At 63.6% G+C, this 55799-nt stretch carries 55 protein-coding genes (2 of these 55 cut by a window edge); 19 read left to right on the plus strand and 36 right to left on the minus strand.

Annotated features, from left to right (window positions below; all coding sequences use genetic code 11):
* The 3 genes from dnaA to mutM form a co-directional block, all read right to left on the minus strand.
* On the minus strand, positions 1–738 hold the 5' portion of the coding sequence (gene dnaA / locus ABDZ98_RS03230; protein ID WP_343805798.1) for a chromosomal replication initiator protein DnaA. 657 nt of this gene lie to the left of the window's left edge; the window shows 738 of its 1395 coding nt (coding positions 1–738); the start codon lies at positions 736–738; the stop codon falls past the left edge of the window.
* Positions 739–1232: 494 nt separating this feature from the next.
* The gene (gene rpsT, locus ABDZ98_RS03235) at positions 1233–1493 is read right to left on the minus strand and encodes a 30S ribosomal protein S20 (protein ID WP_160591922.1); all 261 of its coding nucleotides are present in this window, start codon (positions 1491–1493) and stop codon (positions 1233–1235) included.
* A gap of 126 nt (positions 1494–1619) precedes the next feature.
* Positions 1620–2435 (minus strand): bifunctional DNA-formamidopyrimidine glycosylase/DNA-(apurinic or apyrimidinic site) lyase, encoded by an 816-nt coding sequence (gene mutM, locus ABDZ98_RS03240; protein ID WP_160591924.1) that lies wholly within the window; start codon positions 2433–2435, stop codon positions 1620–1622.
* A 78-nt stretch (positions 2436–2513) separates the two neighbouring features.
* Between mutM and ABDZ98_RS03245 the strand changes: the two genes are divergently transcribed.
* From ABDZ98_RS03245 to dut, 6 genes are all read left to right on the plus strand, one after another.
* The gene (locus tag ABDZ98_RS03245; protein ID WP_160591926.1) at positions 2514–3245 is read left to right on the plus strand and encodes a class I SAM-dependent methyltransferase; all 732 of its coding nucleotides are present in this window, start codon (positions 2514–2516) and stop codon (positions 3243–3245) included.
* Positions 3246–3250: 5 nt separating this feature from the next.
* A complete protein-coding gene (gene ubiB / locus ABDZ98_RS03250; protein WP_160591928.1) occupies positions 3251–4807 on the plus strand; it encodes a 2-polyprenylphenol 6-hydroxylase in 1557 nt (518 codons plus the stop codon).
* Between the two features lie 20 nt (positions 4808–4827).
* Positions 4828–5952 carry a hypothetical protein gene (locus ABDZ98_RS03255; protein WP_237437512.1) on the plus strand — a complete coding sequence of 375 codons (1125 nt, stop codon included), beginning with the start codon at positions 4828–4830 and terminating at the stop codon, positions 5950–5952.
* Between the two features lie 31 nt (positions 5953–5983).
* Complete coding sequence (locus ABDZ98_RS03260) at positions 5984–7102, plus strand: hypothetical protein (protein ID WP_343805683.1); 1119 nt, start codon at positions 5984–5986, stop codon at positions 7100–7102.
* A gap of 93 nt (positions 7103–7195) precedes the next feature.
* Complete coding sequence (locus tag ABDZ98_RS03265) at positions 7196–8881, plus strand: bifunctional phosphopantothenoylcysteine decarboxylase/phosphopantothenate synthase (RefSeq protein WP_160591934.1); 1686 nt, start codon at positions 7196–7198, stop codon at positions 8879–8881.
* Positions 8874–9332: a dUTP diphosphatase gene (gene dut / locus ABDZ98_RS03270; protein ID WP_160591936.1), complete on the plus strand. Its 459-nt coding sequence runs from the start codon at positions 8874–8876 to the stop codon at positions 9330–9332. The genes ABDZ98_RS03265 and dut overlap by 8 nt, the downstream gene beginning before the upstream one ends.
* A 7-nt stretch (positions 9333–9339) precedes the next feature.
* Here dut and ABDZ98_RS03275 read toward each other — a convergent pair whose 3' ends face one another.
* The 5 genes from ABDZ98_RS03275 to secB all read right to left on the minus strand — a co-directional run bounded on the left by ABDZ98_RS03275 (position 9340) and on the right by secB (position 14564).
* Complete coding sequence (locus tag ABDZ98_RS03275) at positions 9340–10299, minus strand: alpha/beta hydrolase (RefSeq protein WP_160591938.1); 960 nt, start codon at positions 10297–10299, stop codon at positions 9340–9342.
* A gap of 158 nt (positions 10300–10457) precedes the next feature.
* Complete coding sequence (locus ABDZ98_RS03280) at positions 10458–11171, minus strand: DUF4136 domain-containing protein (RefSeq protein WP_160591940.1); 714 nt, start codon at positions 11169–11171, stop codon at positions 10458–10460.
* Between the two features lie 164 nt (positions 11172–11335).
* Complete coding sequence (gene trpS, locus ABDZ98_RS03285; RefSeq protein ID WP_160591942.1) at positions 11336–12379, minus strand: tryptophan--tRNA ligase; 1044 nt, start codon at positions 12377–12379, stop codon at positions 11336–11338.
* Between the two features lie 13 nt (positions 12380–12392).
* Positions 12393–13997: a murein biosynthesis integral membrane protein MurJ gene (murJ, locus tag ABDZ98_RS03290; RefSeq protein WP_160591944.1), complete on the minus strand. Its 1605-nt coding sequence runs from the start codon at positions 13995–13997 to the stop codon at positions 12393–12395.
* 27 nt (positions 13998–14024) lie between these two features.
* Positions 14025–14564 carry a protein-export chaperone SecB gene (secB, locus tag ABDZ98_RS03295; protein ID WP_160591946.1) on the minus strand — a complete coding sequence of 180 codons (540 nt, stop codon included), beginning with the start codon at positions 14562–14564 and terminating at the stop codon, positions 14025–14027.
* Between the two features lie 304 nt (positions 14565–14868).
* Between secB and ABDZ98_RS03300 the strand changes: the two genes are divergently transcribed.
* The 3 genes from ABDZ98_RS03300 to ABDZ98_RS03310 all read left to right on the plus strand — a co-directional run bounded on the left by ABDZ98_RS03300 (position 14869) and on the right by ABDZ98_RS03310 (position 17326).
* Positions 14869–15522, plus strand: a complete 654-nt coding sequence (locus ABDZ98_RS03300; RefSeq protein WP_160591948.1) for a Tim44/TimA family putative adaptor protein — start codon at positions 14869–14871, stop codon at positions 15520–15522.
* A gap of 65 nt (positions 15523–15587) precedes the next feature.
* A complete protein-coding gene (gene mltA / locus ABDZ98_RS03305) occupies positions 15588–16745 on the plus strand; it encodes a murein transglycosylase A (RefSeq protein WP_237437513.1) in 1158 nt (385 codons plus the stop codon).
* Entirely contained in the window at positions 16742–17326 is a 585-nt protein-coding gene (locus tag ABDZ98_RS03310; RefSeq protein WP_160591952.1) for a Smr/MutS family protein, read from the plus strand. Before mltA ends, ABDZ98_RS03310 begins: the two co-directional genes overlap by 4 nt.
* 213 nt (positions 17327–17539) lie before the next feature.
* Here ABDZ98_RS03310 and ABDZ98_RS03315 read toward each other — a convergent pair whose 3' ends face one another.
* The 8 genes from ABDZ98_RS03315 to aroC form a co-directional block, all read right to left on the minus strand.
* Positions 17540–19192 (minus strand): S41 family peptidase, encoded by a 1653-nt coding sequence (locus ABDZ98_RS03315; RefSeq protein WP_160591954.1) that lies wholly within the window; start codon positions 19190–19192, stop codon positions 17540–17542.
* A gap of 27 nt (positions 19193–19219) precedes the next feature.
* Positions 19220–19735: a hypothetical protein gene (locus ABDZ98_RS03320; protein WP_160591956.1), complete on the minus strand. Its 516-nt coding sequence runs from the start codon at positions 19733–19735 to the stop codon at positions 19220–19222.
* 145 nt (positions 19736–19880) lie between these two features.
* Positions 19881–20444 (minus strand): hypothetical protein, encoded by a 564-nt coding sequence (locus ABDZ98_RS03325; RefSeq protein ID WP_160591958.1) that lies wholly within the window; start codon positions 20442–20444, stop codon positions 19881–19883.
* Between the two features lie 77 nt (positions 20445–20521).
* Positions 20522–20824: a PadR family transcriptional regulator gene (locus ABDZ98_RS03330; RefSeq protein WP_237437514.1), complete on the minus strand. Its 303-nt coding sequence runs from the start codon at positions 20822–20824 to the stop codon at positions 20522–20524.
* A gap of 270 nt (positions 20825–21094) precedes the next feature.
* Positions 21095–23290: a catalase/peroxidase HPI gene (katG, locus tag ABDZ98_RS03335; protein WP_160591960.1), complete on the minus strand. Its 2196-nt coding sequence runs from the start codon at positions 23288–23290 to the stop codon at positions 21095–21097.
* Between the two features lie 215 nt (positions 23291–23505).
* Positions 23506–25095 (minus strand): alkyl hydroperoxide reductase subunit F, encoded by a 1590-nt coding sequence (ahpF, locus tag ABDZ98_RS03340; protein ID WP_160591962.1) that lies wholly within the window; start codon positions 25093–25095, stop codon positions 23506–23508.
* Between the two features lie 130 nt (positions 25096–25225).
* A complete protein-coding gene (gene ahpC / locus ABDZ98_RS03345) occupies positions 25226–25792 on the minus strand; it encodes an alkyl hydroperoxide reductase subunit C (protein ID WP_160591964.1) in 567 nt (188 codons plus the stop codon).
* 209 nt (positions 25793–26001) lie between these two features.
* Positions 26002–27090, minus strand: coding sequence for a chorismate synthase (aroC, locus tag ABDZ98_RS03350; RefSeq protein WP_160591966.1), 1089 nt, complete (start codon positions 27088–27090; stop codon positions 26002–26004).
* A gap of 92 nt (positions 27091–27182) precedes the next feature.
* Between aroC and ruvA the strand changes: the two genes are divergently transcribed.
* Positions 27183–27785: a Holliday junction branch migration protein RuvA gene (gene ruvA, locus ABDZ98_RS03355; RefSeq protein WP_160591968.1), complete on the plus strand. Its 603-nt coding sequence runs from the start codon at positions 27183–27185 to the stop codon at positions 27783–27785.
* A gap of 35 nt (positions 27786–27820) precedes the next feature.
* Here ruvA and ABDZ98_RS03360 read toward each other — a convergent pair whose 3' ends face one another.
* Complete coding sequence (locus tag ABDZ98_RS03360) at positions 27821–28156, minus strand: GIY-YIG nuclease family protein (RefSeq protein WP_160591970.1); 336 nt, start codon at positions 28154–28156, stop codon at positions 27821–27823.
* An 89-nt stretch (positions 28157–28245) separates the two neighbouring features.
* Between ABDZ98_RS03360 and ABDZ98_RS03365 the strand changes: the two genes are divergently transcribed.
* Together ABDZ98_RS03365 and ruvB are read left to right on the plus strand one after the other, a co-directional pair.
* On the plus strand, positions 28246–28797 hold the full coding sequence (locus tag ABDZ98_RS03365; protein ID WP_160591972.1) for a DsrE family protein: 552 nt from the start codon (positions 28246–28248) through the stop codon (positions 28795–28797).
* Complete coding sequence (ruvB, locus tag ABDZ98_RS03370) at positions 28797–29837, plus strand: Holliday junction branch migration DNA helicase RuvB (RefSeq protein WP_160591974.1); 1041 nt, start codon at positions 28797–28799, stop codon at positions 29835–29837. The genes ABDZ98_RS03365 and ruvB overlap by 1 nt, the downstream gene beginning before the upstream one ends.
* Before the next feature lie 529 nt (positions 29838–30366).
* Here ruvB and ABDZ98_RS03375 read toward each other — a convergent pair.
* Positions 30367–30921, minus strand: coding sequence for a hypothetical protein (locus tag ABDZ98_RS03375; protein WP_343805712.1), 555 nt, complete (start codon positions 30919–30921; stop codon positions 30367–30369).
* Positions 30922–30988: 67 nt separating this feature from the next.
* Here ABDZ98_RS03375 and ABDZ98_RS03380 point away from each other — a divergent pair, with 67 nt between their 5' ends.
* Positions 30989–31096 carry a PEP-CTERM sorting domain-containing protein gene (locus ABDZ98_RS03380; protein ID WP_337190199.1) on the plus strand — a complete coding sequence of 36 codons (108 nt, stop codon included), beginning with the start codon at positions 30989–30991 and terminating at the stop codon, positions 31094–31096.
* Between the two features lie 190 nt (positions 31097–31286).
* On the opposite strand, the gene acnA is transcribed toward ABDZ98_RS03380, so the two are convergent.
* On the minus strand, positions 31287–33959 hold the full coding sequence (gene acnA, locus ABDZ98_RS03385; protein ID WP_160591978.1) for an aconitate hydratase AcnA: 2673 nt from the start codon (positions 33957–33959) through the stop codon (positions 31287–31289).
* 203 nt (positions 33960–34162) lie between these two features.
* Here acnA and ABDZ98_RS03390 point away from each other — a divergent pair, with 203 nt between their 5' ends.
* A complete protein-coding gene (locus ABDZ98_RS03390) occupies positions 34163–34378 on the plus strand; it encodes a hypothetical protein (protein WP_160591980.1) in 216 nt (71 codons plus the stop codon).
* A 26-nt stretch (positions 34379–34404) separates the two neighbouring features.
* Here the strand turns inward: ABDZ98_RS03390 and ABDZ98_RS03395 are convergent, their stop codons facing one another.
* The gene (locus ABDZ98_RS03395) at positions 34405–35310 is read right to left on the minus strand and encodes a DMT family transporter (RefSeq protein ID WP_160591982.1); all 906 of its coding nucleotides are present in this window, start codon (positions 35308–35310) and stop codon (positions 34405–34407) included.
* 109 nt (positions 35311–35419) lie between these two features.
* On the opposite strand from ABDZ98_RS03395, the gene ABDZ98_RS03400 reads away from it, so the two are divergent.
* A complete protein-coding gene (locus ABDZ98_RS03400) occupies positions 35420–36733 on the plus strand; it encodes a L,D-transpeptidase family protein (RefSeq protein ID WP_160591984.1) in 1314 nt (437 codons plus the stop codon).
* Between the two features lie 28 nt (positions 36734–36761).
* Here ABDZ98_RS03400 and ABDZ98_RS03405 read toward each other — a convergent pair whose 3' ends face one another.
* From ABDZ98_RS03405 to ispG, 6 genes are read right to left on the minus strand one after another with little or no spacing between them, the layout of a single operon-like run.
* A complete protein-coding gene (locus tag ABDZ98_RS03405) occupies positions 36762–37526 on the minus strand; it encodes a murein L,D-transpeptidase catalytic domain-containing protein (protein ID WP_160591986.1) in 765 nt (254 codons plus the stop codon).
* Between the two features lie 40 nt (positions 37527–37566).
* Positions 37567–38496 (minus strand): hypothetical protein, encoded by a 930-nt coding sequence (locus ABDZ98_RS03410; RefSeq protein ID WP_160591988.1) that lies wholly within the window; start codon positions 38494–38496, stop codon positions 37567–37569.
* Between the two features lie 24 nt (positions 38497–38520).
* A complete protein-coding gene (locus ABDZ98_RS03415) occupies positions 38521–39072 on the minus strand; it encodes a retropepsin-like aspartic protease family protein (RefSeq protein ID WP_160591990.1) in 552 nt (183 codons plus the stop codon).
* Between the two features lie 28 nt (positions 39073–39100).
* Positions 39101–39646 (minus strand): thioredoxin family protein, encoded by a 546-nt coding sequence (locus ABDZ98_RS03420; protein WP_160591992.1) that lies wholly within the window; start codon positions 39644–39646, stop codon positions 39101–39103.
* A 1-nt stretch (position 39647) separates the two neighbouring features.
* Positions 39648–39947, minus strand: a complete 300-nt coding sequence (locus ABDZ98_RS03425; RefSeq protein ID WP_237437517.1) for a hypothetical protein — start codon at positions 39945–39947, stop codon at positions 39648–39650.
* A gap of 7 nt (positions 39948–39954) precedes the next feature.
* Positions 39955–41103 (minus strand): flavodoxin-dependent (E)-4-hydroxy-3-methylbut-2-enyl-diphosphate synthase, encoded by a 1149-nt coding sequence (ispG, locus tag ABDZ98_RS03430; RefSeq protein ID WP_160592079.1) that lies wholly within the window; start codon positions 41101–41103, stop codon positions 39955–39957.
* Between the two features lie 58 nt (positions 41104–41161).
* Here ispG and ABDZ98_RS03435 point away from each other — a divergent pair, with 58 nt between their 5' ends.
* Together ABDZ98_RS03435 and ABDZ98_RS03440 are read left to right on the plus strand one after the other, a co-directional pair.
* A complete protein-coding gene (locus tag ABDZ98_RS03435; protein ID WP_237437518.1) occupies positions 41162–42187 on the plus strand; it encodes a zinc transporter ZntB in 1026 nt (341 codons plus the stop codon).
* A gap of 16 nt (positions 42188–42203) precedes the next feature.
* Positions 42204–43976 carry a cation:proton antiporter domain-containing protein gene (locus ABDZ98_RS03440; RefSeq protein WP_160591996.1) on the plus strand — a complete coding sequence of 591 codons (1773 nt, stop codon included), beginning with the start codon at positions 42204–42206 and terminating at the stop codon, positions 43974–43976.
* Positions 43977–43999: 23 nt separating this feature from the next.
* On the opposite strand, the gene ABDZ98_RS03445 is transcribed toward ABDZ98_RS03440, so the two are convergent.
* The 8 genes from ABDZ98_RS03445 to ABDZ98_RS03480 form a co-directional block, all read right to left on the minus strand.
* Entirely contained in the window at positions 44000–45343 is a 1344-nt protein-coding gene (locus ABDZ98_RS03445) for a sensor domain-containing phosphodiesterase (protein ID WP_160591998.1), read from the minus strand.
* A 94-nt stretch (positions 45344–45437) separates the two neighbouring features.
* Positions 45438–45956, minus strand: a complete 519-nt coding sequence (locus ABDZ98_RS03450; RefSeq protein ID WP_160592001.1) for a GNAT family N-acetyltransferase — start codon at positions 45954–45956, stop codon at positions 45438–45440.
* Positions 45957–46037: 81 nt separating this feature from the next.
* The gene (locus ABDZ98_RS03455) at positions 46038–46937 is read right to left on the minus strand and encodes an RDD family protein (protein WP_160592003.1); all 900 of its coding nucleotides are present in this window, start codon (positions 46935–46937) and stop codon (positions 46038–46040) included.
* Entirely contained in the window at positions 46934–48013 is a 1080-nt protein-coding gene (locus ABDZ98_RS03460) for a stage II sporulation protein M (RefSeq protein WP_160592005.1), read from the minus strand. Before ABDZ98_RS03460 ends, ABDZ98_RS03455 begins: the two co-directional genes overlap by 4 nt.
* Positions 48013–49347 (minus strand): DUF58 domain-containing protein, encoded by a 1335-nt coding sequence (locus ABDZ98_RS03465; RefSeq protein WP_337190200.1) that lies wholly within the window; start codon positions 49345–49347, stop codon positions 48013–48015. Before ABDZ98_RS03465 ends, ABDZ98_RS03460 begins: the two co-directional genes overlap by 1 nt.
* 12 nt (positions 49348–49359) lie before the next feature.
* Positions 49360–50316 (minus strand): AAA family ATPase, encoded by a 957-nt coding sequence (locus tag ABDZ98_RS03470; protein WP_160592083.1) that lies wholly within the window; start codon positions 50314–50316, stop codon positions 49360–49362.
* A 22-nt stretch (positions 50317–50338) separates the two neighbouring features.
* Complete coding sequence (locus tag ABDZ98_RS03475; protein ID WP_160592007.1) at positions 50339–51640, minus strand: DUF4350 domain-containing protein; 1302 nt, start codon at positions 51638–51640, stop codon at positions 50339–50341.
* Positions 51637–52302 carry a hypothetical protein gene (locus ABDZ98_RS03480; RefSeq protein ID WP_343805730.1) on the minus strand — a complete coding sequence of 222 codons (666 nt, stop codon included), beginning with the start codon at positions 52300–52302 and terminating at the stop codon, positions 51637–51639. The genes ABDZ98_RS03475 and ABDZ98_RS03480 overlap by 4 nt, the downstream gene beginning before the upstream one ends.
* A gap of 125 nt (positions 52303–52427) precedes the next feature.
* On the opposite strand from ABDZ98_RS03480, the gene ABDZ98_RS03485 reads away from it, so the two are divergent.
* Complete coding sequence (locus tag ABDZ98_RS03485; RefSeq protein WP_160592009.1) at positions 52428–54014, plus strand: tryptophan halogenase family protein; 1587 nt, start codon at positions 52428–52430, stop codon at positions 54012–54014.
* 27 nt (positions 54015–54041) lie between these two features.
* On the opposite strand, the gene ABDZ98_RS03490 is transcribed toward ABDZ98_RS03485, so the two are convergent.
* The gene (locus tag ABDZ98_RS03490; RefSeq protein ID WP_160592011.1) at positions 54042–54935 is read right to left on the minus strand and encodes a prephenate dehydratase; all 894 of its coding nucleotides are present in this window, start codon (positions 54933–54935) and stop codon (positions 54042–54044) included.
* A gap of 118 nt (positions 54936–55053) precedes the next feature.
* Here ABDZ98_RS03490 and ABDZ98_RS03495 point away from each other — a divergent pair, with 118 nt between their 5' ends.
* On the plus strand, positions 55054–55698 hold the full coding sequence (locus ABDZ98_RS03495) for a c-type cytochrome (protein ID WP_160592013.1): 645 nt from the start codon (positions 55054–55056) through the stop codon (positions 55696–55698).
* A gap of 61 nt (positions 55699–55759) precedes the next feature.
* Here ABDZ98_RS03495 and ABDZ98_RS03500 read toward each other — a convergent pair whose 3' ends face one another.
* Positions 55760–55799, minus strand: the end of a protein-coding gene (locus ABDZ98_RS03500; protein ID WP_160592015.1) for an RlmE family RNA methyltransferase. Its footprint extends 641 nt past the window's final position; 40 of the gene's 681 nt are visible here — the last part of the coding sequence; the start codon falls outside the window, past its right edge; it ends in the stop codon at positions 55760–55762.

The raw sequence follows: 55799 nt of genomic DNA on the forward strand, positions 1-55799 counted from the left end.
CTGCGCGGAAGCCTTGCCGATGATGAACTGTATATCGTCCACCAGCAGCAGGTCGAAACCGCGCAGCCGGGCCTTGAACTCGATCATCTCGTTCGACTTCAGCGCCTGCACGAATTCGACCATGAAGCGCTCTGCGCTGCAATAGAAGATCCGCGCCCGCGGGTGCGCCTGCATATAGGAATGGCCGATGGCGTGCATCAGGTGCGTCTTGCCCTGGCCGGTGGCGGCCTTGAGGTAGAGCGGGCTGAACTGCGGCTTCTCGGTCTTGGCCATGCGCTCCGCCGCATTCTTGGCGAGCACGTTGGTGGAACCGGTGACGAAGGCGGCAAAGGTCAGCGACGGATCGAGGCCGACGCTGGAGGTGAAGCCATCATCGCCGATCGATTCCATCGCCAGCGTGGCATCATTGGCAGCACGGTGGCCAAAGCCATCATCGCCGCGCAGGTCCAGATCAGCCAGCTTGCGGCGACCGGGATGGACCTTGATGGCAACGTGGCGCACTTCGCTGCGGGCAATCTTCCACGCCAGCGAAAGCCGGTCATGGAATCGGTCCAGCACCCAGTTTGCGGAAAAATCGGTGGGCAGGAACAGTTCCAGCGTGCCGGTTTCCTTGTTGAAACTGCCAAGCTGGATCGGACGAATCCACTGCGTGAAAAGCTGGTTGCCCAGGTCCTTGCGCAGACCCTGGCTGATGTCAGCCCAGTCCGCGGCGAGATCCAGTGCTTCGCGCTCTTCCATCTTGTCCTCAACTTCATCGCGCTTGCCCGGAACATCACGTCCGGCATGCGGTCCAACTCGAATCATTATCCGCTCTTCCCTATCCGAAGGCCTGCCCAGCTGCTTCCCCCACGAACCAGGATCGGAGACACAACTTCCCCGGTCCGGGAATCCGCATAAACGGACCACCGGAGCTCCAATGCTGGCTCGGCTATAAAAAATCGGGACGCATCGGTCCCAACCGGATTTCAGTTATGAAGACTGCTGCGCGATGGGCAAGAGGCGCACTGTCAAAAAAATTTAATTTATGCGGTTGACTCGGCTCTGACCCGCAGAGAACCATTCAACGCATTGTTTTCGCACGATAGATTTGTGACAGTCTCGCGAATCGCGGGTTTCCCTGCACTTGTTGCGTTGCAAAGGTCGCGCATGCTGCAGATGCGAAAAGGGCCGGTGGAAAAACCACCAGCCCCGTTCCAATTTCGTTCCTGCAATTCGCCGTCAGGCGAAGCGAATCAGATCGCTGCGACTCGCTTGGTCAGGCGACTCAGCTTGCGCGATGCGGTGTTCTTGTGGAGCACGCCGCGAGCAACACCGCGCGCCAGTTCAGGCTGGGCATGCTTGAGAGCGATTTCGGCAGCCTGCTTGTCGCCTTCGGTGCAGGCGGTTTCCACCTTCTTCACGAAGGAGCGGATGCGGCTCATGCGGGCACCGTTGATTTCGGCGCGCTTGTCATTGCGACGGATGCGCTTCTTGGCTTGCAGCGTATTGGCCATGTTCGTCCTTGTCTCGGGCCGCAGCAGCGACCGGATTATTCTTAAATGTTAAAACTGCTGGAACGGCGGAAAGCCGCCGGAAAGCGCGCGCATTAGCCGCGCCCCTGCGAATCGTCAAGTAATCGCTTACGACTGGCATTCCGGGCAGAACCAGGTGCTGCGCCCTCCTTGCACGATCCGGCGGATGATTCCACCCTCGCAGCGCATGCAGGACTGATTCTCCCGCCCATAGACGCTGAAGCGCGTGGCGAAGTAGCCCAGCTGCCCGTCGGGCCGGGCATAATCGCGCAAGGTGGAGCCGCCATCGGCAATCGAGCGGGTCAGCACATCGCGAATGGCGACCACCAGCCGCTCCAGCGCGGGAAGGTAGATTCGCCCGCCTGCCTTGCGCGGATCGATCCCGGCCATGAACAGCGCCTCGCACACATATATATTGCCAAGGCCCGCCACCACTTTCTGATCGAGCAGCAGCAGCTTGATCGCCTGCTTGCGGCCCTTGATGGCGGATCGCAGGTGCTGCGCCGTCAGGTCGGCGCCCAGTGGCTCGGGCCCCATGGAGGCAAAGGCCGGCCACCTGTCCAGCTGCGGCGTCTGCACCAGATCGACAAATCCGAACCGGCGCGGATCGCACAGGGCAAAGCTGTGGCCTGCGGTCTCGATCACCATATGGTCATGCTTGTCGGGGGTTTCAGGATCGATCCGCCAGCGCCCGCTCATGCCCAGGTGGAAGATCAGCGTGCTGTCACGGTCCGTATGGATCAGCCCGTATTTGGCGCGCCGACCCAGCGAAGAGACGCGCGCCCCGGTCAGCGATTGCACCAGACCTTGCGGAAAGGGGAAGCGCATGTCCGGACGGTTCAGGGCCACGCGCGTGATCCGTTCCCCATCAAGGAAGCGCGCCAGCCCGCGCACGGTTGTTTCGACTTCAGGCAGTTCTGGCATGGCCCCAGCCTTTATCACCCTTTGATTGCGCGGCAATTCCCCTTAAGGCGCCACACGCAATGAAAGAGTTTGGTGCCCATGAGTGAAGAAGTCTCCTTCGGCTATGAGAATGTCGATCCGGTAGAGAAGACCCGGCGCGTGGGCGCGGTGTTTTCCAATGTCGCGGCCAAATATGACATCATGAACGATGCCATGTCCGGCGGCATGCACCGTTTGTGGAAGGACCGCTTCGTCAGCCGCGTCAAGCCGCAGCCGGGCGAGGCGATTCTGGATATGGCCGGCGGCACTGGCGACATCGCCTTTCGCATGGCTGACCGGGGCGCCGAAGTGGTGGTGGCCGATATCAATCAGGACATGCTGGATGTGGGCGTGGAACGCGCCATGCAGCGCGGGATCGATGGCCTCGTCTGGTCATGCCAGAACGCCGAGCAGCTGACCTATATCGACAAGCAGTTCGATGCCTACACAATCGCCTTCGGTATTCGCAACGTGACCCATATCGACCGCGCGCTGGCCGAAGCATATCGCGTGCTGAAATATGGCGGGCGCTTCTACTGCCTGGAATTCTCCACCATGACCTGGCCAGGCATGAAAGAGGCGTATGATTTCTATTCGCACAGACTGGTGCCGCAGATCGGCAAGATCGTGGCGGGTGACGAGGAAAGCTATCGCTATCTGATCGAATCGATCCGCCGCTTCCCGCCAATGCCCGAGTTCGAACGGATGATCCGCGATGCAGGCTTCGTGAGAACCAGAGTGGAGCCGATCATGGGCGGGCTGGTGGCGATCCATTCGGGGTGGAAAGCGTAAGCCGCGTGACCAGACCTTCAACGCATATCTGGCGGCTGCTGAAATGGGGCCGCACACTGGCAAGGCATGGCGCGCTGCGCGGGATCGAGGCTGATCCCAACACGCCGCCGCAGGTCCGCCGACTGGTGCGCATTGCCCGCTTCGGCACGCGCCAGCCGCGGGTTCCCGATTATGCCGCGGCCTTCCAGGCCATCGGTCCCGCCGCGATCAAGCTGGGCCAGACGCTGGCCACCCGGCCCGATCTGGTTGGTGAGGATGCCGCGCGCAATCTGCTCAGCCTTCAGGATTCACTCCCTCCCGTTCCCTATGCCGCCATCGAAAAGCAGATTGAATCGAGCTTCGAAGCGCCGGTGTCCTCGCTGTTCTCCTCCATTGATCCAGATCCGGTGGGCGCGGCCTCGATCGCGCAGGTGCACAAGGCGGTGACGAAAGAAGGCCGCACCGTGGCCATCAAGGTGCTGCGCCCCGGCATTCGCGAGCGTTTTGAGCGCGATATCGCCACCTATGAATGGGCTGCTGCCCATCTGGAGGCGCTGGGCGGAGAGGCCACGCGCCTGCGTCCGCGGCTGACCATTGCCAACTTCAAGCGTTGGACCAATCGCGAGCTGGACCTGCGGCGCGAGGCCGCATCGGCATCCGAGCTGGACGATGCCATGCGCGGTATCCCCGATTATCGCACTCCCGCTATCGACTGGGACCGTACCAATGGCCGCGTGCTGACGATCGAATGGATCGACGGGGTCAAGATCAGCAATGTCGATGAATTGCGCGCTGCCGGTCATGACCTGCCCGATATCGCGCGGCGGCTGGTGCTGGCCTTCCTGACGCAGGCGATCAGCGCCGGATTCTTCCACGCAGACATGCACCAGGGCAATCTGTTCGTGCGCGCGGACGGGGCCATCGTGGCCATCGATTTTGGGATCATGGGCCGGATCGACCGGCGCGCCCGGCAATGGCTGGCGGAGATTCTGTACGGCCTGACCACCGGCAATTACAAACGCGTGGCAGAGATCCATTTCGAGGCGCAATATGTGCCCAGCTATCACTCTGTCGATGAGTTCGCGACCGCCCTGCGCGCCGTGGGCGAACCGATGCGCGGCAAGCCGGTGAGCGAGCTTTCCGTGGGCCAGATGCTGGACGGCTTGTTCGCCATCACCCGCGATTTCGACATGCAGACCCAGCCGCACCTGCTGCTGCTGCAAAAGACCATGGTGATGGTGGAGGGGATCGCCACCCAGCTCGATCCGCAGATCAACATGTGGGACGTTTCCGGCCCGTTCGTGAAGAACTGGATCCGCGATGAGCTGGGGCCGGAGGCCGCGCTGGCAGACCGGATCAGGCAGGACGGCGAAACCCTGCTGCGCATCCCCGCGCTGATACGGCGGCTGGAGGAGCAATATCCGCCCAAGGGCGGCGCACCCGAACCGCCGCCTCTGCCCGATATCGAACTGGTGTGGGAACGCCGGGCCAGCGCCAGCCGCGTCTGGCCGGGTTACCTGCTGGCCGCTGCCGTGGGCGGCGCGCTGGTCTGGGCGGGGAGCATGGCAGGATGGCTGGGCTAGGCAGGCAGCGTGGCAGGAGAGTGGGGCTAGGCGGAAGGGCGCTGGCCTGGGACCGCTTTGCCCATTGGGCGCCGGGCGCGGCCATGCTGGTGCTGATCGGTTTTGCCCTGCTGCTGGTTGTGGCGGCACTGACCGACAGGTCTGATGCGGGCAGCGAGACAGCGCCTGTATCATCTGCCCCGGTCTCAACGTCACAGACCGTTTCGACCGCGCCAGCCGCCTCCACCACGCAGGGCGACAACGATCTGCAACTCTATCACCGGATTGCCGAGCGCGTTGCCGCGGGTGAGAATTACTACCAGGTGGCGGTTGAGGAACAGCGCGCGCGCGATTTTCCCGTGCGGCCCGGCTTTACCGTGCGCCTGCCCACGCTGGCCTTCATCACCGCTTTGGTCGGCACCGGTGGGCTGATCGTGCTGGCGGTGCTGCTGGGCATTCTGACGCTGGTGGTCTGGTGGCGGCGGCTGGGCGATGAACCGGGCGGAGAGGAGCATCGCACGATATCGCTGCTGCTGCTGGTGATCGGCACAGGTGTCGGCTTCAAGGCGCAATATCTGGTGCTGCACGAGGTGTGGGCGGGCGTTCTGCTGGCGCTGTCCTTTGGCCTTTACCGGCGCAGGCACTGGCACTGGGCATGGCTTGCCGCTGCCCTGGCGCTGGCGATCCGCGAACATGCGCTGCCTTTCGTACTGCTTATGGGCGCGCTGGCCGGCTGGCGGCGTGACTGGCGGGAGGCCGCCGCATGGGGCGGACTGGTGCTTCTGTTCCTGATCGGCCATGGCGTGCATCTGGCGCAGGTGAACCCGCTGATTTCCGATTCCGATCCTGCATCTCCTGCATGGCTGGTGTTTCGCGGGCTGGGTGGCTGGACGTCCAGCATCATCCTGTCGAGCCCGCTCTACCTGCTGCCCGGTGTGATTGCCGCGCCGCTGGCGCTTCTGCCGCTGCTGGGCTGGGCCGGGTGGAAAAGCGACATGGGGCTGTTCGGCCTGCTGCTGTTTACCGGCTATGGCCTGCTGTTCATGATCGCTGGGCGTGACAACAACTTCTACTGGGCGCTGATGGTCACCCCGGCGTGGTTTGTTGGCCTTTCCTTCCTGCCGCGCAGCGTCACATCGCTGTGGAATTCGGCGCGGGGCAATTGAGCCGCAGCGCGGGGTGGGGCACACGATGATGATGACGACGATCTGGCGCGATCCTGTTGGCTGGTGGTGTTCGCTGGGGCGGCCGCTGCAACATCTATCCCCCAGAGCTGCAATGGGCGTGTTGCTGGCGCTGGTGCTGGCGCTGGGCTGGGCAAGCTGGGCAACGGGCGATCTGGGACGCGCCGATGATGCCCGCATTGCCGCCAAGACCGGTGAGCGCATTGGCGATCTGGAGCTCTATGCGCGCATTCATGAGCGGTTTCATGATGGTGAGAACTACTATGCCGCCGCGATGGCGGAACAGCGCGAGCACAATTATCCCACCAGGCCGTTCGTCACCGTGCGCCTGCCCACGCTGGCGTGGATCGATGGCCAGCTGAATGCCAAGAGCTGGCGGGTGATCGCCACCGTCCTGCTGATAGGCATGGTGCTGATCTGGCTGTCCGCATTCACCCCGCTTGCAACCATGGCGGAACGGGCGGGCGCGGTGGTGGTGCTGTTCCTCAGCGGAGCAGGGGCCTATGACGCGCGCGCCATGGTGTTCCACGAACTTGTGGCCGGGCTGCTGCTGACGCTGTCACTGGGGCTGTACCGCCCGCAGCGCTGGTGGCCCAGCCTGATCCTGGCGGCGTTGGCGCTGGCCGTGCGCGAACTGGCGTTGCCGTTCGTCATGCTGTGGGGCGCATTCACGCTGTGGCAAAGGAAGTGGGCGGAGGCGCTGGCCATTGCCGGTGTGATCCTCGCCTTTGTCATCGCCCTGTTTTTCCACGCGCAGGGCGTTGCCGCCCACGCCATGCCCGGCGATCTGGCGTCGCCCGGCTGGGCTGCGTTCAATGGGCCGCAAATGGGCCTGCTGGCCATGGCCAAGCTCACGCCCTTGCTGTTCCTGCCGGTTCCGCTGGCGGCGCCGATCGCGCTGATTGCGCTGCTGGGCTGGATAGCGCTGGGCGGCAGGCTGGGGCTGTTTGCCTCGCTGTGGTTCATCGGTTTTGGCATTGCCCTGTCACTGTTCGCGCGGACCAACAATTTCTACTGGGTGCTGCTGCTGCTGCCCGCCTATGCGGCGGGGCTGGCATTCGTGCCGCGCGCATTGGTGGAGCTGGTGCAGCGTGCAACAGGCGCGCGTGCAACAGGGAAGCAAACAAGCTAATCTTAACCATCGTGCGGCAAAGCTGGTCTTGGCAGGATACCAAAGCTAGGCTTGCTGCCGAAACAGAACCACCGGGAGGACCGGGAAGAATTCATGGCTAACCCACGGGTGCTCTTGGTCGTGGGCGGAGGAATTGCCGCCTACAAATCGTGCGAACTGGTGCGTCTCATCCGCAAGGGTGGGGCCGATGTCACCTGCGTGCTGACCAATGGCGGCTCGCAATTCGTCACGCCGATGAGCCTCGCCGCCCTGTCCGGCAACCAGGTCCACACCTCGCTGTGGGACCTGAAGAATGAGGCTGAGATCGGCCATATCCAGCTCAGCCGGGAGGCCGACCTGGTGGTGGTGTGCCCGGCCACGGCGGACCTGATGGCCAAGATGGCGGCGGGCATTGCCGATGATCTGGGCACCACGCTGATCCTTGCGACAGACAAGCCCGTGCTGGCTGTTCCGGCCATGAACGTGCGCATGTGGGAACATGAAGCGACGCAGCGCAACATCGCCTGGCTGATCGATGCCGGTGTGCGGGTGATGCAGCCTGACGAGGGCGAAATGGCCTGCGGCGAATTTGGCCCCGGCCGCCTCCCCGACCCGGAAATGGTGTGGCTGGAAATCGCCGACATGCTGGGGCTGGACCCCGGCGATGCGGGCCATGAACAGATCGCCGATTACCTGCGCAAGATGGCCGAGGCCGAGGTCGAGGACGAGGATGACGAGGAGGACAATCTCGGCTATGCTCCTACTCCCGCCAAGACCGGCGGTCTGGGCGGATTGATCGGATCGCTCATCCAGCGCTCCACCCCGCGCCGGATCGAGGATGACGAAACCACTTACGAGGATATGGCGGACCTGCCCGAAGCGGCCGAGCTGGACGATGGCGAGCCTTATATCGGCCCCGACCTGCCCGAGCCTGACCTGAGCGCGGGCGGCCCGGTGCTGGCCAGAAAGGGCGCCGCCGCCGCCGCTCCGCCGACAGACCGCGAAGCCATCAATCACGAGGTCAACGCCCGCCAGGCCGCGCCGCAGCCTTTCGATGGGGAAGACGCTGCTGCCCCGGTCGGCGCGCTGGCCAAAAGCATGGCAGACCCGCTTGATGGCCAGCCTGCGTTCGACGAAGATCCGGCCCACCGCCCGCTCTATGGCAAGCATGTGCTGATTACCGCCGGCCCGACGCATGAGCCGATCGATCCGGTGCGCTATCTCGCCAATCGCTCTTCAGGACGGCAGGGCTTCGCTATTGCCGAAGCGGCTGCGGCTGCCGGTGCGCGCGTCACGCTGGTGGCAGGCCCGGTCCATCTCGACACCCCGCCCGGCGTCGACCGCATCGATGTGGAAAGCGCCGAAGACATGGCTGCGGCGGTCAAGAAGGCGCTGCCCGCCGACTGCGCGATCATGGTCGCTGCCGTGGCGGACTGGCGGACCAGGGATTATCAGGGTGAGAAGATCAAGAAGCGTGGATCGGCTCCGCCTTCGCTGATGCTCACCGAAAACCCCGATATTCTGGCGATGGTTTCCGCCAGTTCCAAGCGGCCCGACCTGCTGATCGGCTTTGCCGCCGAGACGGAGAACGTGGTCGAGAATGCGCGCAAGAAGCGCAAGAGCAAGGGCGTGGACTGGATTGTTGCCAACGATGTGTCTGGCGATGTGATGGGCGGGACCGAAAACAAGGTCCACATTATCCGTGAACGCAAGGTCGAGGATTGGGATCAGATGAGCAAGATGGATGTGGCATGGAAACTGGTCGAGAGAATCGCCGACCACCTGAACGCCCATGACTGAGCGCGTCCCCGTGCGCATCAAGCGCCTGCCGCACAGCCACGGGCTGGATATGCCGGCCTACGCCACGCAAGGCGCGGCGGGCATGGATGTGCTGGCCGCAGAGGGCGTGATCCTGCGCCCCGGCACGCGCCACGCCGTCGCCACCGGTTTCGCCGTCGCCATTCCATCGGGTTACGAGATTCAGGTGCGCCCAAGATCGGGCCTTGCGCTAAAGCATGGCATTACCGTCCCCAATACGCCGGGCACGGTGGACTCCGATTATCGCGGTGAAGTGAAGGTGATCCTGATCAACCATTCGGATGACAATTTCACCATCCAGCGCGGTGACCGCATCGCCCAGCTGGTCGTTTCCCCCGTCACGCTGGCGCGCTGGGAGGAAGTTGACGAACTGGACGATACCGCACGCGGCGCCGGTGGCTTTGGGTCCACCGGCGGCCACGCGTCGCTTTAGGCAAGGCTCAGGAAAGCCCCCGCATCCACGCCAGGAACGGGCCGGAAAGGCTCTCGTCAACCGAACCGATGCTTGCGCCTTCGGTCATGTGGTTGTGGTCCTTCAGCATCAGCACCATCGGGCAATTGGTGTCGCTGTCCACCGCGCACAGCCGCTGCTGCGCGGCTTCAGCGAATGTGTGGAACATGTCCGGGTCATATTCGGCATAGCCCAGCATCAGCGGAATGGTGCTGGCACCCAGTCGATCGATCACCGGCCCCATCGTCTGCAATGATGCATCGGTGCCATAATAGGCATGCGGTTCTGCGGCCATTTCCGCCGCATAGGCGGGAGACAGCAGCAGCGCTCCCTTGACGGATGCAGCCTCCGCGCCCTGTAAATCCGTATGCTGGACATAGTCGGCCACATGGTCGGCCCCTGCCGAATGGCCCCACAGCACGATATTGTCCGGATCGCCGCCATATTGGGCGATATTGTCGCGCACCCACTGAATCGCGGCGGCCAGATCATTGCGCGCGGCGGGGAAGGCGGCGGCGGGGGCGAGGCGATAATCGATGTTCACGCCCACCATGCCATTGCGCGCGGCCCATGCGGTGGCGCTTTGCGGGTAGTAAGCACCCACCTTGCTGCCGCCGACAAAGCCGCCGCCGTGGACATACAGCAGCACGGGACGCCGCTCACCCTCTGCCGCAGCGTTGAGCGTATAGACGTCGAGGATCTGCGCGGGATCGCTGCCATAGGCGACATTCTCGGCAATCGAGACATCGTCATAAGGCGGTGCGGGCACCAGCGGGGCAAAGATATCGAAGCTGGCCGGATCGATCACCTGGCCTGCCGCGCGAATTTGCGCAGCCTGTTCCTCGGGCACGCCGGGATAGCTGACCTGCTCATCGGCTGCGGGCTGCTCTGCCGCCTCCCCGCAGGACATCAGTGCCATTGCCGCTGCAGCGACCAGAATCATACGCATCGCATTCTCTCCCCATTTCCCATTGGCGCGCAGATTGACGCAAATGGCCCGGAAAGAAAAGGCGGCCACAAAAAAGGCGGGCCTGCCGCCCCGAAAAGGAGAGGAAGGCCCGCCCGACGTCCCCGGAGCCATGCTCCGAAGTCTGGTGTCTGGTTTGTCTAGTCGCGGCTGTCGCGGCGCACCGGCTGGTCTTCCGGCGCGATGGAGATGCGCACCGTCTCACCCGAATTGCCGGGGAAATCGGTAAACATCGCCTCGATCAGATTGGGCACCAGATATTGCAGCCGGTCGGTGGTCGAAACCGCCTCTGCACTGCCTTCGAACAGGCGTTCACCCGTCTGGCCATCGTCGATCTTCAGCTCAATGCCGCTGGTGAAGATGGTGTAGCTTTCCACGTCGGAGCGACCGAATAGATCGTCCTGAAAGCCGTAACCCCAGTGGCGATTGGGCACATAGGCCACGCGCGCCTGACCGGTCCGGTCACGGTAGATGATCGGTGAATAGCTGTACCACGGGCTGTAGAAGGGATCGCGATAGCGCAGGCCTGACGAGCGAACGCGCTCGCGCCCGTTATCCACCCCGTAATCGAAACGCACCAGCAGCGTGGCCTGTTCGGGAGATGCGGCCTGGGTGTATCCCAGCGCGGCCATCTGGGCCTCGACCTGATCGGCATAGAGTGCGAACTCCAGCCCGCCGGCCAGCGCCGGATCATCCGCCACAACCGCGAAGGTCTGGCCCTGCGGGGCGGGAAGTTGTGATTGAAAGCGCGATACGTCGGCGCGGAAAGGGGTGGCGCATGCGGCCAGCGCACCCAGCATCAGCGGCACCGCTGCCAGCTTCAAACCGCGCGTAAGCTTGCTGAATATGGACATGGTATTTCTCTCTGTAGATCCGGGCTGCACACCCGGATGCGACCTTGTTCTGAAGACGTGAGTCTTCATCATGGGACGCGCAATAGCAAGCGCGGCCTGAACCGCGATTGAATGGGTTTTCAATGAAAACCTAGCAATAACAGCGCCTTCAGCGCTCCGGCGAGCTACCCGCGGATCAGGCCCAGCGCATCATAGGCGGCCTTGAGCGTGGGAGAGGCAATCTCACGCGCCTGTGCAGCGCCTCTGGCCAGAATCGCATCGAGCGATTCCCGGTCCGATTTCAGCTCCACAAAGCGGCTGCGGATCGGGCCCAGCGTGGACACCATCAGCTCCGCCAGCGCAGGCTTGAACGCGCCGAAGCCCTGCCCGCCATATTGCGCCAGCACCTGCTCCGCCTCGATATCCGCCAGAGCGGCAAAGATGGTGACGAGGTTGAGCGCCTCGGGCCGATCGGCGAGGCCCGCCAGTTCGCCGGGCAGGGGCTCGGGATCGGTCTTGGCCTTTTTCACCTTCTTCGCCATCAGATCCTCATCATCGGTCAGATTGATGCGGCTCATGTCGGAAGGATCGGACTTGCTCATCTTGGCGCTGCCATCGCGCAGCGACATGATGCGCGCGGCAGAGGGCGGAATATAGGGATCGGGCAGGGTGAAAACGCCCGCCACGTCCTGGTTCTGATCGGCATAGCCGGGCACGAAATCGACGTTGAACTTCTGCGCGATGTCGCGCGCCAGTTCCAGATGCTGCTTCTGGTCTTCGCCCACGGGAACATGGGTGGCCTGATACAGCAGCACGTCCGCTGCCTGCAGCACGGGATAGGTGAACAGCGCCACGCTGGCGCCTTCGCGGTTCTTGCCCGATTTGTCCTTGAACTGCGTCATCCGGCTCAACCAGCCCATCCGCGCAGTTCCCGTCAGCAGCCATTGTAGCTCCGCATGGGCAGGCACCTGCGCCTGGTTGAACAGGATCGAGCGCTGCGGATCGACGCCGCAGGCCACCAGCGCCGCAGTCATTTCCAGCGTGGCCGACTTCAGCTCCGCCGGGTCATGCGGCATGGATATGGCGTGCAGATCCGCCAGGAAGAACAGGCACTGGCCATTGCCAGACGCGGTGATTTCTTCCTGCATGCGCACCCAGTTACGGATCGCGCCCAGGTAATTTCCCAGATGAAGCGAACCAGTGGGCTGAATGCCGGATACAACGCGCATGATATGTCCTGAATTATTCCTGTGGCTTGGGATCGGCGGCGGCTGCCGCCTTGGGCTTGCGCCGTAGCTGAGCGATCAGGTCCTTGTCGAGCGCGCCGAGCAGATAGGCGAAGACGAAGAAGGTGATCGCGCCCGATGTAACCAGCCCGCCCAGCGCCAGCACACGGGCCACCACGCTGCCTGACCAGTAGGGTTGCAGCAGAGGCACTAGAAACCACAGCAGCGCCGCCATTACCGCGCAGGCCAGAGCCTGCCGCATGATCCGCCCGAGCAATTTCCTGCTGACATCGAACCAGCCGCGGATGTGCAGGATGGTCATCAGGGTCGCCACGTTGAGCGAGGAGGTGATGGCGGTGGCTGCCGCCAGCCCGACAATGCCGAACCGCGGCACGACATAGAAGTTGAGCGCAATGTTGAATGTCAGCGCTCCGGCGGCGACGAACACCGGCGTGCGCGTATCCTCGCGGCTGAAGAAGGCGGGCTGGAACACCTTGACCAGCACATAGGCAGGCAGGCCCGCCACCAGCGCCATGACGATATTGCCCATGATCGCGGTATCGGCTGCGGTCATCTTGCCGCCCTGGAAAATGCCGGTGGTGAAGGCCGGGGCGCAGATCGCCAGCGCAACGGCGGACGGCAGGCACAGCAGCATGGCGATCTCCACCGCATTGCTTTGCAGGCGCTGCGCTTCGGACTTGTTGTCCGCCTGGATATGGCGCGCCAGCATCGGCAGGATTGCCGTGCCCAGCGCAATGCCGAAAATGCCCAGCGGCATCTGGTTGAGCCGGTCTGCCAGCTTGAGCAGGGTGAGCGAGCCCTGCGGCAGGCTGGTGGCAAAGAAGGTGTCGACCAGCTGGCTGATCTGGTAAATCCCCGCGCCAAAGGTGGCGGGCAGGATCAGCATGCCCATGCGTTTCACATCGGGCGTGATCTTCGGCAGATGCACCTTGAAACGTACGCCTGCCTTGCGTGTGGCCCAGAACATGTAGAGCAGCTGCACCACACCGGCCAGCGCCAGCGCGATTGCCTGCGCATAGGCCACCGCCACATCGCCGCCGCCGATATTCTCCCGCCAGTACCAGCCGGCCAGAATGCCGGTGATCAGCGTGATGTTGAGCAGCACGGGAACAATGGCGCCGGGCGCGAACTTTGACCGCGCATTGAGCACGCCCGACAGCATCGCCACAAGGCTCACCAGCCCCAGATATGGGAAGGTGATGGTCGAAAGGTTGGTCGCCAGTTCAAACTTGCCGGGCACGTTCTGATATTCGCGGGCCAGCGCCCACACGATGCCGGGCATGACGATCATGCAGATCGCGGAAAAGCCCAGCAGCACCCAGACGAAGATCGCCAGCACGTCACTGGCGAATTTCTGCGCCGCCGCGCCATCGTCGTCCTCGCCCAGTCGGCGGGTGTACATCGGCACGAAGGCGACCGAGAAGGCGCCTTCTGCAAACAGGCGGCGGAAGGTGTTGGGCAGGGTGAAGGCCAGCTGCCAGGCATCGGCCGCCATCCCTGCGCCAAGCACGCGCGCCACCAGCATGTCTCGGGCAAAGCCGAACACGCGGCTGACTGCTGTCAGTCCGCCGATCGTGCCGACATTCCTGACCAGGCTCATTGCAGCTGGCCCGCCATCAGGTCCGGATCAGTTCTCGTCGCCGGTGGGGGCAGCAGCCTCGCCGCCAGCCTGCGCAGCATCCTGCGCCTGCTTGTTGCGCAGCTGGTTGATGTACAGGCCGTTGAAATCGATCGGATCGAGCAGCAGCGGCGCAAAACCGGCATCGCGCACCGCATCGGCAATCACCCGGCGGGCGAAGGGGAACAGGATGCGCGGCGCTTCGGCATAGGTGAAGGCGTGCATCTGGTCTTCAGGCATGTTGCGCATGCCCACCAGCCCGCAGAAGGCCAGTTCCACGATATAGGCAATGCCCTCGGCAGTCTTGGCGGTGGCGGAAATCTTCAGTTCCACCTCGGACACTTCCTCGTTCACCTTGCGCGCGGCAATGTTGAACTGCACGTCCATTTCCGGCTGGCTGTTCCACTGGAAGCTTTCGGGAGCCTTGGGATTCTCTACCGAAAGGTCCTTCACATATTGCGAGATAACGCCGGCCACAGGCTGGGTATCCGCGCCATTGGCAGCAGGATTGGTGTTGAGATTGGTGAGAACGTCGCCTTCTTCGGCCATGATTATCGTCTTTCGTAACGCTTGTGCCGCGCGTGGTGGCGGCGCTGGATGAATGGTTATCGCACTGGCTGGCGCGCCTAGCACCCGCGCGCCGCGCCCGCAATGTCGGGAGTTGGGTCGGGAGTTGGGTCAGGAGTTGGGCTATTCAGCCTGTATTATGCCCGATTGTTGCAGCTTTGATCCGCCTCGCGGTTTTGTTACCGGATTGGTCGTTGTCCATTTGTAATTGAACCCTATCTGGGTCACAATTGCATTGTTTGCGGCAGATAGCAGAAAATCGCCGCTCGCGAATCGGGAAATGCCTGTGATTGTTGAAATTGTCATCCTCGCCATGATCGCTGCCTTTTTGGGCATGCGACTCTATTCCGTGCTTGGCCGCCGTGCAGAGCATGAGGAAGAAATCGTGCCCAAGGGATATGAGCTGGGAGAGGAGCGCCAACCGCAAAGCGCGCCCGCGCCAGTGGCAGAGCTGGTGCGCAATGAACGCCAGATCGCCGGTTTCCCGCCCGCCATCGAACAGGGCCTGCGCGAAATTTCCGCCGTGGATCGCCGGTTCGACCTGCTGACCTTCCTCGAAGGTGCCAAGGGCGCCTATGGCATGGTGCTGGAAGCTTTCTGGCGCGGTGACAAGGAAGAGCTGAAACAGCTGTGCGACGATGATGTCTATGCCAGCTTCGTGGCCGCCATCGATGCCCGCGAAAAAGCCGGTGAAACGCTGGAGAACCGGCTGGTGCGGATTGAGGATACTACGGTCCATTCAGCCGTGCTGGAAGGCCGGATGGCGCGTATCGCCGTTCGCTTCGTAGCCGATATTGCCGCCCTCACCCGCGACAAGGATGGCAATATGATCGGCGGATCGCTGGATGATGCCGTGGAGAGCCGCGATATCTGGACCTTCAGCCGCGACGTTCGCAGTGCTGATCCCGATTGGCTGCTCGACGAAACCGACGCCGCTTGAGACGAGGAGCGCGGGTGATGCCACACGCGCGCCTTTCCCTGCCAAAGAAGTCCCTTGCCACGGCAATGTCGCTGGCCCTGCTGGCCGCTTGCGCCAGCCTGGTGCCCGGCGGCAGGCCCGCTACCGGTCCCGCTGCTCCTGCTGGCGCATCGGCTGCGCTGCTGGGTGTTGCGCGCGGTCCGGCGATTGTCAGCTTTGGCCTGCTGCCGCGTGACAGTGCCGATGCGCTGGATGCCTTCACCCAAAGCTGCGGCGTCGTCACCAGCCGCCAGGATGCCTCTGGCCTCACCCGCCCCACCGATTGGCAGCCTTCCTGTCGCAGCGCCGCCGCATGGCCGCGCACGGAGGCTGCGCGCTTCTTCGAAACCTATTTTGAGGCTGCGCGCGTGGGCGATGGCGCGGCCTTTGCCACCGGTTATTTTGAGCCCGAGATCAGCGGTTCGCGCACGCGCCGTGTGGGATTTGACGTGCCTGTCTACCGCGTCCCCGATGATCTGGTCCGTGCATGGCCGGACGGCGTGCCGGAAGGTGAGCGGACAGGGCGTGCGCCTCTGGGCCGCTACGATGCCAGCGGCAATTTCGTGGAATATTACACCCGCGCCCAGATCGAGGATGGCGCATTGGCCGGGCGCGGGCTGGAAATCGCCTGGGCGGCAGACCCGGTGGAATTCTTCTTCCTGCAGGTGCAGGGGTCCGGCCGCCTGATCACGCCGGAAGGCGACGTGATCCGCATCGGCTATGCCGGGCAGAACGGCCACGGCTACACCGGCATTGGCGGGGTGATGCGCGAACGCGGGCTGCTGGGCGAAGGCCCCGGCAAATATGCCGGATCGATGCAGGGCATCATGCAATATATCCGCGAAAACCCCGAAGATGGCGCCGCGCTGATGCGCCTCAATGAAAGCTGGGTGTTCTTTACCGAACTGACCGGCGATGGTCCGCTGGGCTCCATCGGCGTGCCCGTGCGCGGGGAAAGCTCGGTCGCGGTGGACCCGAAATTCGTGCCCTATGGTGCGCCCGTGTTCCTGTCCACTGACCGCGTGGAAGCGCGCGGATTATGGGTGGCGCAGGATACCGGCGGAGCCATTCGCGGTGCCAACAGGTTTGACACATTCTGGGGTGCAGGCGATCAGGCGCGAGAGATTGCCGGCGGCATGAGCGCGCGTGGTGAAGCCACTATCTTCCTGCCGCGCGGGACGCTGGACCGACTGGGCGTACGATGAAATCACCCCGCGGACTGAGCGCGGAAGAGGCTGCGCTATGGGCCAGGCTGGCGCAAAGTGTGACCCCGCTGGAAAAGCGCGCCACGCCAAAGCCCGTGCCGCTGGTCCATCCGCCAGCCGCCACGCCCATGCCCCATCCACGGTCATCCCCGCCGCGCAAGGTGAAGGGCCGCGTCCCCCCGCCGCTGGTGAAGGCCGCGCCCGCATCGGTTCCGGCACCGGTGCATGCGCCGGGTACGGGGCTTGATTCGCACTGGGAGCGGCGCCTGGCGCGCACGTCGACAGAGCCGGAATTCACCCTCGACCTGCATGGCCACACGCTCGATCAGGCGCACAGGCGGCTGGATCAGGGACTGATGCAGGCCAAGGCGATGGGGGCGCGGCTGGTGCTGGTCATTACCGGCAAGTCCCGCCCGGTCGATGCCGCGGACCGGGGAGATCGGCGCGGCGCGATCCGCGCCAAGATCCTCGACTGGCTGGCCGCCGGACCGCATGGCAGTGACATCGCCGCCATCCGCAAAGCGCACCGCCGCCACGGGGGCGAGGGCGCGCTCTATCTGGTGCTGCGGCGGCGGGGGTAATTCAAGGACGGTCTACATGCCGGCCGATTGCGTTGCTTCACTGGTTCGGCAGCTTTGCGCCCTCTTCCAAGATATGAAAGGAAGTCTGTCCGCTACCTTGAAGTGGACATTCGTTTATCTGCGGGCCCGATGTCCGCTAACGATTCAAAGGGAACACATTGCGGGTGTTCTCGCTGTGCGAACGTAACTTGGCGTGGTGTCCCTAAATCTTCGCTAACCACCCGGCGAACTCGGTCCGGTCTGCCAGCCAACCAGAAGTCCCTCCGGATCCAGCATCACTGTCATCACTCGTGTTCCATTGGCGAAGGCAACTTCGAAGGCGTCTCCGGTCGGCAAGCCCGGTCCGATGAAGCTGACTGACCTGATCTCGCCCAAGGGGCGAAGCTGGGCCTGCAGCGCTGGCAGTTGAGGGCGCAACATATCGGCCTGCCGGGGGTTCATTGCGGTCAAGTCTGGTGGCTCATTCGTGACGCCTGCCACTATAGAGCGCAGCGCCGCTTCAGAGCCGGGAAGGGGAGCGGTGCGCGGCGTGAATACGTTTCGCTGCGAGGCCGCGGCGATATCGGACACGGCATCCTGGCCAAGCATTTGCAGCACGACTCCAAGTGCGTCGGCAGCGGGCGCCGCCACGTTGGGCTCGACACCGTGACCTTCCCAGTTGCCCTTTGTGAACGCGTTCTCCGCTCGCGCCAGCGGGATCATCGCGATCAAATCATTACCGAGCGGCGCTGGCCCTGTCAGATTGCCACCACCGGCCGTAAGTTCACCTACGAGCACGCCGAGGCCGAGTGATTTGACGTCGTAGGCGAACTCCTCGCCTCCCGAGAAGGTTTGGCTGCTGGTCAGTACGTAGACGGGGCGATCGGCGAAGCTCACCGGTGTTGGCTGACTCGTAAAGGATTCGCGGTCGAAGTCGTTGGTCCCCGCGATGCGAGTGATGACGTCGTTGATGTGCACTGTCTCGTCCCCCGGCAGCAGGAAGCTGACCAGATATGCGACCCCCTCGGGCAAACCGCCGATGTTACGACGCAGGTCGATGATCAGAGCGCTGCAATCTGCAAGGCTCGACATGGCCCTGTCGATCGGCGGCTTGAAACCTGCTCGTCGCGGAAATGCGACCACCTCTAGGTAGCCGATACCCCCAGCAAGCATGTCGGCCCGCACGATACCGCTTTCCGAGCGCGGCAATGCCGTCCCGGCTGACGCAGGCGCGGATGGAAGGGCGCTCATCGAACTGATCACGAGGTGTTTGTCGTGCGCAATGGCTCTCACGTCGGAGCTCAGCCGCGCTGCGAACGCCGCGGGATCGCCTAAGCTGTCGTATTCGCCGGCCGCGAGCGCGGCGTCGATCTGTTCGGCAGCCTGCTCGCCGACGTCAGGGAATACATAGCGGTCGCGCAACGCCATTGCGAGTTGCGTCACCACTGCCTGCCGCGCTGCCCCGTCGAGCAAGTCGGAAAAGGGCGCAGTCGCAGAGGCAAGGTCCGGCGCGTCGGCAATTCGGGTGCCGACGACTTCGCTACCATTATACACGCTCCTGATCCGGGTGGTGTTGGGGCCTTCGTCTTCGAAGAAAACACGCACTCCTGCCGCGTCATTCGCGAACTCGCTCGCACTTACCGTCCGCATCGGCGGTCCGGCGGGCTGGCCAGCCAGTTGGATGTTCATCCGACCGTCTTCGGTCACCGTTACCGTTACGATCGTGTCGTTGAGCTGGTAGCGGCCGGCGTAGCGTTCGAGCACCTCTCTCGCCACCGACACAGTGGGATCGGCCGGGGCTGCTGTCGATTGGGCAACGGCCGGCAGCGTGTTCAAAGGCTCCGTGACTATCATGGTCACGATCGCGAAAGACATTCGTTTGAGCATGCCAAACCCTCCTCATTGCAGTGTCGGTCAAAAGTCGATGAGCGGCTCGCTCAAGCAGCGCTCGATCGCGGCTGCCAGAGCGCGTATTTCCCGGCGATCGCCTTGTCGCGACAAGGTGGAATACCGCCGGGTGTAGAAATTCAGTTTGTCGGCCATCAGCTTTTCGGCGTCATCAGGCGTCAGTTCGAGCCACTCCTCAGCCTGAAATACCGACTGTCTTGCCGCTTGGACCCCTCGGGAGACTCGCAGCGGATCGAATTCTCTTTCGAGCTCTCCGAGGCTCTGCAAAGCGCCAACTCTTCCAAAGCAGTCTGCCGAGTGCTCCAGACCGCGCTCGAAACCGCGCTGGAAATACCAGGTACTCCACAGCGCGGCTGGCACGGCAAGCGCGCAGGCGACGATGAACAGCAGCGGTTCGCCGCGCAGGAGCTTGTCCCGGAACGTCGGCTCGGCAGTTCCAAACCCCGGCCGGGCAACAAAAAAGTACTGGAGGAACTTGAGCACCAGGTAGGTGCAGAGCGACCATAGCAAGGCCTTGGCCATCGATAACTCCTCCTCCCCCGATGCGACCCGGCAATCGGCCCTCATCAAACATGTGAGAGTTATAGCAACATATGTAGAGTTAAGAGTCAAGCATGACGGGTGCGGCCGTTACGGTCCTCTGCCTGTCAGGGTGATGCTGAAGAGATTACCGCGCGGGAATTTCCGCGTCCGCATTCGGAAATATCCGCGCATGCTGCCGTGCGACGACGATGAGAACCGAAAGTTCAATCGCCAGCGCCGCCGCCTGCAGGATCACGAAGGTTTCGTCGAGAAACAGTGCTCCCGTGATAATGAATAAGGCTACAAGGGTCGCGCCGACGAAGGCGCTGACCTTGACCACGCGTGCCCAGTTGCGCTCGACGAGCGCCCACGCAAGGTGCAAGTGACCGGTGCCGAGCATGAGCCAAAGAGCCAGCAGGCACGGTGCAGCTTTGATCTGGGACGAGGCAAGCAGGGGGTGGTGCGTGGCACCGGCCAGGAGGACGCTGCTGAATGCTTCCCCTCCGAAGAATACCGATGAAGAACCGAACGCCAGCGCGAACTGGAGAACCGCCATGGGAATTAGCAAGCCCAGCGCGACCGCGTAGTTCGTCAGGACAAGGCGCCCTTCCCCATGGTTCGGCATCTCGCTCCACGCTGCGACCAGGCAACCGGCCGCGAATGCGAAAGGCCGCCCCTCCAGTACCGCCACGTGAAACTCGGCCCTCATGGCGAGTGCCCACTCACGGCGACACTCGCCGAGACAGCAGCTGGCGAGCCAAACCACGGCCCGTGAAACAGGCGCCGTCATGCGAGGGCGCTCTTGGCAGGAATGTCGGCGCCGGAGCATTCGACCGTCTGCGCGAGGGCGATCCCTGCAGGGGTCAACCGGTAAGCGTGGCGCGCAGGCCGACCAGGCCGTTCCGGATCACGCCATTCGGCTTCGACAAGTCCCTTGTCGGCCATGCGCATCAGCAGAGGGTAGAGAGTACCTGACGAAAGGCCGGTTTCCTTCATCAGGTCATAGCCATGACGCCATTGCTGTGTCCTTTTGGAGAACGCGTCCAACAGGATGAACATCTGCTTGGAAGGCGGTCTGTTGCGAGACATGAAAGCATATCAACTTATGTAGAGTTCGAAGTCAAGGAGCTTGGCCACAGGCCTGCAACAAGCTGTCATCCTATCAAAAACTGGATGGTGCGCGAAAGGGCGCCTCGTTTTACTATCACGGCAACTTGCCTGTAAGCCGACTGCCCGCTCCCGGTCCCAACCCCGTGGCCTCGGTGACCGCCTGCAATGTCCGCTTTCCTCCCAAATCCAGACGCCCACGAAAAAGCCCCCGACATCGCTGCCGGGGGCTTTTGCTGATTGGTGCGGGACTTACTTCAGATCGAAGCGGTCGGCGTTCATCACCTTGGTCCAGGCCTTGATGAAGTCGGTCACGAACTTCTCGCGGCTGGTGTCTTCGGCATAGACTTCGGCCTGGGCGCGAAGCTGCGAATTTGCCCCGAAGACGAGGTCGGCGCGCGTGGCACGCCACTTTTCCGCACCGGTCTTGCGATCAGTGCCGACGAACTCCTCGTCACCGCTGTTGTCGACAACCTTCCACACCGTGCCCATGTCGAGCAGGTTGACGAAGAAGTCATTGGTCAGCTGGCCCGGACGATCGGTGAGGACGCCGATCCGCGAACCGTGATCGGCATGATCGCTGACCGCGCCAAGCGCGCGCATGCCGCCGACCAGCACGGTCATCTCGGGAATCGAGAGGCCGAGCAGCTGGGCGCGATCGACCAGCATGTCCTCCGTCTTCACGCTTGCCTTGGTCTTCAGATAGTTGCGGAAGCCATCGGCAAAGGGCTCGAGAGGCTCGAAGCTTTCAGCATCGGTCTGCTCCTGGCTGGCATCGCCGCGACCGCCCGTAAACGGAACGCTGACATCAAAGCCCGCATCCTTGGCGGCCTTTTCAACCGCCGCACTGCCGGCTGCCACGATCGCGTCTGCCATCGACAGATTGCCGCGCAGCTCGTCGATCCTGGCCAGAACCTTCGCCAGTTCCTGCGGATCGTTGACCTTCCAGTCCTTCTGCGGAGCAAGCCGCACGCGGGCACCATTGGCGCCGCCACGATTGTCCGAATTGCGGAAGCTGGATGCCGAAGCCCATGCTGCCTTGACCAGCTCTCTGACGGAAAGACCGCTAGCCAGAATGGCTGACTGGAAGGCAGATACATCTGCATCCGAAGGCATGGTACCGGCGGGAACGGGGTCCTGCCAGATCAGGTCTTCAGCCGGAACTTCCGGGCCGAGGTAACGCACCTTTGGCCCCATGTCGCGGTGGCACAGCTTGAACCATGCACGGGCGAAAGCATCGTCCAGCGCAGCCTGATCGTCGCGGAAGCGTTCGGAAATCTTGCGATAATCCGGGTCCATCTTCAGCGCCATGTCGGCTGTGGTCATCATGGTCGGAACCTTCTTGGACGGATCGCGCGCATCGGGCGCCATGTCCTCTTCCGACTGATTTATCGGCTGCCACTGCTGGGCACCTGCCGGACTTCTCACCAGCTCATAGTCATATTTGAACAGCAGGCGGAAATAGTCGCCGCCCCACTGGGTGGGATGGTTCGACCATGCGCCTTCAATGCCCGAAGTGGTGATGTGACCCTTGGCGATCTGATCGGGATCGGTTGCCCAGCCAAAGCCCTGCATTTCCAGCGCGCCGCTTTCCGGGCTGCCGCTCAGCTGGTCTGGCGGGACCATTCCGTGCGCCTTGCCGAATGCGTGGCCACCGGCGGTAAGCGCCACCGTCTCCTCGTCATTCATGGCCATGCGGGCGAAGGTTTCCTTCATATCGCGCGCTGACAGCAGCGGATCGGGATTGCCGCCCGGACCTTCCGGATTGACGTAGATCAGGCCCATCTGGATCGCCGCGAGCGGGTTATCCAGCGCCTTGCCTTCATCGGGGATGATGCGCGTTTCGGCGCCCTGATCGACCCACAGTTCTTCCGTGCCCCAATAGACGGTCTCAGGCTCAAACACGTCCTTGCGACCGCCGCCGAAGCCGAAGGTGGGACCGCCCATGCTCTCAATGGCGACATTGCCGGTGAGGATAAACAGGTCGGCCCAGCTGATGTGTTTGCCGTACTTCTGCTTGATCGGCCACAGCAGGCGGCGTGCCTTGTCCAGGTTGCCGTTGTCCGGCCAGGAATTGAGCGGAGCAAAGCGCTGCTGCCCGCTGCCTGCACCGCCGCGCCCGTCACCGGTGCGATAGGTGCCGGCGGCGTGCCAGGCCATGCGGATGAAGAACGGGCCATAATGGCCATAGTCAGCCGGCCACCAATCCTGGCTGTCGGTCATCAGCGCGGTCAGGTCGGCCTTGAGCGCATTATAGTCGAGCGCGTTGAAGGCTTCGGCATAATCGAAATCTTCGCCCATCGGATCGGTCGATCCGCCGTTCGGGTGGAGAATTTCCAGCTGCAGGGCATCGGGCCACCAATCACGATTGGTGCGGCCCAGAAGCGACCGTACGCCGCCACTGCCGCCAAACGGGCACCCGCTCATTTCACCTGTCTTTGCATCCATTTCCATCTCTCCTCACACAGGGACTCGTGTCCCAATCAATCCTACCTGTGCAAGATGACCCTTCCGCGATGATGCGTCCAATCGATTAGTTGGCATTCATTGATCGATTTTGCCATTTTGCGGCAAAACGAATTTTGGCTGCGACCAGACGCAAAAATCCCGCCCTCGCTGCATGGGCGAGGGCGGGATGATGTATTGCCTTGAAGGGTGTGGGGTCAGACCGCTTCGGCCAGATCCTCGACCTTTTCGTTGCGGATCAGATAGTCGAAGGCGGACAGGGCAGCCTTCGATCCATCGCCCATGGCGATGATGATCTGCTTGTAGGGAACGGTGGTGCAATCGCCTGCGGCAAACACGCCATTCAGATTGGTGGCGGCATGATTGTCCACCTCGATCTCGCCATGTTTGCTCAGCGCGATACCGCTGTCCTTGAGCCATTCGGTGTTGGGCACCAGGCCGATCTGGACGAACACACCTTCCAGGTCGACGCGCTTTTCGGCGCCGGTGTCGCGGTCCTTGTAGAGCAGGCCGTCCACCTTGGTGCCATCGCCGCTGATCTGCGTGGTCTGCGCCGATACGATGATGTCGACATTGGCCATCGATCGCAGCTTGCGTTGCAGCACTTCGTCCGCGCGCAATTTGCTGTCGAATTCCACCAGCGTGACATGGCCGACGATCCCGGCAAGATCGATTGCAGCCTCGACGCCGCTGTTGCCGCCGCCGATCACCGCTACGCGCTTGCCCTTGTACAAGGGGCCGTCGCAATGCGGGCAATAGGCCACGCCCTTGTTGCGATATTCCTGCTCGCCCGGAACGCCCAGGTTGCGCCAGCGCGCGCCGGTGGAAAGGATCACCGTGCGCGCCTTCAGCGATGCGCCATTGTCCATCACCACTTCGTGATAGCCGCCCTTTTGGGCAGCGGGGATCAGCCTGGTGGCGGTCTGCAAGTTCATCACGTCGATATCATATTCGCCGACATGCGCTTCCAACTGGGCGGCCAGCTTGGGGCCTTCGGTATAGGGGACGGAGATGAAGTTCTCGATGCCCATGGTGTCCAGCACCTGTCCGCCGAACCGCTCTGCCGCGATGCCGGTGCTGAAGCCCTTGCGCGCGGTATAGACGCTGGCAGCGGCGCCAGCGGGACCGCCGCCGACAATGAGCACTTCAAACGGCTTCTTTTCGGCGATCCTGGCTGCGGCGCGGGCGGAGGCATTGCCGTCCAGCTTGGCCAGAAGCTCCTCCACGCTCATCTTGCCGCTGGCGAACATCTCACCGTTCAGGAAGGTTGCGGGCACGGCCATCACGCCGCGTTCCTCCACCTCGTCCTGAAAGGTTCCGCCTTCGATCAGCGTGGCGGTGATGCGCGGGTTGAACAGTGCCAGCAGCGTCAGCGCCTGCACCACGTCCGGGCAATTGTGGCAGGACAGGGAGAAGAACATCTCGAAGGCATAATCGCCTTCCAGCGCGGCAATCTGCTCCAGAATTTCAGGTTCGACCTTGGGCGGATGACCGCCGGCCCACAGCAGGGCCAGCACCAGCGAGGTGAATTCGTGCCCCATCGGCAGGCCGCCGAAGCGAACCCATTTGCTGGCATCGGATGCGCGGCGGATGATGAAGCTGGGCTTGCGCTCATGGTCGCCGTCGAAAGAGGCGGTGACCTTGTCAGAAAGCGCGGAAATCTGTTCCAGCAGCGCGCGCGTATCGGCCGACTTGGGATCATTGCCAAGGCTGGCGACAAGCTCGATCGGCTCGCGCAGGTTGCCGAGATATTGCTGCAGCTGCTGGGTCAGGTTTGCATCAAGCATATCGGTTTCCTCTGCCGGGGTTGGTCAGTGCAAAAAAACGGTCCGGGGCTTCCGGGAGGGGGGGGAGGGGAATACCCCGGACCGTTCATGCGACCCGTCGGGGGGCGACGGGCGGTTCAAGTCAGCGAGATCAGATCTTGCCGACAAGGTCGAGCGAGGGAGCAAGCGTATCGGCGCCTTCTTCCCACGCAGCCGGGCAAACCTGGCCCGGGTTGTTACGGACGTACTGCGCCGCCTTGATCTTGCGGGTCAGTTCGTTGGCGTTGCGGCCAACGCCTTCGCAGGTGATTTCCATGATCTGGATCACGCCATCGGGATCGATCACGAAGGTCGCGCGGTCGGCCAGGCCCATTTCTTCGCGCAGAACGCCGAAGTTGTTGGACAGCGTGTGCAGCTGGTCACCCAGGAAGGCATAGTTGATCTTGCCGATCTTCTCGGACGTGTCGTGCCAAGCCTTGTGGCTGAAATGCGTGTCGGTCGACACGGCGAACACTTCCACGCCCATGCTCTGCAGCATGTCGTACTTCTCGTTCAGGTCTTCCAGCTCGGTCGGGCACACGAAGGTGAAATCGGCCGGGTAGAAGAAGAAGATCGCCCACTTGCCGGAGATGTCGGCTTCGGTGACGTCGAAAAAGTCCTTGCCGGCCTGGAAGGCGGTGGCCTTGAACGGCTTTATGGTGCTGCCGATGATACCCATGTGAAAACTCCTGTCGCGGGTTTGAAACTCGCGGCCCAGATAGGAGGCAGGACTGATCTGAAAAGGGCTTTGTTACGATTGGATAGATCGACGCAATCGATCATATCCGTAAGCGTTCAGTTTATTGCAACACCTGTTGCGATAATTGCAACGACAGCGTTGTTTACGCCTTGGCCACCGGGCTCAACCACACACCTCAACCACACACCTCAGCCACATTGCGCACGGTGGAGCATTTTGTGGTCCGCCAGCACCAGCGCCATCATCGCTTCGACCACGGGTGTGCCCCTGATTCCCACGCAAGGGTCATGGCGGCCCTTGGTGCGCACGGTCGTCTCTTCGCCAGCTGAATTGATCGACGCGCGCGGGATCAGGATGGAACTGGTCGGCTTGAACGCCACCCGGCACACCACCGGCTGACCGGTGGAAATGCCGCCCGCAATGCCGCCGGCATGATTGGCGAGGAATTCCGGACCTTCGCCTGCTGCGCCCGGACGCATCTCGTCGGCATTGTCCTCACCGCGCAGGCGGGCGGCGTTGAAACCTTCGCCGATCTCGACCGCCTTCACCGCATTGATGCCCATCATGGCAGCGGCAAGGTCTGCATCCAGCTTGGCATAGACCGGTGCGCCCCAGCCCGCGGGAACGCCCGTGGCCACGCATTCGACAACCGCGCCCAAAGACGATCCGTCCTTGCGGCAATCATCCACCAGCTTTTCCCAGCGCTTCACCGCTTCCACGTCGGGACAGAAGAACGGGTTCTGGCCGATCTGGCCGGCATCGAAATTGCCCATGTCGATCGCATCGCCGCCAATTTCGGAGACATAGGTGGTGATGGTCACTTCGGGCACCACCAGCCGCGCCACGGCACCTGCGGCCACCCGCGCCGCCGTTTCGCGCGCGGAAGACCTGCCGCCGCCGCGATAATCGCGAATGCCGTATTTGGCATCATAGGCATAATCGGCATGGCCGGGGCGGTATGCATGGGCGATCTCCGAATAATCCTTTGATCGCTGATCGGTATTCTCGATCATCAGGCTGATCGGCGTGCCGGTGGTGCGCTGCGTTCCGTCAGGGCCTGCAAACACGCCTGAAAGAATGCGGACCTGGTCCGCCTCCTGCCGCTGCGTGGTGTATTTGCTGGTGCCCGGACGGCGCGCGTCGAGGAAGGGCTGGATCGCCGCTTCGTCCAGCGCCAATCCCGGCGGACACCCGTCCACAACCGCGCCCAGCGCCGGCCCGTGGCTCTCGCCCCAGGTGGTAAACCGCAAAACCCTGCCAAATGTGTTTACGCTCATGGCGATGCTGTTGGCGCAAGACTTCGCCGGTGTCCACAATCAGATGTCCATATTCTCTGGACCCCGCACCGCCTGTGAGGCAAGAACATAACATGATCGCAAAGCTCAAAGGCCTGCTCGATGAAACCGGTGAAGACTGGGCGGTGATCGATGTGCAGGGCGTGGGCTATCTGGTCCATTGCTCCAACCGCACGCTCAGCGCACTGGGAGAGCGGGGGCAGGCCTGCGTGGTCTACACCGATCTGCAGGTGAGCGAGAACGACATGCGCCTGCTCGGCTTTGCCGACGCGGGAGAGCGCGACTGGTTCCGTCTGCTCAATTCGGTGCAGGGCGTGGGCAGCAAGGTCGGCCTCGCCATCCTTTCGGCCCTCTCCACCGCCGAACTGCGCGATGCCTGCGCCGCGCAGGATGCCGCCACCGTGGCCCGCGCGCAGGGCGTGGGGCCGAAACTGGCAGGGCGGATCGTCAATGAACTGAAGGACAAGGCTGGCGCGCTTCCAGGTGGCGGGGCTGTCGGCGGAGGCTTTGTTGCGCCTGCTGGCGGAGTAAGCGCCGATGCCGTGTCAGCCTTGCAGAGTTTGGGTTTCAAGCCGGCCGTGGCGGCGAGTGCCGTGGCTGGAGCGCAGAGCGATCTGGGCGAAGGCGCGGATTTGAACGCACTGATCAAGGCGGCGCTGAAGAGGGCGGCGGGGTGATGGAATCCGATCCTTCCCGTCATCCTGAACTCGTTTCAGGATCCATCTCCCGGCGCGCGCTGCTCAAGCGGATCAAAGCCCAAGCCAACGGCCAAGTCTTCCCAATGCGGATTGCCAGTTTCGATCAAATTGATCTTCCACTGCCGGTGCCAGTTCTTGAGCTGCTTCTCGCGCGCGATGGCAGCCTCCATGGTGTCGAACATGTCGAAATGGACGAGGCGGTGGATTTTATAGCGCCCGGTGAAGCCGCCTGTGGTTCCGCTCCGGTGCTGGTGCAGCCGTCCCATCAGGTCCGACGTGACGCCAATGTAGAGCGTTCCGTAATGCCCGCTGGCGAGGATATAGGCGCACGGGTTGCGTTCGAATTGCATGCACGGGATTGTGCCGCTGGATGGATGCTGAAACAAGTTCACCATGACGATTGGTTTATCGAAACCCCACTGAAGGAGGCAAACCGACCATGCGTATAATCAGGAATGTCGCACTTGGCCTTGCTGGCTTGGCTTTCGCCACAGGCGCTTATGCGCAGCAGCCGGCGGGCTTCACGATGGGGCCGGTATTCACCGAATATGGCCGGGTCGCCGATGTCGATTACGACATGGAGTTGCCACAGGACTTGGCGCTGCGGGTGGCTTTCGATGTGGCGGATCAGGCGGATGTGGGCGCGCTCAATCGCTCGCTCGACAGTGCGGCGCGCTTCATCAACATGCATGTGCGAAATGGCGTGCCGGAGGAGCGCGTGCAGGTAGCGATCGTGGTGCATGGGCGCGCGGGCAATGACCTGCTGAATGCGCAGGCTTATGCGGCGCGCTTCGATGGGGCGGAAAACATCAACCTCCCGCTGATCGCGGCGCTGACGCAGCACGGCGTGCAGATCTATCTGTGCGGCCAGAGCGCGGCGGGGATGGGCATCGCCAAGTCCGAAATCGCACCCGGTGTGCAGCTGGCGCTGTCGGCCATGACTGCGCATGCCCTGCTCCAGCAACGCGGCTATACGCTCAACCCGTCCTGATGAGCGCCAACCCCGATCTTGCCCCCGATCGCCAGCCGGAAGACCCGGATGCGGCCCTGCGTCCCAAGACCCTGCGCGAATTCGTGGGGCAGGAGGCGGCGCGCGAAAACCTGCGCGTGTTTATCGAGGCGGCCAGGTCCCGCGCAGAGGCGATGGACCATGTGCTGTTCTTCGGCCCGCCCGGCCTTGGCAAGACCACGCTGGCGCAGATCGTGGCCAAGGAGCTGGGCGTGGGCTTTCGCGCCACCAGCGGGCCGGTGATCGCCAAGGCGGGCGACCTTGCCGCCCTGCTGACCAATCTTGAACCGCATGACGTGCTGTTCATTGACGAGATTCACCGCCTCAACCCGGTGGTCGAGGAAATCCTCTATCCGGCGATGGAGGACCGCGCGCTCGATATCATCATCGGCGAGGGGCCATCGGCACGCAGTGTGCGGATCGATCTGCCGCCGTTCACGCTGGTGGGGGCGACCACGCGGCAAGGCCTGCTGACCACGCCCCTGCGCGACCGGTTCGGCATTCCCGTGCGGCTTAATTTCTACACCGTGGACGAGCTGGAGCTGGTGGTGAGGCGCGGTGCCGGCCTGCTCGGGCTGGACATGGACCCCGCGGGCGCGCGCGAGATTGCCCGCCGCAGCCGCGGCACACCGCGCGTGGCCGGGCGGCTGATGCGCCGCGTGCGCGATTTTGCCCATGTCGATGGGGACGGGCTGGTTACCGCTCCGGTCGCCGATGCGGCGCTGACGAAGCTGGAGATTGACGGGCTGGGCCTTGATGCGATGGACCGGCGCTATCTCACCATGATCGCCGATATCTACAAGGGTGGTCCGGTGGGGGTGGAGACGCTGGCAGCGGGGCTTTCCGAACCGCGCGACACGGTGGAAGAAGTGATCGAGCCGTACCTGATCCAGCTGGGCCTGGTGGCCCGCACCGCGCGCGGGCGCTGCCTCAACGATGCCGGCTGGACGCACCTTGGTATCGCTCCGCCTGCCGATTCGCCGAACGGGGCGCAGGGCGGGCTGTTCGACCCCTCAAAATGAGCGCCGGGCGTTAACCACTGTTGGGGAATGGCGCCTATTCGGTTCCATTGTGGGACAAAGCCGCGCAATTGCCCGAATTCAGCCAAAAAATTCGTCTTCGAGCGCCAAAATCAAGGTTAAAATGATTGCCGTGACAGGCGCCATACGTCTCTGGTGAAGCTGCAAAAGTATCTGAATGGCGATTTAGCCAGACCGGTGCTTGGGGAAAAGCTGAAGAGAGACAGTCCATGTCGGTAAGAATGGCCTTGGCGAAATTGTCAGCCGCTGCTGCGGGAAGCGCATTGCTTGCGGGCGGTGCGGTACATGTCGCCGAACCGCAGACCGCGCAGGTTGGCTACAAGTCAGACAAGCACGAGGCTGCGCCTGAACTGACCTATGTGAAGGACCGGCCCGCCCGCCGTGAGATCCCGCCGCGGGTGACGCGCCGGGTGCACACGGTGGTAGAGGCAGAGCCTCTGCCCCTGCCGCTTCCTCCGCTTCCCCTGCCTGAACTGCCGCGCGCATCGCGCGTTGTTGCAGGCGGCGGCGGTCAGCCGATCATCATCGGCGGCAGTGGCGGCTTTGGCGGTGGTTTTGGCGGCGGCTTCTTCGGCGGCTTCTTTGGCGGCAGCGGTGGCGGCTCAGCCAATATCGATATGTCGACCACCACCACGACATCGGGTTCCAGTTCGACTTCTGGTTCCAGCTCCGGCTCCGGCACATCATCGGGCGATATCATCATCGATATCGATATCGACAATTCCAGCACCGGTTCGTCCACCTCCACGTCATCGGGCGCGACGTCCACTTCGACGTCCACCGGCGGCTCCTCCACGTCGACCTCGTCAACGACTGGCGGCGTGAGCACCAGCACCGGCAGCGTTTCGACTTCGACCGGAAGCGTCAGCACCAGCACGGGCAGCGTGTCGACCTCGACCGGCAGCGTTTCGACCTCCACCGGCAGTGTCTCCACTTCAACCGGCGCTGTGTCGACGTCCAGCTCTACGTCGAGCTCGACCAGCTCTTCGACATCCACGTCCAGTTCAACCTCGACTTCGACCAGTTCGAGCACATCGACGTCCACTTCGTCGAGCGGCGGATGCAACAAGTGCGGCAATCACGGCTCCAGCAGTCATGGCTCCAGCAGCCACGGCTCGTCATCGGGCACGCAGGTGCCGGAACCCGGCATGCTGCTGCTGTTCGGTGCCGGCGCGGGCGCAGTGTTCATGCGTCGTCGCCGCAAGAAGACCGGCGATCAGGACCGCGCCCAGGCCGCCTGATCCAGCCAACCATCTCCAAGCAGGGGGGAGGGCGGTTTGTCCTTGGGGGCAAATCGTCCTTTCATGCGCCCGCAATTACAGGCTCGCCAGATCACAAGGCGCGCGAGCCAACTGACCCGCCAACACAGTCGCCGAAACAAAAAGGCCCCGCACGATGGCGGGGCCTTTGTTGTTTGGATGAGAGCTGGATTCAGGCAGCCAGCTTCCTGAGCACGTACTGCAGGATGCCGCCGTTGCGGTAATATTCCATTTCGTTCGCGGTATCGATGCGCGATGCGGCGGTGAAGCTGAAGGTGCTGCCATCCGCGCGGGTGACTTCAACTTCCACGTCCTGCTGCGGAACCATGTTCGCCAGGCCCTTGATGGTGAAGCTGTCATCGCCCGTCAGGCCCAGCGTCTCACGCGTGTCGCCGCCCTTGAACTGCAGGGGCAGCACGCCCATGCCGATCAGGTTGGAGCGGTGGATGCGCTCGAAGCTCTCCACGATCACGGCGCGCACGCCCAGCAGGATGGTGCCCTTGGCTGCCCAGTCGCGGCTGGAGCCGGTGCCATATTCCTTGCCGCCCACAACCACCAGCGGCGTGCCGTCGGCCTTGTGCTTCATGGCGGCATCGTAAATCGCCATCTGCTCACCGTTGTAAGTGGTGTAGCCACCCTCGACTCCGGGGACCATTTCGTTCTTGATGCGGATGTTGGCGAAAGTGCCGCGCATCATCACTTCATGGTTGCCGCGGCGGCTGCCGTAGGAATTGAAGTCTGCCTTGGCCACCTGGTTTTCCAGCAGGTAGCGGCCGCCGGGGCTGTCTTCCTTGATGGAGCCGGCGGGACTGATGTGATCGGTGGTGACGCTGTCACCCAGGATCGCCAGCGGCTTTGCCTCGACAATGTCGTTCACCACATCGGGCGTCATGCCCATGCCATCGAAATAGGGCGGGTTGGCGATATAGGTGCTGCCCGGCTTCCACGCATAGGTGTCAGACGCTTCGACCGTAATCGCCTGCCAGTGCTCATCGCCCTTGTAGACATCGGCATAGCGCGCTTCGAACATGGTGCGATCGATGCTGGAGGCGCGCAGTTCGGCGATTTCCAGATTGCTGGGCCAGATATCGGCCAGCATCACGTCCTTGCCGTCCTGATCCTGACCGATCGGCGTGGTGGTGATATCCTGCGTGACGGTGCCCTTCAGCGCATAGGCCACCACCAGCGGCGGCGATGCGAGGAAATTGGCGCGCACATCGGGAGACACGCGGCCCTCGAAGTTGCGGTTGCCCGACAGGACAGAAGCGGCGACCAGATCATTGTTGTTGATCGCAGCGCTGATGGGCGGGGCCAGCGGGCCGGAATTGCCGATGCAGGTGGTGCAGCCATAGCCGACCAGATCGAAGCCGATGGCGTCCAGATCGTCCTGCAATCCGGCCTTCACCAGATAGTCTGTGACCACCTGCGATCCGGGGGCGAGGCTGGTCTTGACCCACGGCTTGGGCGTCAGGCCCCGCGCGCGCGCCTTGCGGGCAACCAGGCCGGCGGCGATCAGCACATCGGGATTGGAGGTGTTGGTGCAGCTGGTGATGGCCGCGATCACAACGTCGCCATCGCCAACGTCATGGTCCTTGCCCTCAACCGCCACGCGGGCGGGGGCGGACTTGCCGTAAACGGTCTTGAGATCGGAATTGAACAGCTCGTCCACTTCGGGCAGCGCCACCTTGTCCTGCGGGCGCTTGGGACCTGCCAGCGAAGGCACGACCGATGCCATGTCCAGACCCAGCGTGCTGGTGAAGATCGGCTCATTCTCCGGCGTGAACCACATACCCTGCTTCCTAGCATAGGCTTCGACCAGCGCGATGTCTGCTTCGGCGCGGCCCGTCAGGCGCAGATATTCCAGCGTCTTGTCGTCAATGCCGAAGAAGCCGCAGGTGGCGCCATATTCAGGGGCCATGTTGGCGATGGTAGCACGGTCCGCCAGGCTGAGGTTGGACACGCCGGGGCCGTAGAACTCCACGAAGCGGCCCACCACGCCGTGCGCGCGCAGCATCTGCACGCAGGTCAGCACCAGATCGGTGGCGGTCACGCCTTCGGCCATCGCGCCGGTCAGCTTGAAGCCGACGACTTCGGGCACCAGCATGGAAATCGGCTGGCCAAGCATGGCTGCCTCCGCCTCGATCCCGCCGACGCCCCAGCCCAGTACGCCCAGGCCGTTGATCATGGTGGTGTGGCTGTCCGTACCCACGCAGGTATCGGGATAGGCCACCAGCTCACCGTTCTGATCGACAGAGGACCACACGCCCTTGGCGATGTTTTCCAGGTTCACCTGATGGCAGATGCCGGTGCCGGGGGGCACGGCGTAGAAATTCTCAAGGCTCTTCGCTCCCCATTTCAGGAAGTCATAGCGCTCCGCATTGCGCTGATATTCCAGCTCCATATTGTGCTGGAAGGCCTTGGGATGGCCGAATTCGTCGACCATCACCGAGTGATCGATGACGAGGTTGACCGGAACCTGCGGATTGATCTTGGCGGTATCGCCGCCCAGCCTGGCAATCGCATCGCGCATGGCGGCCAGATCGACAACGCACGGAACGCCGGTGAAGTCCTGCAGCAGCACGCGCGCGGGACGGTATTGAATCTCGTTACCGGTGGCGGGGTTCTTCTGCCAGTCGGCCAGGCCCTGAATATCGGCCTTGCTGACGGTGAATCCCTGATCCTCGAAACGCAGCAGGTTTTCCAGCAGCACCTTCATGCTGAAAGGCAGGCGGCTGACATCGCCAATCGTCTCTGCCGCCTTTGCCAATGAGTAATAAGCGTAGGACTTGCCGCCTACTTCCATCGTGCTGCGGGTGGCGAGCGAGTTGGAGCCGACCTGGGTCATAGATGCCTTGTCCTTTGCCGTTATGGGCTGATGCCAGTTGCTGTTTTGGCCTGTGCCGTGGAGAGGAAGGCCGGTTGGGCGCGAGTTGCGCGTTTGCGCGCGATTGGTCAAGGGTGCAGGGCCTTTAGGCGTATCAAGGGGAGGTTTTGAGCATGATTCTGGGGGTTCCTGGCAGGCCAAGGGAGAAACTGGGGGTGATTCCCATGGCCGTGGCGCTTGTGCTGGCCGCCTTTCTTGGCGCGGCGCTGGGCCTGATCTGGCAGGGATCGAGCTTCCTGCTGGGCGGTGAAGAGGAACAGCTGACCACGCAGGGCGTGGAAGATGAGGGCAGCGACGATGAGGACGCGGCGTCCAGTGATGCGACCAGCGATACGACCAGCGATACCGGCACGTCGGCCAAAATTCCTGTCAGCGGATAAAACGCCAATCAGGACACTCAGTGCAATCAGGCCTGGGGCTGGCCCGCGCCCGTCACCGCCTGTTCGGTGTGTTTTCTGGGGGCGGCGATCCAGCAGCCCAGGATGATCAGCGCCGCGCCGGCCAGCGTGGCGGGCTTCACATCTTCGGCAAAGAACAGCCAGCCAAACAGCGCGGCCCAGGCAAAGCCGGTATATTCCACCGGAACCAGCACCTGCGCTTCTGCCCGCGCATAGGCCCAGGACAGCGCCAGCGATCCGCACACGCCCAGCAGCGCGGCAACCGCGATGTCCAGCCACGCCGCGCCGTGGGGCATGGAAAAGAAGAACGGCGCACCCAGCAGCAGGGTCAGGCCCACAATCGCTCCGCCAAAGGCGGTGATCTCTATCGGCTTGGCCACCAGCGCCTGCTGGCGTTGCAGGATCAGGTTCCACGCATAGAGCACCGCCGATATCAGCACCAGGGCGATGCCCAGCGCGGCATCGTCGCTCAGGCTCTCGCGCCCGATGCGACCGCCCACGATGATGCCCACGCCGGCAATGCCCATGATCGCGGCAATGATGGCCTTTTTCTCGATCGTTTCCTTCAGGATCAGCGCGGCCAGCGCCAGCGCGATCAGCGGACTGATGAAGCTGAGCGCAATCGCCTCTGCCAGCGGCAGCAGCACGATGGCGGAAAAGAACGTCAGCGCCATGAAGGTGGCCACCAGCGAGCGGGTGATGTGGATCTTGAGCACGTGGGGCGCAGGCCATTTGCCGCCGGTTGCCAGCCACACCGGCGTGACCAGCGAAACCTGCATGACCGATCGCACCATCAGCGCGCTATAAGCCCCCACCGCGATGGCCGCGCCCTTCATGAACACGTCCATCAGGCACAGCACGGCAATGGCCAGCAGGGTCACCAGAAAGGGATACAGGTTGGTGCTCTTGTCCATCACCGGCTCTTAGGCAGCAGCCGGTGCTGCGTCACGCGCCATATGATGCCGGTTCCCTGATGAAGCTGGTTCCTTGCCAGAATCGACCGGCAGCGCCACAATCATCGTCATGCTCAATGCCTCCCTTGTCCGGACCGCCCTGATGTCTGTGGTTGCACTATGCGCCAGCAGTGCGGCGGCGCAGCGCATCGAAACGGCCAATGTGCTGGATGACGATGCGGTGCAGGTGATGGCGGCGCAGTGGACACAGGGCAGCGCGCGGCGCACCATCCCCCCGCGCATGGCGGAGGAATTCCGCTGGCCGGTGGCGCGCGCACTGGCGCTGCTGGGGGTGGTGGAATCGATTGACGCAGAGGGCCTCGATCCGGCGGATTACCATCCGCAGGACCTGCGCGAGGCGATGGCGGGCGGACCCGGCGTGCGGCTGGACAATGTTGCCGGTGCCATCTTCACCTGGCTGGCGCAGGACCTGCGCGACGGGCGCACGCCAGACGATGCGCGGCGCAGCTACCTGATGGATGATCCCGATGCCGAGCGGCTGCCCATCGGCCCGCTGATGGAACGCGCGCTGGTAACGGGGGACATGGCCGGAGTACTCGCCTCGCTCAATCCGGTGCTGCCCGATTATGCGGCCTTGCGTGATGCGCTGGCGGCCACTCCTGCGGATGACACGGAGCGGCGCGATGCGATCCGCGCCAACATGGATCGCTGGCGCTGGCTGCCGCGCGATCTGGGCGGCATTCACCTGATGGTCAATGTGCCGGAATACCGCCTGCGGCTGACGGTAAACGGGCAGGTGCTGCGCAATTACCGCACCATCGTGGGCCAGCCCGGGCGCAATGCCACCCCGCAATTGTCCGAAATGGTCGAAGGGGTGATCTTCAATCCGACATGGACCGTGCCGCAAAGCATTGTGGTGGGCGAAGGGCTGGGCCGCCGGGTGCTCAACAATCCCAACTGGGCGCGGGCGCGCGGGTATGTCGCCACGCGCGGGGCCAATGGCCGTGTCAACGTGGTGCAGTCACCTGGGCCGGGCAATGCGCTTGGCGCGATGAAGCTGGACATGCCCAATCCGCACGCGATCTTCCTGCATGACACGCCGTCCAAGCAGCTGTTCGACAATGATATGCGCGCGCTCAGCCACGGCTGCATCAGGGTGCAGGATGCGATGGAGCTGGCGGTGGTGCTCAACCTGCTGGGTCAGGGCGTTTCGGCAGAGGAGGCGCTGAGCATTTCGGCAAGCGGACAATATACGCGGGTGCCGCTCAGCATGCCGGTGCCGGTCTATATCGCCTATTTCACCATGGGACTGGATGAGAATGGCAGCCTGGTGGAATTCGACGATATCTATGACCGCGATGCGCCGGTGGTGGCGAGCCTTGGCAGACCGAGCCAGCGCCAGTTGCTGCTGGCCTCTCGCTGACAGAAGACTGTCGGCAGGCGATCACGCCTCACCGCAAGTCCGGGTCTGCCTCAATCGGCTCGGCGCTCAATTCGCCCTCCGCTTCCAGCTCCGCCCCCGCCTCCGCCGCTTCGGCCTGCCGCTGGGCAATGGCGGCATCGAAATCGACCGGTTGCTGCTGCGGGGCGATCACCTGTTCGCCATTTTCGCCTATGCCCAGCGCGTCTGCAAACAGCAGCCGCCCGCCGGCCAGCATGTATAATGCGCGCGAAAACTCGTCCGGCCCGATGGCGAAGCACCCGTTGGATCGGCCCACCTTGCCCCAGCGATGGACGTGGGCCGGGGTGGCATAGCTGGCGGCATGCATCACGATGGCGCGGTTGAACGCCTCGGAATTGCTGTCATCCAGACCCTCCAGCCGCATCGAAGTGCCATATCGCCCTTCATACCATTCCCAGCTGACATAGGCCCCGCGGCTGGTGGCCCAGCTGTCATGGAGATTGGAAAAGGCGTTCAGCCAGCCATCATGCTCGGGATCGGAGCCGCTGCCGTGGCTGACCAGCAGGCTGGTGACGGTGCCGCTTTCCAGATTGGCGAGGTGAAAGCGCGGCACGGCGGAGTGCACGCCAAAATCGACGATCGCGGCCAGATCGCGGCGCCACAGAACGCTGCCCGCACGCTCCACCTCGCGCCGGGCGACGGAGAGGATGGCACGGGTCCTGGGATCAGGAGCGGCCTGCGCGGCCAGCCGCAGGGGCATGGCGCAGGCGGCGGCGCCCAAAGTGCTGGCAGCGATGAACTGGCGGCGGTCCATACTCCTATTGTGCGCCGTTGAGCGCCTTTGTGTCCATGCTCTATCGCCTGTCGATGGCCGCAATCGCGGCACGGCTCGCCGCCAGATAGGCACCATTTTCGTGTCGCTGCGCGCCGGTAAAATGGACGAAGCAACAATCCTGCGGCCACGGCGTGCCGGTATAATTGATATAGCGCGGCCACGGCAGGCACGCTGGCGCGCCCTCATTGGCGATGATGAAGCTGGAGGCGATATGCTGCATGGTCCAGTGCGCGGCATCATCTTCGCCGATCAGCGCCTGCATCTGGCCAAGAAAGGCGGTGGCCAGGTCCCGCCCGGCATTGCCCGCGGCAAATCCGGCAAAACCCGCGTTGCCGCGCAGGTATTTCCAGCCCTTGTCCGGTGCCAGCCCGGCCATGCGGCGCTCGATACCAGTCCGGTCATCATCGTGCGCGGTGCCGGTGGCAGACTGACGAGCATATGCGCCCAGTTCCATCGGGTGATCGGCGGCATCGGCGCTGTCCATCAGGGTAAAACTGCGATTGCTGGACATGGCGGCTTCCACTTCAGGAAGCGCGCCCAGCGTCACGGTGTCGCTGTCCAGCTGCAGCCAGTATTCGCCCGCACGGTGATCGAGAATGGTCAGCAGCCGCGCCCAGCCGCCGCCGCCGGGGAAGGGTCCGCGCACAACATCGCCCTGCCGCATGATCTGCGGATCGCCGCAATGCTGCGCCAGTATGGTGCGGTCCTGCGCGGTCAGCGTGCCATCGTCCAATATCGCCACGCGGCCGCGCTGCAAATGCGACCACAACGATTTGACCGCCACCAGAAACGGCAGCACCTGCGTGCTGCCGATCATCGAAAACAGCACCAGCCCATCGGCCTTTGGGCTGATCGGCGCGGTCATCAGCACATCGATAATCGCGGCATTGTGGCGCCCAGCCTCGCGCTTCAGTCGCCAGCGACCGGGCAGCAGGCTGGCCATGTTCATGGGGCCATCATCGCCGACGGCAGGTCAATTGCCCAGCACCATACGGTCGCCCGATATCTCCACCGAACGCACCGTGCTGAGGAATGACTGGCCCAGAAGCGAGGTGCTCGCCCCTTCGGGAATGATGATGGCGCGCACGCCGGTTGCCTCATGCCCGCCCAGGCTCATGCGATCGATGATGACGTTGACGCCTTCGATCGGGCCGCTGGCCCCTTGCGCTACCGGGGCCACATCGTCTTCATACCACTGCAGGCCCATGTCTGCCGCATCGGTCCCGGTCAGGGCCACCACGGTGGCGCCAGTATCCACCAGCATGCGGTAGGACCGGTCATCGACGCGCACATCGGCATAGAAATGGCCGTCGGCCTGCCTTTCGAGCACGGTATTTTCTGCCCAGCCGGTGGCGGTCTGCTGCGCCATGCCGAGCTGGGGTTCAGGCGTGAATTCGCCGCCGGTAACGAGATTTGCCAGATCCTTGCCGGCCTCCTGCGGATTGCCGTTCGATATCAGCGGCATCGCCAGACCCAGCACACCGCCGGCCATCAGCATGGCTGCAAGAGGAAGCTTGATATCCATTGTGGGCGCGATCTTACGCCCGGTTGGGTTACTGGCGAGTAAAGCCTTCCAGCCAGGCGAAGATCTCATCCTCGCTGCGGCTGGAAGCATTGCGCCAGCTGCGCGCATCGTCGGGCGTGTTGAGCAATTTGCCATCGCTGCCGAGCACCAGGACTGTGGGCGTGCCGGTAACATCGGCCACGCCATATTCGGCGGCCAGTTCCAGATTGCGGCCTTCTCCCGTCTGCGGAACACCGGCATCGATATAGACCACGCGGTAGCTGCCGTTGATCAGCGACTGGAAACGCTCTGTTTGCAGCCAGCCCGCAAGCGCGCGGCTGTCATGGCACCAGTTTGCTCCGAAAATGGCCAGGACGCGCGTTTCCGGCCTGCCCATCGCATCGTCCACCACGGCATCCGCCGCAGCCAGAGCCAGCGCAGTATCCAGCGCCAGCGCAGCATCGGCGCTGGCGTCATACAGGGCAGCTTCGGGATAATCGCCCGCGTGGGCATGGCGGTGGCTGCCGCCGACTGTGGTGCAGGCGGCGAGTGCAGGCAGGCAAAGCGCCAGAACGGCTGTGAAAAGCCAGCGCATGTTATTCCGCCTCTTCCGAGCCTATTGTGGCAGCGTCTATTTCGAGCGAACCGACCCGCAGGCGATCAATACGCGCCTCACGCAGATGCAATTTGCCGATTGAAAGTCGTCCGATGGCCATCGCACCGATTGCAACCGCACCCATCGCGATAGCGCCAAGGGCAAAGGCACCCAGGGCCAGTGCCCCGCCAGAGACAGCACCTACTCTTGCGCCGCGAATAGTGACCAGCTGGCGATTTGCCGCAACCGGCTCCGGCATTGCCGCTTCATCCGTCCTTGGGGAGATGGATTTGCGGCTCATGCCCTGCTCACTCCGCAGCCTGCGCTGCGGCGCCATCGGCATGGCCTGCATCGATCATCGAATCCTCGATCTCGGCGGCTTTCTTTTCCACCAGATTGACGATGTGATCGAGCATGTCGGCGCTTTCCACATGGTGGTCCGTCACGCCGGACAGATAGACCATGTGCTTGCCCGCGCCGCCGCCGGTGATGCCGATATCGGTCTCTCGCGCTTCGCCGGGGCCATTGACCACGCAGCCCAATACGGACAGCGAAAGCGGGGTCTTGATATGGCTGAGGCGTTCTTCCAGCGCGGTTACCGTGCGGATCACGTCAAACCCCTGCCGTGCACAGCTGGGGCAGGACACAACGCGCACGCCGCGGGTGCGCAGGCCCAGTGACTTGAGGATTTCGAATCCTACGCGCACTTCCTGTTCCGGCTCTGCCGAAAGCGATACCCGGATAGTGTCGCCAATGCCGTACCACAGCAGATTGCCCATCCCGATGGCGCTTTTTACCGTGCCGCCGATCAGGCCGCCCGCTTCGGTAATGCCAAGGTGGAGCGGGCAATCGACCGTTTCGGCCAGCTGCATGTAGGCGGCCACGGCAAGGAACACGTCCGATGCCTTCACCGCCACCTTGAATTCGTGGAAATCGTGGTCCTGCAACAGCTTGATATGATCGAGCGCGCTTTCCACCAGAGCTTCGGGGCAGGGCTCGCCGTATTTCTCCAGCAGGTCGCGTTCGAGCGATCCCGCGTTCACGCCGATGCGGATGGCGCAGCCGTTGGCCTTGGCCGCACGGACCACTTCTGCAACCCGCTCTGACGAGCCGATATTGCCGGGGTTGATGCGCAGGCAGGCCGCGCCCTTGTCGGCCGCTTCCAGCGCGCGTTTGTAATGGAAATGGATGTCCGCCACGATCGGGACATTGGCCCCGCGGGTGATCTGATCGAAATTGGCGGTCGATTCCTCTGTCGGGCAGGACACGCGGATGATGTCTGCGCCCGCATCCTCGCAGCGCCTGATCTGGTCCAGCGTCGCGCCCACATCTTCGGTGGGGGTATTGGTCATGGTCTGCACGGTAATCGGCGCATCGCCGCCGACAGGAACTTTCCCGACCATGATCTGGCGGCTCTTGCGGCGATCTATATCGCGCCAGGGGCGTATTGAAGACATGTCCTGCATATAGGCGCGCGCGCATGAAGGGGCAATGACATGCGTGGCGAGTTGCGGCATGATGCCGTTCATGGATCACATGAGCGAGCAGCAGACTGACGAAATCCGGCTGGATGGGCCGCTCCTGTTTGGCCGCGTGCTGGATGGCAAGGGCGGTGCCCGGCGGATCAACTGGGCAGAGGCGCAGGTGTGGCAACCGCAGGCTCCCGGTGAAGTCATGTGGTTGCACCTCAGCCGGAACGAGCCTGAGGTCGAAGTCTGGCTGGAGCATGGTCTGAAAGTGGCCGAACCCACGGTGGAACTGCTGGTCAGCGATTCCACCAGGCCGCGTGCCTTTCGCGAAGGGGATGCGCTGGTGGGGGTGATGCGCGGGATCAATTTCAATCCCGGGGCCAAACCGGCGGACATGATCGCCATGCAATTGTGGAGCGATGGCACGCGGCTGGTGACGCTGCGCCGCCATCGCATGCAAAGCCCGCGCGACGTGCTGGCGGCACTGGATGAAGGCCACGGCCCGCGCGATGCCGGGCGGGTGATCACCGAACTGGTGGAAGCGCTGATCGTGCGCATGAGCAGCTCCATCGTCGACATGAATGCCGAGATCGACCGGATGGAAGCCACCAGCGAAGATGCCGACGCGGAGGAAATGTTGGCGAGGATTTCCCAGATCCGTCGCAATTCGCTGGGCCTGCAACGCCACATGGCCCCGCAGCATGAGGCGCTGGAGATCATTTCCCGCGATGCGCCCGAATGGTTCGACGAGGGCGACCGGCGCGAGATTGCCGAGAGTATCGACCGGTTGCGGCGCTATCTCGACGATATCGATATTTCCAAGGAAAGCGCGCTGGTGCTGCAGGATGATATCCGCGCTCGTGCCGTGGCCCGGTCTGAACGCACCAACTACCTGCTCACCATCGTGGCCGCCATTTTCCTGCCGCTGGGCTTCATCACCGGCCTGCTGGGCATCAATGTGGGCGGTATGCCGGGAGTGGAATCGGGTATCGCCTTCTGGGTGGTGGTGGGCATGTGCGGTGCCATTTTCATCATGCAGCTGGTGCTGTTCTGGAAATGGAAATGGCTGTGATTGAAAGCGCGCGCTGATGGCGGAGCACGGCGCGGGCGCATTCCTGCATGACGGGGTGATCCTGCTGGGCTTTGCCCTGCTGTTCGTGCTGCTGTTCCGCCGCCTGGGGCTGGGTGCGACGCTCGGCTATCTTGTGGCCGGTGCGGTGGTCGGCCCGCAGGTGCTGGGGCTGGTCGGCGATGCGGAGAGCATGATCTCCATTGCCGAGCTGGGCATCGTGCTGCTGCTGTTCGTGGTCGGGCTGGAGCTGAACCCGGCGCGGCTGTGGCGCATGCGGCACGTGATCTTCGGCTTTGGCCTGGCGCAGGTGGTGGCCTGCGGGCTGGCGATATTCGCCACTATCCTTGCCATCACCGGCTATCCGCTGGCCGCCGCGCTGGCGATTGGCCTGCCGCTGGGCCTGTCCTCCACCGCGCAGGTGCTGCCCATGCTGCAATCGGCGGGGCGGCTGCGCACGCCCTTTGGTGAGCGCGCCTTTGGCATCCTGCTGTTCCAGGACCTGTCGATCATCCCGCTGATCACCATCGTGGCCGCGCTGGGTAGCCAGTCCGCGCCAGATGACGCCATGCCCGGCTGGCAGCTGGCGATTGTGACGATTGTGGTGGTGATCGGACTGGTGGCGGCGGGCCGCTTTGCGCTTCGTCCGCTGTTCCGCCTGATCGGCGGGCTGGGAGAGCGCGAGATGTTCGTGGTCGCCGGTCTGTTCACCGTGGCGGGATCGGCCTTGCTGATGGAACTGATCGGCCTGTCCACCGCTCTGGGTGCATTTATCGCCGGGGTGATGCTGGCCGACACGCCCTATCGGCACGAGCTGGAGGCCGATATCGAGCCGTTCCGCTCCATCCTGCTGGGCATGTTCTTCCTGGCCGTGGGGATGATGCTGGACCTGGGGGCGATTGCCGATCAGCCATTGTTCGTGATCGGCATGGCGCTGGTGCTGATATCGCTCAAGACCGCCATCATCGCTGCTCTTGGGATGCTGTTCAGGATGGACTGGCGCAACGCATTGGCGCTGGGCCTGCTGCTGAGCCAGGGCGGCGAGTTCGGCTTTGTGCTGTTCACCCAGGCGCGCGGCGCGGGCATCATCGATGCGGAAACCGCCAGCCTGTTCGGTGCGATCGTCACCCTGTCGATGGCCACCACGCCCTTCCTGATGATTATCGCCCGACGTTTCCGCAACAAGGGGGCCGCCACGTCAGAGGGCCGCGAAGGTCCGCTGGACCAGCATGCCCGCGCGCTGGTGGTTGGCTATGGCCGGTTTGGCCAGGGCGTGGCGCAGATGCTGATGGCGGGCGGGATATCGGTGACGCTGATCGACCGCGACGTGGACCGGATCGACATGTCGGGCGAATTTGGCTTCAAGGTCTATTACGGTGATGGCATGCGGCTGGACCTGCTGCGGCAGGCTGGTGGGGGCGAGGCGCAGCTGATCATGTTCTGCACGGACAAGGACCAGGTGGAGCCTGAATTCATGTCCGCCGTGCATGAGGCATTTCCGCAGGCGGCCATCTATGTGCGCGGCTTCGATCGTCGCAGCGTGATGAAGCTGGGGCGCGGCCCGCAGGAATTCGTCATGCGCGAGGTGTACGAATCCGCGATCCGCATGGCGCTGCTGGGGCTGGACCGGATGGGCCTTTCGGCAGAGCAGCTGGATCATGCGGAAACAGTCTACCGGGACATGGATCGCCGGCGGATGCGGATGCAGATCGATACCGGCGATATCCGCGCCGCCAGCGAAAGCATGGTGCGCAGCCCGGACCGCAATCCGCTGACCGATCAGGCGGGCTGATCAGGCCGGGTCAAACGGACGGCTCAGCCATTTGCCGTGCGCGGAACCAGGCCCATGACCGGCTGGTCATTCTTGCTGGGCGTGCCGCGCGTTTCTTCCGGCGAGAGATCGGGTTCGGCATCATCGTCCACCCGGCCAAGCAGGTGCTGCTGGGCAGCCACCACGGGCAGCGGGCGGGCATAGAAATAGCCCTGCCCATAATCCACGCCCAGCGCGGCCATCGCATCGCGTTCCTCGATGGTCTCGATCCCCTCGGCCACCAGCTTGCAGCCGATATCGCGGGACAGTTGCACCAGCGCGCCGGTCAGCGCGCGACGGGCCGGATCGCGGTGGATATCGCGGGTCAGCGCCATGTCCATTTTCAGGATGTCGGGTTGCAGGTCCACGATGTGGCGCAGGCCGGAATAGCCGGTGCCGACATCATCGATGGCGATGCGTACCTTGCCCTTCAGCCGGGCCAGTTTCTTGGACAGGGCGGCGAAATCGTCAACCTGCTGATGCTCTGTCACCTCGATCACCAGCTTGGCGCTATCGGCCCCTTCCAGCGCCTCTTCCAGCGCGCCTGAAAGGATGGTGGCGGGCGAGACATTGACCGCGGCATATTTGCCCGCCGGGATATGGGAGAGAGTTTCCAGCGCGCCGCGAACAGCCGCCATTTCCAGCTCCACGCCCAGGCCGACTTTCTCCGCATCCTCAAACCACGCTTCGGGTCCGCGCTTGTTGTTGTTGGGGAAGCGCGCCAGGCACTCCACCCCGATTGCCTCATTGGTGTCCAGCGCATGGATCGGCTGGTGGAAAATGGTGATGGCATGGCCATCCAGCATGTCCTCGATCCGATTTCTTGTCCGCGCCAGTTCCATATCCTGCTGCATGCTCGATTCGATGCGTTCGGCGGCGAGACCGGCGAAGGCGCGGATCACGCCCATGTCGCGCTGGCCCAGGCTGCGGTCAGGCTCCCGGCCCAGTGCGCAGAAACTGCCCCAAACGCTGCCATCGGTCAGGCGTAGCGGAACATTCAGATGGCAACCCACGGGCAGGAAATCGGTGATCGCCAGCGTCTTGGCAAAAGGATGGTCGTCCGCATCCTGAATCAGTTCGGGCAGGCGCCCTTCAAGGATGTGCCAGCAATAGCTGTTCTCCACCGGCTCCTGAAAGCCGGCGCCCATCGGCAGGTCGAGATCGGTGTGGACATGGGTCAGTTCGCGCAGGCCACCCTCGACATAACGGCTGACAAAGGCGATCTCCAGACCCAGGTGGCCGCGTACGGCCGCGAGAATCCGGTCAATTGCCCCATCATGCAGCAATTGATCGGCCAGCGGGCCGGTGGGAATTCCCGGTGCGGGCAACTGGATTTCTGCAACAGCCATACGGCAAGATCCTCTACCTGAGAGCAGGCAGGATGCCGAAAATTCCCTAAGGCCGCATTAAGCCTGCGCCTTCAACCTGAACATTCGGGCCGCGCTAAAGCCGCAATTCCAGGAGGAATTCCTCATCGCGCTGCTGCCCGACCCAGAAATCAATGTCGGCGATCTTGGTAAAGCCGTGCCGTGCATAGAAGCGCTGGGCGCCGAAATTCTCGCTCCACACGGAAAGCTGCACGGCATCGCACTGGCGGGCTTTTGCCTGTTCCAGAGCCCATTCCATCAGCGCCGCGCCAATGCCCTTACCGGTCACATCGGGATCGGTGTAAAGCTGCGCCAGCACGATGGGGTTCTGCGCATCGGAATGCCCTTCATAGCTGGCGGGATATTTCATCTTGCAAAAGCCGGTTAGCGCCCCGCCGGGTGCATCGGAGGTGAGGCAGTATAGTGTCGCGGGATCGGCAATCTGCGAAGCCACTTCCTCTACGGAATAGGCCTTTTCCAGAAAGGCCGAGAGGTCTTCCGGGCGATAGAGATGTTCAAACGCTGCGCAAAAGCTGTGGCGGCCCAGATGGGCCAGTGCTGCGGCATCTTGCGGTGTTGCGGGGCGAAGGATCATGACAAGCGCCCTGTAACCAATGCCGCCATGCCTGTGAAGACAGGTGAACGCCTGCCCGGCCATGTGCCAACCTGTGAAGGCTCAGGCTCCGGTGTGCTTGTCGGCCTTGCGCCTGCCCAGCCGCATGCCCCGTTCCAGATGGGCGCGCAGGGCGGCGTAGAATGCTTCCAGGAATTCGCGCTCGTCTCCCTGTCCCGGGGTCCAGCCGATCTTGCCGCAGATGGTGTCCATCACCTCGCGCATGGTTTCGGCATTGTCCTGCCGCAGCACGCCTTCGAGCACCTGCAATTCACGCTCGCCATAGATGGCCAGTTCCGCCTCGCCGAAGCGATAGTCCCTGCTGCGATCGGGGCTGACAGACATGGCTTCGGGCAATCTGGCCGTCTGCGCCTCCACCACCCATGTGCCCGCCACCAGGTCTCCGGCGCGCAGGGCATCCTTGTTGAAGAACGGAAACAGCACGAAGATCGCCAGCCACAGTGCCGCCGCACCGCCAGCCACGCCCATGCTGCTGGCCCCGCCAAGCAGCAGGAATGTGGGCAGGAACACTTCCACATCGCGGATCAGGTTGCGGGCAATCACCGCCTCCGCGCTCAGCCGCCCGCCATCGCGCGCGGCCACGCGAATGCCCAGCATGCGCTTGCCCGGAGTGGCCCCGCGCGGCCCCAGTTCAAACCACAGGAAATAGCCATAGCGGGCAAGGAACAGCAGCAGGATCAGCAGCACGCCGACAAATTCCATCGCCCCGCCGGCACTGGCATTGGCGTCAATCCCTGCCAGCTCGATACCGACGGCGCCAAGCACCACGATGAAGGCGATCAGGCTGAGAAAGATTATCCCCAGGTCGATCAGCAATGCGCCCGCGCGGGCACTGCGGCTGGCAATGGTCAGCGGCAGGGCCAGCCCTTCCGGCGTCACCAGCTGGCGCAGGCGGCGGTTTCCATCCCTGTTCAGGCCAAAGCGGGTGGCGACGGCGTTCATGGCTGCGCCTCATCGCTGTCGCCGCGATCCTGTGCATGATCACGCGGCCTTGGCATCAGGCAGAAATAGGCGATCCAAAAGGCCAGCATCACCGCGCCGATCGATGCGCGCCCGGTGGCGGTGGGCACCAGCTGGCGGGCATAGCCTTCCAGCAGCCCGGCGATCACCAGCATGATGGTGCAACCCGCCATCACCTGCGCCGCGCGCTTGCCGCTGGCGCTGGCGGCGGCAAGGATGGAGGCATCGCCGGGGAAGGCCATGGACCGGCCCACATGCAGGCCCGCCGCGCCCGAAAGCAGGATCGCGAACAATTCCGTGGTGCCGTGGACAGACAGCCAGGCGGCGAATTCCCATTCCAGCCCGGCCCCTGCAAACAGCCACATCATCGCGCCCAGCACCGCCATGTTGTGAACCAGCAGCAACAGCGTGGGGATGCCGAAGCAGAAGCCCAGCGCGAAGGCCATGATGCACACGCCGGTGTTGTTGGAGAACAGATAGGTGGCAAAGACCGTCAGCCCCTCCGCGCTCTGGGTCGGCTCGAGTGTCTCCATCAGCGCGGCGCGGTCCGCACCTGGCTGGCGTCCGCCGCCCATCTCGCCCGGCACCAGCGCATAATACCATTCACTGTCGCGCGCGACGAGCAGCCAGCCCACCAGCGTGCCCGCCACCATCACCGCCAGCGCGATGCAGATGTCGAGCCAGATATCGCGCACCGAGGCGCTCCAGCTGCCGCCCAGGAACCGCCTGAGCCAGCCGAGCATGCCCATGCGCGGGCCATAGACCTGGAACCATGCGCGGCGGACCAGCGATTCCAGATATGCCAGCGTGGCCGCATCCAGCGATGTCTCGCGCGCCACGGCGAGGCTGGAGGCGGCCTTGCGGTAAAGCACCGGCAGTTCCAGCAGGTCTTCGTCATTGATCCGGCGCGGGCGGTTCTTTTCCAGCAGCGAGACGATCCGCTCCAGCCGCTGCCAGTCCACCTCCCGCTCCAGCCGGAAGCGGTCCGAACGCAGGCTCGCCGCCTCGATATCGGCGGGCGGGGTGATCTCCGGGGTCTTGAACAGGGCCAGGGCCATCAGCCGATCGCCTCCGCGCGCTTGGTGCTCAGATACATGTCGATCAGCTGGTAGCCGATGGCATCGTGAGGCGCTTCTATCACGTTCACGCCAAGGCGGCGCAGGCGTTGCAGCACGATGGCGCGCTGGTGTGACAGATGATGGGCGGAAACGGCGGTGGCGATATCGCTCATCCTGTCAGGCGCAGCGCCCTCCAGGCTGGCCAGCTCCTCATCGCGCATGGTGACGAAGATCACCAGGTGATGGCGCACCAGCCGCTGCACGCTCTCCACCATCAGTTCGGCGGAAGTGGGATCGGTGAAATCGGAGAACAGCACGATCAGCGAGCGTCGCTGCAACCGCGCGGTCAGCGTGGCCAGCGCCAGGGTGAAGTTGGGTTCCTTCGCCACATAATCGATATCGGCCGCGGCGGTCTGCAGGCGGTTGAAGGCGCGCGTGCCGGTGACGAAAGGCGTCATCAAACCGGGCGTATCGGCAAAACCGAACAGCGCCACCCGGTCTCCGCCTTTCAGCGCCACATAGGCTGCTGTCAGCGCTGCTGAAACCGCGCGGTCGATGCGCGGCAGGCCGTCCACCGGCTCACACATGGACTGGCCGCAATCGAAGGCGAAGACGATCTGGTTGTCGCGCTCCGCCTCATTCTCACGCGCATAGAGCGTGGTGTGGCGGGCCGAGGCCTTCCAGTCGATCCGGCGGCGATCCATGCCAGCTTCATACTCGCTCAGCGCCTCGAACTGCGTGCCTTCACCGCGAATGCGGCGGGCGATCAGGCCGAACTGGGCATCGCGCAGAAACGCCTGCAATGTGGGGGACCGGACCGGGGCGAGATCGGGCCAGACGCGCACCGCGTGGTTCAGCGGACGGCGAATCTGGCGCACCGCCAGCCCCAGCGGGCCGCTCCAGCGCATCCACAATTCGTCCAGCGTGCCGGTGCCACGGCGCACGGGCACGATGGCGGCTGCTCCGGCAAACACGAAGGGCGCTCCGGCAGGCTGGAGGTTGAAATGGGCATGGCCATGTTCGCCAAGGCGCGGATCGAAGCCGATGGCGACTTCGGGCGGCGCAGCGGCGGAACTGCGCCGGATGTGCGCCGTCACGCGCACGGTGGTGGGCTGGCCCACTTCGGCATCGGGCGTAAAATGCAGCTCCAGATCGCTCATCGGTCCGGCCAGAAAGCCATCGACCAGCATCACCAGCAGCAGCGCAAGTGCCGCTGCGGGGGCGACGATCCACGCGGCAGGCGCGGTGGCGGCCACAACCACGGCAATGGGGGCCAGCGCCGCCAGCAGCGCCAGAACCCTTGCAGAGGGGACAATCGGGATGGCCGGTCTCACCAGTTTTCAGCCCTAGCGCGGGGCCTGCGTCTGTTCGATCAGCCCGGCGACCAGATCCTCGATCTGCTTGCCCTCTATCTCGGCTGCGGGCGACAGCAGCAGGCGGTGGCGCAGCGCCGATGTGGCGAGCGCCTTCACATCATCGGGGATCACGTAATCGCGGCCATGCAGCGCCGCCCGGGCACGCGCGCAATTGGCCAGCAGCACTGCGGCGCGCGGGCTGGCACCGCTGGCGATGTCGGCGCTTTCGCGTGTCGCGCGCACCAGATTGACGGTGTATTCCACCACGTCGCGGGCGATAGTGACGGTGCTGACCGCGGCCTGCGCGGCGGCGATGCTGGCCGCATTGGCAACCTGCACGATGGCAAAATCCTCCGCCCGGGGCGGGCCGCTGCGTTCGCCGAACCGCTCGACAATGCGCGCCTCCTCCTCGGCGCTGGGATAGGGCACCAGCAGCTTGAAGGCGAAGCGGTCCAGCTGCGCTTCGGGCAGCGGATAGACGCCCTGGTTCTCGATCGGGTTCTGCGTGGCGACGACCATGAAATTGTCGCTCAGCGCGTGGGTTTCCCCGTCCAGCGTCACCCGGCGTTCCTGCATTGCTTCCAGCAGGGCGGCCTGCGTCTTGGGCGGCGTGCGGTTGATCTCATCGGCCAGCAGCAGCTCGCGAAAGATCGGGCCGCGCGTCAGGGTGAACTGGCTGGTCTGGAAGTTGAACAGATTGGAGCCCAGAATGTCGCCCGGCAGCAGATCGGGAGTGAACTGGATACGGCCAAATTCCAGCCCCGATGCAGCGGCGAAGCATTGCGCCAGGAAGGTCTTGGCGGTTCCCGGCGGGCCTTCCAGCAGCACGTGGCCGCGCGCGATCAGCGCGATCAGCAGATGCTCGATCGTCTGTTCCTGCCCGACAATGGCCTTGCCCACCTCCGCGCGGATCGCAGCGGCAAGGCTGCGCGTGTCATCCAGTGTCATGCTCATCGGGCCAGTTTCCCTTTCATCGGATCATTCTGTTTTCGATTGCCGTGAGCGCGGCGGCGGCGCGCAGGATTTCTGCCTGCCCGTGGGCATTGCGCAAGGCTTCGGCGGTTTCGGAAAAGTGCGGTGCACCCTCGTCACGCGCTGCCAGCGCCCGGTCTATGGCGGCGGCGCGCAAGGCGGGGTCGCGCTCGCGAATCTGGAATGCGGCGGCGATGCGCGCGGCGATCATATCGGCATAGGGCGCGCCCAGCAGGTGCCAGCGGCGGGTCCGTTCGATCAGCGCGGCGCTGTTGCGCGCCAGCTGCCGTTTGCCGCGCGCAATGGCGGGTGCGGGCGCGTTGGGCGGTCCGAACCGGCGAAAACCGCGCCAGCCGATCACCAGCGCTGCCAGCAACAGGCACAAGGTGGCCGCCAGGAATGGCGGGCGGAAGGCCAGCGTGAGCAGGTTCATGCTGCTGCCAAGCCCGGGAATGGTCATGTCGAAAATGATCGGCAGATCGACACCGTCCATGCTCGCTTCCACCAGCAACACCGCCTGCTGCGCGCGGGCCATGTCGGCAAGGCCATAATTGTTGAGCAGGTCCGGTTCGATCACCACCACCAGCGGCCAGATGGCATCGTCCTGCTGCTTTTCATCCTCGCGAGAGAATTCCACCCCCGAATCAGCGGCCAGATCAGGGAAATAGCCGTTCTGGTTCCAGTATCCCGCCAGCAGATCGCCCTCAGCGTCCGTAACGATGGGGAACAGGATGGGGCTGGGCTGGCGGGTGATCGCCTGCACGTGATCACCCTCTGGCAATGCGCCTTCCAGCCCCAGGCCGGACCAGCCCTGCGTTGTGCCGATCTCCAGCTCCACCCCCTCAAACGCGGGCATCTGGGCCAGCCATTCGGGCGTCATGGCACCGCCCAGGATTACCCAGCCATCTTCGGCCTCGATCCCGGCATTGCCGGGCACCGGGAAGACGGACCACTTGGGCAGGATCAGCAGCGTCGGCCCCTGATCCTTGCGATCATTGATCAGGTCCTGCAATTGCCCGGCATCGGAATACATGCCGGGAGTGACCACCAGCAGCGCCCTTTCCTGCAGCCGTGAAGGCGTGCGCGACAGGCTGACATCGTGGCCGCGCCGCTCCAGCAGGTTCACCAGACCGGCATAGCCATTGAGCGAATTGGACGCGGCATGGGTACCGCCGTCGCGGTTCTCCTGTCCGGTCCAGCCCGCTCCCAGCGCATACAACAGCAGCAGGAAAGCCGCGCCGCCCAGCAACAACATGCCCGCCACCGTCGCCGGACGGAAAGGACCGCTGCGCGCGCTCATGACCCGGCTGCGCTTCCGGTCGCATTTTCAACGCTGCCATAGCCGAGCGCAAAATCGGCATAGGCAGTGCGCGCCACCTGCCAGTCTTCGGCGGAAAGGCTGCGCAGTGCGAACAGCGATCGCTCCACCCGCTCGGCAATGGTGGCAAATGCAGCGCGCGCTGCTTCGGGCAGGGCGGGCAGGGCGGCGATCTCCCGCGCGGTGCTGGATGGATCGACAAGGTCGGGCCTGACCTGCGCAATCTGGCCCACCGATCGCTGCAGCAGCAGGTGGGTGGCCTCATCAAACTGCCCGCTGGCGGCTAGTGCGTCGGCCTGTTCCAGCAGCGCCAGCGCCAGGTGCTGATCGGGTGCCCAGACGGTCTGTTCGTCCGCACTGCGGCTGCGCAGGCGAAGCCCTGCAGGATCGACAAGGCGATAGATGGCGAAGATCACCAGCGCGGCAATTGCGGCGATGATCACCCAGAACAGCACCGGCCAGGACCATGCCAGCACATTGGCAACGGGTGAAAACAGCCACGCCAGAAATTCAAACAGCGATGTCAGCCAGTCCGGCGGGGGCGCGGCTTCGGGCATATCCACCGGGGCGAACTGAATATCGCCATCGGCCCGCATCGCGCTCCAATCACGCGAAAAGTCGCTATCTCCCGCTGGTTTAGTCACGATTGCAGGGGTGGCATGGACTGGCGCCGGAAGCAACGCTTTGGCACTCGCCTTCACACGGCCATCCGCCACACAGACTTGCGACCAGATTGCGCCATCGTCCGCAAAGCGCCACAATATCGGCCATGACGCAATTTTCTCCCGATGAATATCTGCCACAGGACCCGGTCGCGCAGCGCGTGCGCAAGGTGCTGGTGGTGGGCGGTGGCTCGTCCGGCTGGATGGCCGCAACCATGCTGGCTACGGCCCTTTCCAAGGATATCGAGGTCGAGCTGGTCGAAAGCGATGCCATCGGCATTGTCGGCGTGGGTGAGGCGACGATCCCGCCGATGCAATTGTTCAACCGCTTCGTGAAGCTGGATGAACGCGCCTTCCTGTCCGAGACGCAAGGCACGTTCAAACTGGGGATCGAGTTTCACAACTGGGGGCGCAAGGGCGACCAGTATCTGCACCAGTTCGGCGCTGTCGGGCGGGAGATGGATGCGCTGGTCAAGCTGCATCACTGGTGGTTGCTGGGCCGCAGCGCCCAAAGCGTGCGGGACGGCACCAATTATCCCGAATGGCAGGACCTGTTCGTGGCGCGAGCGGCGGCCCGCGCGGATCGTTTTGCGCCTTCAAAACCGCAGAAGGACAAACTCGCCAATCGCTATTCGCATGCCTATCACTTCGATGCGCATCTTTATGCCCGGCACTTGCGCAAAGTGGCCGAAAGCCGCGGCGTGCACCGCGTGGAAGGACGAATCACCGGGGCGGAGCGCGACGGTGAGAGCGGCTTTGTCAGCGCGGTGGTGCTGGAAGATGGTCGCCGGCTGGAGGCCGATTTCTTCATCGACTGTTCGGGCTTTCGCTCGCTGTTGCTGGGCAGCGAACTGGAAGAGCCGTGGGACGACTGGAGCCGATATATCCCCAGCGACCGCGCGCTGGCCGTGCCTACACGGCGGGCCGAAGGCGGGCTGAAACCCTATACGCAGGGCATTGCCCACAATGTGGGCTGGCAGTGGCGAATCCCGTTGCAGCACCGCACCGGCAATGGTCACGTGTTCGCCAGCGCGTTTTCAAGTGAGAGCGAGGCGGAGGAGCGCCTGCTGGCCACGCTGGATGCGCAGGCGCTGGATACGCCGCGGCTGATCAGCTTCAGCACCGGGCGGCGCAAGCGGGCGTGGGTGAAGAATGTCGTCGGCCTGGGGCTGTCGGCAGGATTCCTCGAACCGCTCGAATCGACCAGCATCCACTTCGTGCAGAGCGCGCTGGAACGGCTGGTGGATTATTTTCCCACCCGCGCCATGGACCCGGCGTTGCAGGATGCCTTCAACAGAAGGACGGAAGGTGAATGGCTGGGCGTGCGCGATTTCATCATCGCCCATTATCACCTGAGCGAGCGCGAGGATTCCGAGTTCTGGCGCTACACCCGCAACATGGAGATTCCCGACAGCCTGAAGAACACGCTGGCGGTGTGGCGCGCGCGCGGGATTCTGGATGTCGATGGCGGTCACCTGTTCCAGCTGGGCAGCTGGAGCTCAATGCTGATCGGGCAGCGCTGCATGCCCGGCGGCGTGCATGCGCTGGCCGACCGGGCCGATCCCGAATTCGCGGCGGCAGAGATGCGCAAGATCGCCGCTGAATGCCGCGCGGCTGCATCGCTGCTGCCCACGCATGCCGATTTCATCGCCAATTACTGTCCGGCAAGCCCACCTGAAGTCGTCAGGGCCTGAAATGATCCGAACCTGATCAGAACCTGATCAGCCGCGCACGCGGGCCTGCCGGTAAGTGCCCAGCATGCGCAACTCCTTGGTGTGGAACGCCAGTTCCTCCAGCGCGCGATCGATCGCCGGATCACCCGGTGCGCCCACGATATCGGTGAAGAACATGGTGGCGGCAAAGCTGGCGCCGTTCTGGTAGCTTTCCAGCTTGGTCATGTTCACGCCATTGGTGGCGAAGCAGCCCAGCGCCTTGTACAGCGCCGCAGGCACGTTGTTCACCTCGAAGATGAAGGTGGTTATCGCCGGCTCGCCCGCCAGCGTGGCAGGGTCCAGCGGCTGTGATGCCAGCACCACAAAGCGCGTGGTGTTGTCCTCTGTGTCCTCAACCCGTTCATCGACGATATCCAGACCATATAGGTCTGCGGCGATGGCAGGGGCGATCGCAGCCATGCGCGGGTCGCCCAGTTCCTTCACATGGGCCGCCGCACCTGCCGTATCGATATAACTGAGCGGCACCATGCCCCGGTCCGCCAGATACTTGCGCGACTGGTTCAGGGCGTGGGGATGGCTGAAGGCGGCTTCGAACGGCCCCTTGCCCACCGCCATCAGCGCATGGTGGATGGGCATGAAATATTCGCCGACTATCGAAAGTCCGCTTTCCGGCAACAAGAAGTGAATATCGGCCACGCGGCCCGCTTGCGAATTTTCGATGGGAATCATCGCGCAGCCTGCGCGGCCTTCCTTCACCGCGTCCAGCGCATCGGCAAAGCTGAAACAGGGCAGCGGCAGGCAATCGGGCGCGTATTCCATTGCCGCACGGTGAGAATTTGCTCCCGGCGCGCCTTGGAAAGCGATTGCGCGCTGCGGATCAGCTGCCGCGGCAGCATGCATTTTTTCGACCAGGGCGAGGGCTGGGGCGGGGAAAGAGTCCATGGCGCAGAGCGGTTAAAGACACATATCGGGGCGAACAAGCCACTATCGACACTTGCGCCTGCGGCGCTGCACCACTAGAGCGCAGCCCAAATGAGCTAAACGTGGCAGATGAAACCCGATGACTGACCGTCTCAATACCATTTTCGGCTGGCTTCTCTTTGCTGGCGTCGTTGCCCTTATCCTTCGCTTCGTGACTGGCCTTGCCATGCCCGAGGAAGAACGGCCGGAGCAACTGGGCTATGTGATCGAAGGCGTGGAAGCCGCCGGCGGCGCCGATGCCGGTCCCTCGCTGGCGACTTTGCTGGCCAGTGCCGATGTTGCGGCGGGTGAAAGCACCTTTGCCAAATGCAGCGCCTGCCACACGATTGCGCAGGGCGGTGCCGATGGCATCGGCCCGAACCTGTGGGGCGTCCTGGGCAAGCCGGTCGGCCAGCATGCAGCCGGTTTCGATTATTCCAGCGCCCTGGCCGATCATGGCGGTGACTGGTCATACGAGAATATGGATCACTGGCTCGCCAGCCCGCGCGCCTTTGCCAATGGCACCAAGATGAGCTTTGCCGGACTTTCCAAGCCGGAAGAACGCGCCAATGTCATCGCATACCTGCTCGCCAATGGCGGCGGTCCGGCCCTGCCGGTGCCCGAAGTGGCCGAACCCGCAGCCGATGAAGCTGCGGTTGAAGGCGAAGCGGTAGATGGCGCGGCTGTTGAAGGTGAAGCTGCTGCCGGTGAAGAAGCTGCGGCAGCGGCAGACGCCGCAGCCTGATCGCTGACCGAATCGGAGGGGGTCGCTGATCAGCGCGCCCCCATTTCGGTCCGGCCTCTATTCAGTCCGGCTCCTGTCCGGCGCGACCCTTGAATCCCTGA

Origin of the sequence: Alteraurantiacibacter aestuarii (assembly GCF_039523595.1) — a bacterium.
GTDB classification, from domain to species: Bacteria; Pseudomonadota; Alphaproteobacteria; order Sphingomonadales; family Sphingomonadaceae; genus Alteraurantiacibacter; species Alteraurantiacibacter aestuarii.

Coding starts and splice junctions, on each gene's coding strand:
- ABDZ98_RS03415 (WP_160591990.1), bottom strand. CDS start 39,072: ATGGATATCAAGCTTCCTCTTGCAGCCATGCTGATGGCCGGCGGTGTG.
- ABDZ98_RS03400 (WP_160591984.1), top strand. CDS start 35,420: ATGCTCAATGCCTCCCTTGTCCGGACCGCCCTGATGTCTGTGGTTGCA.
- ispG (WP_160592079.1), bottom strand. CDS start 41,103: ATGTCTTCAATACGCCCCTGGCGCGATATAGATCGCCGCAAGAGCCGC.
- ABDZ98_RS03310 (WP_160591952.1), top strand. CDS start 16,742: ATGAAATCACCCCGCGGACTGAGCGCGGAAGAGGCTGCGCTATGGGCC.
- murJ (WP_160591944.1), bottom strand. CDS start 13,997: ATGAGCCTGGTCAGGAATGTCGGCACGATCGGCGGACTGACAGCAGTC.
- ABDZ98_RS03245 (WP_160591926.1), top strand. CDS start 2,514: ATGAGTGAAGAAGTCTCCTTCGGCTATGAGAATGTCGATCCGGTAGAG.
- katG (WP_160591960.1), bottom strand. CDS start 23,290: ATGGATGCAAAGACAGGTGAAATGAGCGGGTGCCCGTTTGGCGGCAGT.
- ABDZ98_RS03435 (WP_237437518.1), top strand. CDS start 41,162: ATGATGCCGTTCATGGATCACATGAGCGAGCAGCAGACTGACGAAATC.
- ABDZ98_RS03455 (WP_160592003.1), bottom strand. CDS start 46,937: ATGAACGCCGTCGCCACCCGCTTTGGCCTGAACAGGGATGGAAACCGC.
- ABDZ98_RS03330 (WP_237437514.1), bottom strand. CDS start 20,824: ATGTCTCGCAACAGACCGCCTTCCAAGCAGATGTTCATCCTGTTGGAC.
- ABDZ98_RS03405 (WP_160591986.1), bottom strand. CDS start 37,526: ATGGACCGCCGCCAGTTCATCGCTGCCAGCACTTTGGGCGCCGCCGCC.
- trpS (WP_160591942.1), bottom strand. CDS start 12,379: ATGCGCGTTGTATCCGGCATTCAGCCCACTGGTTCGCTTCATCTGGGA.
- ABDZ98_RS03365 (WP_160591972.1), top strand. CDS start 28,246: ATGCGTATAATCAGGAATGTCGCACTTGGCCTTGCTGGCTTGGCTTTC.
- ruvB (WP_160591974.1), top strand. CDS start 28,797: ATGAGCGCCAACCCCGATCTTGCCCCCGATCGCCAGCCGGAAGACCCG.
- ABDZ98_RS03490 (WP_160592011.1), bottom strand. CDS start 54,935: ATGGACTCTTTCCCCGCCCCAGCCCTCGCCCTGGTCGAAAAAATGCAT.
- aroC (WP_160591966.1), bottom strand. CDS start 27,090: ATGAGCGTAAACACATTTGGCAGGGTTTTGCGGTTTACCACCTGGGGC.
- acnA (WP_160591978.1), bottom strand. CDS start 33,959: ATGACCCAGGTCGGCTCCAACTCGCTCGCCACCCGCAGCACGATGGAA.
- ruvA (WP_160591968.1), top strand. CDS start 27,183: ATGATCGCAAAGCTCAAAGGCCTGCTCGATGAAACCGGTGAAGACTGG.
- ABDZ98_RS03360 (WP_160591970.1), bottom strand. CDS start 28,156: ATGCAATTCGAACGCAACCCGTGCGCCTATATCCTCGCCAGCGGGCAT.
- ABDZ98_RS03320 (WP_160591956.1), bottom strand. CDS start 19,735: ATGGCCAAGGCCTTGCTATGGTCGCTCTGCACCTACCTGGTGCTCAAG.
- dut (WP_160591936.1), top strand. CDS start 8,874: ATGACTGAGCGCGTCCCCGTGCGCATCAAGCGCCTGCCGCACAGCCAC.
- ABDZ98_RS03470 (WP_160592083.1), bottom strand. CDS start 50,316: ATGACACTGGATGACACGCGCAGCCTTGCCGCTGCGATCCGCGCGGAG.
- ABDZ98_RS03485 (WP_160592009.1), top strand. CDS start 52,428: ATGACGCAATTTTCTCCCGATGAATATCTGCCACAGGACCCGGTCGCG.
- secB (WP_160591946.1), bottom strand. CDS start 14,564: ATGGCCGAAGAAGGCGACGTTCTCACCAATCTCAACACCAATCCTGCT.
- ABDZ98_RS03450 (WP_160592001.1), bottom strand. CDS start 45,956: ATGATCCTTCGCCCCGCAACACCGCAAGATGCCGCAGCACTGGCCCAT.
- ABDZ98_RS03260 (WP_343805683.1), top strand. CDS start 5,984: ATGACGACGATCTGGCGCGATCCTGTTGGCTGGTGGTGTTCGCTGGGG.
- mutM (WP_160591924.1), bottom strand. CDS start 2,435: ATGCCAGAACTGCCTGAAGTCGAAACAACCGTGCGCGGGCTGGCGCGC.
- rpsT (WP_160591922.1), bottom strand. CDS start 1,493: ATGGCCAATACGCTGCAAGCCAAGAAGCGCATCCGTCGCAATGACAAG.
- ABDZ98_RS03495 (WP_160592013.1), top strand. CDS start 55,054: ATGACTGACCGTCTCAATACCATTTTCGGCTGGCTTCTCTTTGCTGGC.
- ABDZ98_RS03420 (WP_160591992.1), bottom strand. CDS start 39,646: ATGCGCTGGCTTTTCACAGCCGTTCTGGCGCTTTGCCTGCCTGCACTC.
- ahpC (WP_160591964.1), bottom strand. CDS start 25,792: ATGGGTATCATCGGCAGCACCATAAAGCCGTTCAAGGCCACCGCCTTC.
- ABDZ98_RS03460 (WP_160592005.1), bottom strand. CDS start 48,013: ATGGCCCTGGCCCTGTTCAAGACCCCGGAGATCACCCCGCCCGCCGAT.
- ABDZ98_RS03395 (WP_160591982.1), bottom strand. CDS start 35,310: ATGGACAAGAGCACCAACCTGTATCCCTTTCTGGTGACCCTGCTGGCC.
- mltA (WP_237437513.1), top strand. CDS start 15,588: ATGTCGCTGGCCCTGCTGGCCGCTTGCGCCAGCCTGGTGCCCGGCGGC.
- ABDZ98_RS03440 (WP_160591996.1), top strand. CDS start 42,204: ATGGCGGAGCACGGCGCGGGCGCATTCCTGCATGACGGGGTGATCCTG.
- ABDZ98_RS03325 (WP_160591958.1), bottom strand. CDS start 20,444: ATGAGGGCCGAGTTTCACGTGGCGGTACTGGAGGGGCGGCCTTTCGCA.
- ABDZ98_RS03275 (WP_160591938.1), bottom strand. CDS start 10,299: ATGCGTATGATTCTGGTCGCTGCAGCGGCAATGGCACTGATGTCCTGC.
- ahpF (WP_160591962.1), bottom strand. CDS start 25,095: ATGCTTGATGCAAACCTGACCCAGCAGCTGCAGCAATATCTCGGCAAC.
- ABDZ98_RS03280 (WP_160591940.1), bottom strand. CDS start 11,171: ATGTCCATATTCAGCAAGCTTACGCGCGGTTTGAAGCTGGCAGCGGTG.
- ABDZ98_RS03315 (WP_160591954.1), bottom strand. CDS start 19,192: ATGCTCAAACGAATGTCTTTCGCGATCGTGACCATGATAGTCACGGAG.
- ABDZ98_RS03410 (WP_160591988.1), bottom strand. CDS start 38,496: ATGAACATGGCCAGCCTGCTGCCCGGTCGCTGGCGACTGAAGCGCGAG.
- ABDZ98_RS03265 (WP_160591934.1), top strand. CDS start 7,196: ATGGCTAACCCACGGGTGCTCTTGGTCGTGGGCGGAGGAATTGCCGCC.
- ABDZ98_RS03425 (WP_237437517.1), bottom strand. CDS start 39,947: ATGAGCCGCAAATCCATCTCCCCAAGGACGGATGAAGCGGCAATGCCG.
- ABDZ98_RS03390 (WP_160591980.1), top strand. CDS start 34,163: ATGGCCGTGGCGCTTGTGCTGGCCGCCTTTCTTGGCGCGGCGCTGGGC.
- ABDZ98_RS03445 (WP_160591998.1), bottom strand. CDS start 45,343: ATGGCTGTTGCAGAAATCCAGTTGCCCGCACCGGGAATTCCCACCGGC.
- ABDZ98_RS03475 (WP_160592007.1), bottom strand. CDS start 51,640: ATGAGCGCGCGCAGCGGTCCTTTCCGTCCGGCGACGGTGGCGGGCATG.